Raw genomic sequence first — 57,671 nt, 5'->3', positions numbered from 1 at the left:
TTCGCTGCATCCGGCGTGACGGCGAGGTCGGGTGCGTGTTGAACAAGTCTTCCATTCCGGCTTGCCCGGCCGTGCGGTCCGCGTCACCCTGGATAGGTGTCCTACTACGTGTACATCCTCGCAAGCCGAACGCGGGGAACGCTCTATGTCGGCGTAACGAACGACATCTCCCGCCGGGTTCAGGAGCATCGGTCGGGGGACGCCGACGGTTTCACGAAACGGCATGGCGTGACCCGTCTCGTTTATTATGAAACCTACTCCTCGATCGCGGATGCGAAAGCGCGAGAAACGTCTCAAACGCTGGCGTCGCGCCTGGAAGGTCCGACTTATCGAAGCCGACAATTTCGATTGGCGCGATCTCTACGAAGATTTGAACCGTTGAAGGAGCCATGGTGTCAGATGGCGGCACTGCCCCGCCCTCCTTGCGTCACCCCGGACGGAGCGTAAGCGGAGATCCGGGGCCCAATCGCTTCCAGAGCGGATGCGGTCGGGCAATGCAGTCCGGTTTGCCGGCATTGGGGGCGGCCCTCACCGCCGAGGGTGCCAATGGACCCCGGATCTCCGGCTTCGCCTGCGTCCGGGGTGACGAAAGGAGTGTCGGAAGGGGCTGTGAGCGCAGCATCCGTCAGGGCTCCCCCTACTCGCTCACGATCCCTTCGCCGGCCGTTTCCAGGCGGAAGGCAGCGGCCATGAGCGCCCTGGTGTAGTCGGTTTTCGGTGCGTCGAAGATCTCCGCCGACGGGCCCGCTTCCACGATCTTGCCGGCCTTCATCACCGCCACCTCGTTGGCGAGCGCGCGCACCACCTTCAGGTCGTGCGAGATGAAGAGATAGGCGAGGTCGTGGCGCTTCTGCAGGTCGCGCAGGAGGTCGACCACCTGCGCCTGCACGCTCATGTCGAGCGCCGAGGTCGGCTCGTCCAGCATCACGAACTTCGGCTCCAGCACCATGGCGCGGGCAATCGAGATGCGCTGGCGCTGGCCGCCGGAGAATTCATGCGGGTAGCGGAAGCGCGTGGTGGCGTCGAGCCCCACTTCCTCGAGTGCTGCGGCGACCCGGGCGTCGCGCTCGTCGCGCGAGATCGACGGGAAATGCACCTCCAGCCCCTCGCCGACGATATCGGCCACCGACATGCGCGGGCTGAGCGAGCCGAAGGGGTCCTGAAACACCACCTGCATGTCGCGCCTGAGCGGACGCATGTCCTTCCATGACAGCGTGTCGATGTCGCGCGTGCCGAAGCGGATCTTGCCGGTGGAGGACATCATTCTGAGCAGCGCCAGCCCGAGCGTCGTCTTGCCGGAGCCGGATTCCCCGACGATGCCGAGCGTCTGCCCCTCGCGCACGGTGAGATCGATGCCGTCGACCGCCTTGATGTGATCGACGGTGCGCCGCAGAAGCCCCCGCTTCACCGGGAACCAGACCTTGATGTCCTTCGCCTCGACGACAATCGGCTTGTCCGTGTCGGTCTGCGGCGGCGTGCCCTTCGGCTCGGCCGCCAGAAGGTGTTTGGTATAAGGGTGTTCCGGCGCGTCGAAGATGCGTTTCACCGGCCCCTGCTCGACGATCTTGCCCTTGGTCATGACGCAGACCCGGTCGGCCATCTTGCGCACGATCCCCAGATCATGGGTGATGAACAGCATGCCCATGCCGGCCTCGCGCTGGATGTCCTTCAACAGCTTGAGGATCTGCGCCTGCACGGTGACGTCGAGCGCCGTTGTCGGCTCGTCCGCGATCAGGAGATCCGGCTCGTTGGCAAGCGCCATGGCGATCATCACGCGCTGGCGCTGGCCGCCGGAGAGCTGATGCGGATAGCTCATCAGCCGGGTTTCCGGGTCGCGGATGCCGACCTGGTCGAGCAGTTCCAGCACGCGGGCGCGCGCGGCCGTGTCGCCCATGCCGCGGTGGATCTTCAAGACCTCCGCGATCTGCTTTTCCACCGGATGCAGCGGATTGAGCGAGGTCATCGGCTCCTGGAAGATCATCGAGATCTCGTTGCCGCGCATGCGCCGCAGCGCCGCGTCGTCGGCGGTGAGCACCTCCTCGCCCTTGAAGCGGATCTCGCCGGAAGGATGCGAGGCGGCCGGATAGGGCAAGAGCTTCACCGCCGAAAGCGCCGAGACCGACTTGCCGGAGCCGGATTCGCCAACGAGTGCCACCGTCTCGCCCTTCGCGATGTCGAAGGAGATCCGGTCGACCGCCAGATTGGTGGCGCCGTTCTGGGTGAAGGCGACGGAGAGATCGCGCACGGAGAGAAGGGGAGCGTCGGTCATCTGAAGGGCCTCACGCGAAGCTCTTGCGCGGATCGAAGGCGTCGCGCACCGCTTCGCCGATGAAAATCAGGAGGCTCAGCATCAGCGAGATCACGATGAAGCCGGTAATGCCGAGCCAGGGCGCCTGGAGGTTGTTCTTGCCCTGCGCCAGAAGCTCGCCCAGCGAGGCGGAGCCCGGCGGCAGGCCGAAGCCGAGGAAGTCGAGCGCGGTCAGCGTGGTGATCGACCCGTTGAGGATGAAGGGCATGAAGGTCAGCGTCGCGACCATCGCGTTGGGCAGCAGGTGCCGCCACATGATCGTGCGATTGTCGACGCCCAGCGCCCGCGCCGCCGTCACATATTCGAAATTGCGCGCGCGCAGGAATTCCGCGCGCACCACGCCCACGAGCGCCACCCAGGAGAAGGCGAGCAGGATCGTGAACAATGTCCAGAAGCCGGGGATCAGCACCGAGGACACGATCAGGATGAGGTAGAGCGTGGGGATCGCCGTCCAGATCTCGATGAAGCGCTGGAAGAACAGGTCGATCCAGCCGCCGTAGTAGCCCTGCACCGCGCCGGCGGCGATGCCGATCGCCGAGGAGGCGAGCGTCAGCGCGAGGCCGAAGAGCACCGAGATGCGGAAGCCGTAGACAAGACGCGCCACCACGTCGCGGCCCTGGTCGTCGGTGCCGAGCCAGTTCCAGTTGCCCATCACGCAATTGGGATCCTCGGCCCCCAGCGGATAGCGCGCGCAGCGCTCCTCCTTCTCCAGCATCCACGACGGCGGCGCCGGGGCGGGCACGGGGATCTCGTTGTTGACGGTGCGATAGGAGTAGCGGATCGGCGGCCACAGCATCCAGCCGTTGGCGTTGATCTCCTCCTGGATGAAGGGATCGCGATAGTCGGTCACCGCCAGAAAGCCGCCGAATTTCTCCTCCGGATAGTCGACCAGGATCGGGGCCAGCACCTCGCCGTTGTAGACGACGACGATCGGCCGGTCGTTGACCAGCAGTTCGGCCACCAGCGACAGGCCGAAGAGCACCAGGAAGATCCACAGCGACCAGAATCCGCGCCGGTTCTTCTTGAAGTTGGACAGGCGACGGCGGTTGATCGGCGACAGCCAGCCGGTCGGGCGTCCGCCCGCCGCGGAGGCCCGCGCCGCGCCGTCCCCGCCGGCGGAGGTCAGCGACTGATCCATGGCCTCACACCTCCCGGCTTTCGAAATCGATGCGCGGATCGATCCAGGTGTAGGTCAGGTCGGAGATCAGGTTCACCAGAAGCCCCATCAGCGAGAAGATGAACAGCGTCGCGAAGACCACCGCGTAATCGCGGTTGATCACCGCCTCGAAGCCGAGCAGCCCGAGCCCGTCGAGCGAGAAGATCGTCTCGATCAGCAGCGAGCCGGCGAAAAACGACGAGATGAAGGCGCCCGGAAACCCGGCGATCACGATCAGCATGGCGTTGCGGAAGACATGGCCGTAGAGCACCTGGCGCTCGCTCAGACCCTTGGCGCGCGCGGTCTGGACGTATTGCTTGCGGATCTCGTCGAGAAAGGAATTCTTGGTCAGAAGCGTCACGGTGGCGAAGGCCGACAGCACCATGGCGGTGAGCGGCAGCACGAGATGCCAGAAATAGTCGACGATGCGCATCGGCCAGGAGAGTTCGTCCCAGTTTTCCGAGGTCAGGCCGCGCAAGGGGAACCAGTCGAGGAAGGACCCGCCGGCGAAGAGCACGATCAGAAGCACGGCGAAGAGAAAGCCCGGGATCGCATACCCCACGACGATGACGGCGGAGGTCCACACGTCGAAGCGGGTGCCGTCCTGCACCGCCTTGCGGATGCCGAGCGGGATCGAGATCGTGTAGGAAATCAGCGTCATCCACAGCCCGAGCGAGATCGAGACCGGCATTTTCTCGAGGATCAGGTCGAGCACGGCGATATCGCGGAAGTAGCTCTCGCCGAAGTCGAACCGGGCGTAGTCCCACAGCATGGTGACGAAGCGCTCGAGCGGCGGCTTGTCGAAGCCGAATTGTTCTTCCAGCTCGCGGATGAACTCCGGATCGAGACCCTGCGCGCCGCGATACCTGGAGGTCGCGGCATCGCCGCCGCCGCCTTCCGTGCCGCTGCCGGCGAAGTCGCTGCCGCCGCCGGAAATGCGGGCGGTGGCCGACACGTCGGTGCCCTGCAACTGGGCGATCACGCGCTCCACCGGTCCGCCCGGCGCGAACTGGATGATGGCGAAATTGATCGCCATGATGCCGATGAGCGTCGGCACGATCAGCAGGAGCCGCCGCAGGATATAGGCGCCCATCGTTTCGCTCGTCCTCGTCTTCGGTGTCAGACTTGTCTCAGTGTCGGACCTGTCTCGGTGTCGGACCTGTCGCGGACCCGTTCCAGGTCCGTCTCGGGTTTGAAGCTCGGGTTCCGGCTCCCCGGTTCACGGTCGCGCCTAGCGGATCGGGACCGGCGGGATGCCCTTTGCGCCTGTGCGCCCGCATCTCTCGCCTCGACGCGATTCGCCCATGATGCCGACGTGCGGCCGGCTATTCAACGTCGATGCGCTCCGCCTTGTCCGCATCGAACCACCAGTGGATTTCCGGGCGAAAATCATAAGGTGGCGGCTCGGGCGGGCGGCCGAAGATGTCCCACATGGCGACGGTGTGCGAGGGCTTGTTCCAGTGCGGCACCCAGTAGTGCCCGACCCGCAGCACCCTGTCGAGCGCGCGGGCCGCCACCGTCATCTCCGCGCGCGTCGACGCGGTGAGTGCGGCATCGATCAGCGCGTCCACGACCGGCGAGCGGATCCCGGCAAGATTGTTGCTGCCCGGCATCTCCGCCGCCGCCGAGCCCCAGAGCTGGCGGATTTCCTCCCCGAGCGTCGCCGACAGGGGAAAACGGCGGGCGGCCGCGTCGAAGTCGAACGTGTTCATCCGCGCCTGAAACTGCGCCGGATCGACGACGCGGAACCGGCAGGTGATGCCGAGTCGCCCGAGGTTCTTGGCATAGGGCAGCGCAACGCGCTCGAAGGTCTGCGAGTTGGAAATGATCTCGAACTCGAAGGGCGCGCCGTCGGGGGTGAGCAGCGTCGTGCCGTCGCGCCGGCAGCCGGCCGCCGACAGCAGCCGGTCGGCCTCGCGCAGCATGCTGCGGTCGAACCCGCTTCCATCGGACACGGGCGCCAGGACCGCCGGGCCGAAGGCTTCCGGCGGCAGCCGGTCGCGCCAGGGCTCCAGCAGCGCCAGTTCCTCCGGCGACGGCGGCCCTTCCGCGAACATCGGCGAGTTCTGGAAGAACGACTGGGTGCGCCGGTAGGCGCCGAAGAAGAGCGACTTGTTGGTCCACTCGAAATCGAAGGCATAGCCCAGCGCCTGACGCACCCGGGGGTCGGCGAACTTCTCCCGCCGCGTGTTGAGAAACCAGCCCTGACCGCCCGAGGGACGCCCGTCCGGGATCACCTCGCGGATGACGCGTCCGTCTTCCACGGCCGGGAAATTGTACTCCGTCGCCCAGGTCTTTGCCGTGAATTCCTCGCGATAGGTCGTCGCCCCCTTGGTGAAGGCCTGAAAGTCCGCCGTGCGGTCGCGGTAGAACTCGATCCGGAGCCGGTCGAAATTGAACTGCCCGCGCACCGCCGGCAGGTCCTTCGCCCACCAGGTTTCGACCCGCTGATACTCGATATATCGGCCGACCTCATGCGCGCCCACCCGATACGGGCCCGACGAAAGCGGCGCGGTGAGCGTCGTCTGCTCGAAATCGTAGCGCGTGTAATAGGCCGCCGACAGGATCGGCAGGCTCGTCACGAACAATGGCACCTTGCGGGACTGGCGGCCGGTGAAACGCACCGCGACGCGCTGCGGCGACAGGACCTCGGCACCCGAAACCTCCGCCATCGCCTGGCGGATGGCGGGATGCCCCTTCTCCTTCAGCGTCATGAGCGAAAAGGCGACGTCCTCGGCCGTCAGCGGCGTATCGTCGTGAAAGCGCGCCTCGGGGCGCAGGTTGAAGACGTAGGTGTTGCCGTCCTCCGACACCTCCACGCTTTCCGCCACCAGACCGTAGACCGCGTCCGGCTCGTCGAGGGCGCGCACCATCAGCGTGTCGAAACACATCTCCATGCGCGGCGGCGCATCGCCCTTGAGAATGAAGGTGTTGAAGCTGTTGAAGGTCTGCGGGTTCTGATTGTAGGCCCAGGACGGCGCGGTGAAGACCATGCGCCCGCCCTTGGGCGCCGCCGGATCGACATAGTCGAAGGCCGAAAAGTCCGGCGGATACTTCAGTTCGCCGAAGACCGACAGACCGTGGCGCGCCGATGCGCCCCGCGCCGCGCCGCCGGACCAGGGCAGGCCGAGCGCGGCGAGCGCGCCCGTCGCGCCCAGCAGGAAGGTGCGCCGGGTCGCCGACGTCCCCCCTCCATGCGGACCATGCGGACCATATGCGTCTCTGGCGCCGCTCATCCCTGGTCTCCGGCCATCGCCGCCTTGTCCGCGTCCCACCACCAGATGGTCGGGAAGCCGTAGGTATAGGGGGGGATGTTGTCGGGATGCCCGAAGCGGTTCCAGCGCGCCGTGCGGTGCACGTCGATGTACCACTGCGGCACGACGAACTGATGCGCCATCAGCACCCGGTCGAGCGCCCTTGTCGCGGCCACCAGGGTCTCGCGGTCATCGGCGAAGATCACCTTCTCGATCAGCGCATCGACGCCCGGGTCCTTGATGCCGGAGTAATTGCCCGACTGCGGCCGGTCGGCCGCCTCGCTGCCCCAGTAGTCGCGCTGCTCGTTGCCCGGCGACAGCGACTGGGCCCAGCCGAGCGTGGTTACGTCGAAATCGCGCTCGCGAATGCGGTTGATGTATTGCGGCGTGTCGACGACGCGCAGGCTCATCTTGATGCCGATGCGCTCCAGATTGCGCGCATAGGGAAGCACGTAGCGCTCGGAATTGGGGTCGTTGTCGACGAATTCGATCTCCAGCGGCTCGCCGGTCTCGACATTGACCATCTGACGCCCGCGCAGCTCGTAGCCCGCCTCCTTGAGCAGCGCGACCGCCTTGCGCATGTTCTCGCGCAGCTTCGCCGGATCGCCGTTGACCGGGTTTTCGTAAGGGGTCGTGAAGACCCGTTCCGGCACGAGATCGCGCACGCTTTCCAGGATTTCCAGTTCCTCGCCCTCGGGCAGGCCGGAGGACGCCAGATAGGTGCCGGAGAAATAGGAATAGGTGCGCTTGTACTGATCGAAGAAGATCGTCTTGTTGGCCGTCTCGAAGTCGAACACCAGGTTCATCGCCCGGCGCACCCGCACATCGTCGAAGGGCGCGCGGCGCAGGTTGAGGACAAAGGCCTGCATCACCCCGCGTGCCTTGTCGGGGAAGGTCTCGAGCACCACGCGCCCCTGCTCGACGGCCGGAAAGTCGTAGCCCGTCGCCCAGTTCTTGGCGCTGTTTTCCGCGCGGAAGTCGAACTGGTCGGCCTTGAAGGCCTGCAGCAGCACGGTCTGGTCGCGGAAGATGTCGTAGCGGATCTCGTCGAAATTGTTGGTCCCGATCCGCACCGGGTGGTCGGCGGCCCAATAGTCCTCGACGCGGGTATAGCGGACATAGCGCCCCGCCTCGATCGCCTCCAGCCGATAGGGCCCCGACCCGAGCGGCAGTTCCAGCGTGCCGCTGGAGATGTCGCGCGGGTTGCCGTCGGCGTCCGTCCCTTCCCACCAGTGCTTCGGCAGGATGATCATCTGCCCGACGATCTTCGGCAGTTCGCGATTGCCGGCGCCGTCGAAGGTAAAGCGTACCGTGCGCTCGCCGACGGCCTCCGCCTTTTCCACGTGGCGATAGTAGAAGGCGCGGCTCGGATTGAGCTCGGTCAGCTTCCCGAAAGACCAGATCACGTCCTCGACCGTGATCGGTTCGCCGTCATGCCAGCGCGCCTTCGGGTTCAGCCGGTATTCGACCCAGGAGTAATCGGCCGGATAGCGAAAGGCCTCGGCGATCAGGCCGTATTCGGCGTTGATGTCGATTTCGTCGAAGGCCGGCGCCAGCAGGGTGTCGTACATCAGGCCGAGGCCGGGCGCCGGATTGCCCTTGGTCAGGATCGGGTTGAGCGTGTCGAATCCGGTCGAATCGGCGAGACGGACCGTCCCGCCCTTGGGCGCCTCGGGGTTGACGTAGTCGAAATGCGGGAAGTCCGGCGGATACTTCGGCTCGCCGCTCAGGGCGGCCGCATGGCGCCAGGCGGGCACCTCGGAGGCCGCGCCAACGGCCGCGAAAGGCAGGGCGAGGGCGACGACGGCAAGAGCGGCAAGGGCCGCCCTGCGCCAGGCGGGAACGGGCGAACGGAAGATCGTCATGGCACGGGACTTCGTCATGGCGGGGCGCACGCGTCCTTCTCGCTGACGGACCGCCCGCACAAGCCGGCGGTCCTGGGCACACTGACGGACCGCCCGCACAAGCCGGCGGTCCTGGGCACACTGACGGACCGCCCGCACAAACCGGCGGTCCTGGGCACACTGACGGACCGCCCGCACCGGCCGGCGATCCTGGGCACCCTTGGCACAGTGGCGGACGGCCCGTATCGGCCGGCGGTCCCTGGCCAGGGTCTGATGCCCTATAATAGGAGGTCAAGGCCCGTCCCGACAGGCGCGGCGCGTAAAATGACGAAACTTTAATCGCAAATGGAGCAAACCGGCGCCTCAGGCGGCGCGATCCTTCTCGCGATACATGCGCTGATCGGCCAGCGCGAGAATATCCGAAATCGACGTTGCGTCATCGGGATAGGTCGCCCAACCGACGCTGACACGCAGCACGATGGTGTGTTCGTCGATCCGCAGCGGCTCGTCGACGATGCCGCGCAGCCGCTCGGCAAGCCCCGCCGTGGCGGGGTGATTGATCAGCCCCGGCACAACGACGACGAATTCGTCGCCGCCGATCCGGGCGATGGTGTCGGACTCCCGGGTCTCGGCGCGCAGGCGCTCCCCGATCTCGCGCAGAACCCGATCGCCCACCGCGTGGCCGAAGGTGTCGTTGATCGGCTTGAACCTGTTGACGTCGATGAAAAAGACCTGAAAGCCGATGCCGGTGCGCTCGCTCAGCGACGCCAGTTGCTCCATGCGGTCGATCAGGAGCCGCCGGTTGGGAAGCCCCGTAAGATCGTCATGAAGGGCGAGCGCGCGGGCCCTCTGCTGGGTGCGCACCACGAAGCCGGAGAGCGCCGCCATCACCAGCGTCAGCGCGAGACCGAAGACGACCGCGACGCTTCCTTCCTGCGACATGCGCACCCAGCCGCGCACCGGGCGGCTGGCCAGCTGCCAGCTCCCCGTCGGCAGGGTCACGGGGAGGGTCACCGCATCGCTGTCGAACAGCGCCGGATCGCCGAAGATCATCTCCCCCTCGGCTCCGAGCCCGTCCTTGCCGCGAATGGCGTAGGCATAGCCCCCGGCCTCGGTCATGATGCCGGCCTGCGCGAACAGCGCATCGGTGTCGACCACGATGGCGGCCAGGCCCCAGTAGGCGCGCCCGTCCCGCGCGTCGAGTTCCTGGCTCGGCACAAGGATGGGAGAGCGCGCGATCAGCCCGTGCCCGCCCTGCACCAGGTCGACCGGCCCGGCGACGATGGTCCGCCGCTCCCGCATCACGCGTTCGACCGCCGGCCATTGCGCCGCGTTCTCGCGATAGTCGAGGCCGAGCGCCTTCTCGTTCCCCGTCTGGGGATAGATGAAACGCACCACATTGTCCGGCGCCAGCGCGATCACCTTGATGTTGGGATCGACGGCGGCGATCTCGGCGGCGAACTGCGCGAACTGCCGCTGGTTCAGGTCCATGTTGATGGCGGTGAAACTGACGAGGCCCTGCGCGATGTAGATCGTGGCGTTGATTTCGCCCTCGATCCGGGCCCGGAGCTGCGACAGGCGGTCGAGCGCGTTGTTCTTCTGATACTCGCGCGCGGTGTCGTTCAGAATGCCGGCGACATAGGCGGTCAGCGCCAGTCCAAGGGCCAGCACGCCGGCGACCACCGCAAGGATGACCCATCGCGCCCCAACGGTCCGGAGCTGCGTGGCGATATCCGATTGCGATGCCGTCTTGGGCAACGCCTCATCCTCCTCATCGGACTCACGTCCCTTGCCGGTCCCGCGCGTCGTGTTCCCGGGGTGCGGTGCTCCCCCCGCCGGTATTCCACGCGCCAGTTTTCCACGCGCCGGTATTTCATGCGCCAGTGTACCCGGGCGCATCGAGCCGGCGAGGCCCGACGCGGCGCGCACCCGAGGCCGATCCCGTTGCAAAGCCGACGGCATGGCGCGGAAAGCGAAACATCGGGCGGCCGGCACCGGGAGCGGTGCGTCCACACTTGCCGGCGCTTCCGACAACACAGTCATCGTCTAGAATGATTTATTCTACGTATACGACCGGGAATCAACTGGCCCTCGGCAAAACATCTAGGCCCCGCGAAGCGAGAAGCGGAAGAGTTTCCCGCCCCGGGCCTTGCCGCACGACCCGGCACAATCTTAAGTTTACTCATCACAACCGGACGAGGCACGCCACCCACCGAGAGGGAAGCGCCGCCATTGCACCTCTGCGGAATGACCGCACCAACTGCGCTCTGGCCGAACGCAAGAAGGCCGGGCGAACCCGGCCTTCCAGTCTCATCCTGCGTTTCCCACGGCCTCCCGGCGGCAAGGGCCGGGGTCGCCCGACCGGGTCACTCCGCCGCGGCGGGCTCCGGCAGCGGACGCGGATCTTCCGACAGCGAGCGCAGATAGGCGATCATGTTGGCGCGGTCTTCCGGCTTGCGCAGACCGCGGTAGCTCATCGAGGTGCCGTCGATGTAATCCGCCGGGCCGGCCAGGAAGTTGTCGAGCCCCTCGTAGGTCCACTCGCCCTTGTCCTCGCCGTAGGCGGTCATGGCGCCGGAGTAGCGGAAGCCGTCGACGCCGCCCGGCGTGCGCCCGACCACATCCCACAGCACCGGGCCGACCTTGTTCGGGCCGCCCTGCTCGAAGGCATGACAGGCGGCGCAGGCCCGCACCAGCTTCTCGCCGTCCGCCGCCGACGCGCTCGCCAGCCGCACGGCGATCGGCTCGACCTGCGGCTCCTCGGCCGCCTCCTCGGTCGCCCCGCCCTCGGCGTCGGCCACGACGATCTCGTATCCGGGTTTCTCCGGCGTCTGCGGAGCGAAAACGATATCGGAAAGGACACCGAGACCCATCGTCAGCAAAAGGACGGACAGGACGGCGCCGGCAATCATGTTTAGCTTTGCAGAATTCATTCCCGCTCGCTCCAACTCCATCGGTCGTGGCTGGCGCGCGTCTGACGGCCCCCCGCAACGCGTCGCGTGGTGAAAAAGTCGCCGGAAACTACAAAGTTTTTGACGCTCGTGTCCATAGGTTTAAAAGGGCTTTTCATGAGACATATGGACCCTTCGTTTTTCCTGCCCGCCGAAGACCGGCCGCAGGCCGGGAGCCGGCTTGCATGACACGCGCCCTCGTCGTCATTCCCGCGCGCATGGCCGCCACCCGCCTGCCCGACAAGCCGCTCGCCGACATTCACGGCCGGCCGATGATCGTGCATGTGCTGGACCAGGCGCGCGCCGCCGACATCGGCCCGGTCCTGGTCGCCTGCGACGACGCGCGGATCAAGGCCGCGGTCGAGGCGGCCGGCGGCGAGGCCGTCCTCACCCCGCCGGAGCTTGCCAGCGGCTCCGACCGGGTGCACGCCGCCGCGACCGCCTTCGACGCGGACGGGCGCTTTGATGTGGTCCTCAACCTCCAGGGCGACGTGCCGCTGATCGAACCGGAGGCCCTGCGCGCGGCCTTCGCGCCGCTTGCCGATCCGGCCGTCGACATCGGCACGATCGCGACGGAAATCCGCGACCCGGCGTTGCGCTCCGACCACGGCGCGGTGAAGGCGGTGGGCACGCAGGTCGGCGAAGACCGGCTGCGCGCGCTCTATTTCACCCGCGCCACCGCCCCGCACGGACCGGGTCCGCTTTATCAGCACATCGGGATCTACGCCTATCGCCGGGCGGCGCTGGCGCGTTTCGTTTCGCTGCCGCCCTCGCCACTGGAGCTGCGCGAGAAGCTGGAGCAGTTGCGCGCGCTCGAAGCGGGCATGCGCATCGACGTCTCGCTGGTCGACAGCACCCCGATGGACGTCAACACGCCCGCCGACCTCGCCGCCGTGCGCGCGGTGCTCGCCGCCCGCCACCCAACCTCTTGCTGAGCGCGATGCAGCCCATGACCACCAACAAGAAAATCGTCTTCCAGGGCGAATACGGTGCGAACTCGCACACCGCCTGCCGCAACGTCTATCCCGACTACGAGGCGGTGCCCTGCGCCACCTTCGAGGACTGCTTCACGGCCCTTGAAAGCGGCGAGGCGGATTTCGGCATGATCCCGGTCGAAAACTCCGTCGCCGGACGGGTCGCCGACATCCACAACCTGCTGCCGCAATCCTCGCTGCAGATCATCGGCGAATATTTCCTGCCGATCCGCTTCCAGCTGATGGGCCTGCCCGGCGCGCGGCTCGAGGATCTGAAGAGCGTGCAGAGCCACGTCATGGGGCTCGGCCAGTGCCGCAAGATCATCCGCGAGCTCGGCCTCAAGCCGGTCATCGGCGCGGACACGGCCGGCTCCGCGCGCCAGATCGCGGAACGCGGAGACCCCACGGCGGCCGCGCTCGCCCCCGAACTCGCGGCGGAGGCCTATGGGCTCGACATCCTGCGCCGCGACGTGGAGGACGAGGCGCATAACACCACGCGCTTTCTCATCCTGTCGCGCGAAGCCTTGCGCGCGGCGAACAACGGCCCCGGCGTCATCACCACCTTCGTGTTCCGGGTGCGCAACGTGCCGGCAGCCCTGTACAAGGCGCTCGGCGGCTTCGCCACCAACGGCGTCAACATGACCAAGCTGGAATCCTATCAGCTCGAGGGACAGTTCTTCGCCTCGATGTTCTATGCCGACGTCGAGGGGCACCCGGACGAGCGCAGCGTGTCGCTGGCGCTGGAGGAGCTGAAGTTCTTCTCCGCCGAATTCAAGCTTCTGGGTGTTTACCGCGCGGACCCGTTCCGCCAGAAGATCAGCGAACCGGAAGCCAACCGCGCCCTGCGGCCGACGCCGGGTATCTGAGACACAACCGAGGATACGATCACGACATGACCTTGCCCCGCTTCGACGCCCTGTGCATCGGCAACGCCATCTGCGACGTCTTCGCGCATGTGGAAGAGGATTTCCTGGTCGCGGAGAACCTGATCAAGGGCTCGATGCGGCTGATCGACACCGAGGAGGCGGTCCGCCTGTACGCAAAGATGGGGCAGACCACCCGGATCTCCGGCGGCAGCGCCGGCAACACGGCCGCCGGCATCGCCCAGCTCGGCGGCGCGAGCGCCTATTTCGGCAAGATCGCGGAAGACGAACTCGGCACCGCCTATCGCCACGACATGACCGGAACCGGTGTCGCCTTCGACACGCCGGCGCTGACCGACGGCCCGCCCACGGCGCGCTCGATGATCCTCATCACGCCGGACGGCGAGCGCACGATGAACACCTATCTCGGCGCCTGTGTCGAACTGTCGCCGGACGACATCGACGCCGACCAGGTCGCCGCCTCCGCCATCACCTACATGGAAGGCTACCTCTGGGACCCGCCCGGCGCGAAGGAAGCCTTCCTCAAGGCCGCCGAGATCGCGCATGCGCACAAGCGCAAGGTGAGCCTGACGCTGTCCGACAGCTTCTGCGTCGACCGCTACCGCTCCGAGTTCCTGGGCATGATGCGCGACGGCACCATCGACGTGCTCTTCGCCAACGAACATGAACTCAAGGCGCTCTACGAGACGGCGGATCTCGACACCGCCATCGACAGCGTGCGCAAGGACTGCGCGCTCACCGCGCTGACCATGGGCGAGAACGGCGCGATGGCCATCGGCCGGGAAAACACCGTGCATGTGGCGGCGGAAAAGGTCGAGGATGTCGTCGATCTCACCGGCGCGGGCGACCTGTTCGCCGCCGGCTTCCTGCTCGGCCTGTCGCGCGACTACGACCACGCCATGTCGGCGGAACTGGGGTGCCTGTGCGCGGCCGAGGTGATCCGCCACGTCGGCGCGCGCCCCGAACGCTCGCTGCGGCAGGTGGCCGAACAGCAGGGCTTCGCGCTCTGACACGACCGGTTCCGGTGCGCGGGGCCGTTTTCTGGGGCCGGCGCCTTTACCACGGCGTGTCTGCCGGGGCTTTTCAAGAAAACGGGCGCGCTCCATTCCGGATCGCGCCCGTCTTTGTATCCGCGCCGCCGCGGTCCCGGCGCGGCGGAAAGCGCCGTCAGTCGGCCAGGTCCTGCACGGAGGCGACCTTGCCCTCGTCCGTCAGCCGGTAGACGAGCGGCGCGCCGGTCGCCAGCTCGCGCTTGAGGATCTCGTCCGGGCTCAGCCCCTCGAGTTCCATCACCAGCGCGCGCAGCGAGTTGCCATGGGCGGCGACGATCACCCGCTTGCCCGCGAGCACCTGCGGCAGGATCTCGCGGCGGTAGTAGGGCAGCACGCGCTCGGCCGTCATCTTCAGGCTTTCCCCGCCCGGCGGCGGCACGTCGAAGGAGCGGCGCCAGACATGGACCTGCTCCTCGCCGAACTTCTCGCGCGCCTCGTCCTTGTTCATGCCGGTGAGATCGCCGTAGTCGCGCTCGTTCAGCGCCTGGTCACGGATCGTCTCCAGACCCGTCTGGCCCAGCTCCTCCAGGATGAGCGACAGCGTGCGCTGCGCCCGCGACAGCTCGGAGGTGAAGGCGAGATCGAAATCGAGCTTCAGGTCCTTCAGCTTCCGCCCGGCGCCCCGGGCCTCGTCGACCCCCTTCTCCGTCAGGTCCGGATCCTTCCAGCCGGTGAAGAGGTTCTTCAGGTTCCAGTCGCTTTGCCCGTGACGGACGAGCACGAGAAGATGTTCCATGTCGACGTTACTCCGAGGGGATGACAGGCGGCGCGTCAGTCGGCGAGACCGAGGACGTCCGCCATCGAATAGAGGCCCGGCTTCCTGTCGCGGGCCCAGAGCGCGGCCTTGACGGCGCCGCGCGCGAAAATGCTGCGATCCTGCGCGTGGTGCGACAGTGTCAGCGTTTCCAGCGGCCCCGCCAGGATCACGCTGTGATCGCCGATCACCGAGCCGCCGCGCAGGGTGGCGAAGCCGATGTCGCCGCGCTCGCGCGCCCCCGTGATGCCGTCGCGCACGCGCACGCTGTGCCCGGCCAGATCGATGCCGCGTCCCGCCGCCGCCGCGTCGCCGAGCAGCAGCGCCGTACCGGACGGCGCATCGACCTTGTGGCGGTGGTGCATCTCCAGCACCTCGATGTCGAAATCCTCGTCGAGCGCGGCCGCCGCCCGGCGCACCAGCGCGGCCAGAAGATTGACGCCGAGGCTCATGTTGCCGGACTTGACGAGACGGGCATGGCGCGCCGCCGGACGGATCGCCTCGACGTCCTCCTCCGTCATGCCGGTGGTGCCGATCACATGAACGCAGCGGGCCTGGGCGGCAAGCTCCGCGAAGCCCCGGGTCGCGGACGGGGCCGTGAAGTCGAGCACGCCGTCGGCGGCGGCGAAAACCGGCAGGGGATCGTCGGTCACGGGAATGTCGAGCGGCGGGATCCCCGCCACGACGCCGGCGTCGGCACCGATCGCCTCGGCGCCGGCGCGCTCGACGGCGCCGCACAGTTCCACTCCGTCCATCTCGGTGACCGCCCGGATCAGGGCCCCGCCCATCCGTCCGGCCGCCCCCACCACAGCAAGACGCATCGTCATATCGCTCGTCCCCGGCTTGATCGTGCCCGCGGTATATCAGGTTCGCGCCGGCACGCAACGCCGGCGCCGCCCCGCGTCATCCCCGCCACGCCCGGCGACGGCAAGAGCTCCTCGCGGAAGACGCAACCCAGGCGAGAAATACAGTCAGTAGAAACATATAGCCGAGCTTTACGACTTGAATTTGCATGCGCGGTGTTTCATCGTTCCCACAATGCGAGTCAATCGCGAGTTACGATGTGTTAACAAAATATCGTAGTAAACACTGTGCGATCATCTTTACCGTGTTGCTCTTCTTCGTCCACGCGGGCGCGGCACGGGCGGACTCGATTTCGCTTTCCGACTACTGGACCCTACGTAATTTTATCGAGCAACACCCCGCGCAAGCCGGCCTGACGCATTCGTTTTCGGAGCGGGTCGTCGGAACGCCCGCGCCGGTGAACGTGGATCTCGACCGGCCGGCGCGCATCGCCGTCGTCTATCCCGGCATCCAGGCCTCGGATTACTGGCGGCGCAGCGTCAGCTCCCTCGAAGCCCGGTTGACGGCGCTTGGCGTCCCCCATGTCATCGACACGCATTTCACGCGACCCGGCAGCGAAGTCCGCCGTCAGGCGGTGCTGATCAACGACGCGTTGCGGCAGGATCCCGACTATCTGATCTTCACGCTGGACGCCTTCCGTCACCGGGTGATCATCGAGCGCCTGATCGCCCGCGGCCGGCCGAAGGTGATCCTGCAGAACGTCACCACGCCGCTGCGCGCCTGGCGCCAGTCGCAACCCTTCCTCTATGTCGGCTTCGACCATGCCGAGGGCACGCGCCTGCTGATCGACCACATCCTGTCCGGCGAGGACGCGCCGAAGAAGATCGCCATCCTCTACGGGCCGAGGGGCTACGTCAGCAGCGCAAGGGGCGACACCTTCCGCTCTGCGGCGCTCTCGCGCGCCAAGACCGAGATCGTCGCCTCCTACTATGTCGGCTTCGACCGCGAGAACGCGCGCGAGGCGACCGAATCGTTGCTGCGTCGCCACCCCGAGGTCGATTTCATCTATGCCTGTGCAACCGACATCGCGCTCGGCGCGGTCGATGCCCTGCGCGAACTCGACAGGACCCGCGACGTGCGCCTCAACGGCTGGGGCGGCGGAATCGCCGAACTCGACCTTGTCGCGACGGGCGCGCTCGAGGCGACCGTGATGCGCATGAACGACGACAACGGCGTTGCCATGGCCGAAGCGATCGCGCTCGATCTCGCCGGTCGCGGCGACGAGGTGCCGCAGGTCTACTCCGGGGACTTCGCCCTGGTCACACCGGATCTTGCGCCCGAGCAACTGGCCGCGCTCAAGCGCCGCGCCTTCCGGTACTCGCAATGACGGTGAAGCGCGCCCGAAAGGAAGTGAGCTTCAACCGGTTCGTGCTGGGCCTGTTCGCCATTGCCCTGCTGACGACCTCGGCGGCCCTGTTCACGATCAGCTTCGTCGGCTCGCTGTCGATTGCCGATCGCGAATTGCAGCGCTTCGCGGCCAAGGAACAGACGCTCGTCCGCCTCGTCGTCGACCAGTATCTGAGCCGGCTCGACACCTACATGCGCGGCTTGGCCGAAAACCGGGCGCTGCGTCGCGCGCTGTGGTCCGGCAACCGGACGTCGGTCGCGCGGCAGATCGACGAGGCCATCAACCACCCGCTGGGCGCGCGGCTGGAACTCCTGATGATCGACCGGCCGGGCGAGCCGGGCTGGGTCGACCGCAGTTTCTCCGTCTACGATACCGCGCGGGTCCTGCCATCAGACGTCCGCACCCGCATGACAAACGGGGTGTGGCGCTTCTTCCAGCACATGAGCGACACGGGGCCGGTGGTGATCGCCGCCCAGGCGCTACCCATCGTGGACGATCTCGACGGCCGCGTGCTCGGCTATCTCATCGGCGGCTTCGTGCTCAATGACGCGATTTCGCTGATGGGCGAGCTGTCCTCCGCCGTGGACACCGACGACGCGCTCCTGGTGCACGACGACGTCCCGATCGCGAGTCTCGGCCCGCTGCGCGAGCGCCCCGACCTCGGGGAGATTCTCGACCGGCTGGCGCAAGACCGGCACGAGCTTGTCGACGAACGGCTTTTCATCCGCAGCGATCTGATCGACAGCCTCGCGGGCGGACGCACCTATGTGGTGACCGGCCGTCCCGGCGAAACCATCGAGAACATTCGTGCGACCTATCGGGACCTCTTCGCACCGTTCCTGCTTTACGTCGTCGCCGCCTCGCTGGTCGCCGCCTATGTGCTGCACCGCTTCACAAGCCCGGCGCTGGAGCGCCTCGTCGGCTATGCCAAGAAGGTCGGCCGCGAGGCCTCGGAGATCACCTACCTTCCCGGAAACGTCAAGGAGTTCAACAAGGTCGGGTTCGCGCTGCAGGACGCTTTCGAGGACCTGCGGGAGACGGACGCACAGTTCCGCTCGCTGATCGAGGGGTCGCTGCACGGCGTCGGCATCCACAAGGATGGCAAGCTCCTCTATGTCAACGCGGCCCTCCTGGAAATTCTCGGCTACGCGCCGGAGGACCGGGACACGCTCATCTCGGCCAGCATCCTCGACCTCTTCCGACAGGACGAATGGGAGCGCATGACCGCCTATTACGAAGCGCGGCGGTCGGGCTCTTCCGCGCCGCAGGTCTATGAGGCGCGCGGCGTGCGCAAGGACGGCAACAGCCTGTGGCTGGAACTGCACGTTCGCCAGATCCGCTGGAACGGCCAGGAGGCCTTCTACATGACCGCGGCCGATATCTCCGAACGCAAGCGTCAGGAAGAGCTCATCGTCCGGCAGGCGAATTTCGACGCCCTCACGGGACTTGCGAACCGCAACCTGTTCCGCGACCGCCTGGTGCAGTCGATCGCCCATGCACAGGGCAGCGGCAGCCTCGTCGCGCTCCTGTTCCTAGATCTCGACCGCTTCAAGACGGTCAACGACAGCCTCGGTCACAAGAGCGGCGACGAACTGATCCAGGCGACCGCCGAGCGCATCGCCTCGGTGCTGGATGACGGCGACACGGTCGGCCGCCTCGGCGGCGACGAATTCGCCATCATCGTGAACGGCGCGCGCAACATCTGGGAGGTCGAGCTGCAGGCGTCCCGCATCCTGCAGATCATCGCACAGCCCGTCGTCGTCGGCGGCGGTCTGGAGATCTTCACGACCGCCAGCATCGGCATCACCGTGTGCCCAAGCGACGGCGACGACGACGAAATCCTGCTCCGTCAGGCCGATACGGCGATGTATCATGCCAAGGCCGAAGGCGGGAACAAGCTGCGCTTCTTCTCGCGGCAGATGAACGAGGCCGTGGCCCGGGCGCTGGAGATCGAGAGCGCCCTGCGACGGACGCTGGAGATGGGCGGCCTCACGCTGCACTATCAGCCCGTGGTCGACGTCACCCGGCGCACGGTGGTCGGCTGCGAGGCGCTGGTGCGGTGGGATCATCCCGAAACCGGCCGCTATTCGCCGGCCGAGTTCATCCCGATTGCCGAGGACACCGGCCTGATCGTGCCGCTCGGTCTGTGGGTTCTGGAGGAAGCCTGCCGCTTCTTCACCTCCTGCCGCGACGCCGGGCTGGACCTTCCGATGATCAGCGTGAACGTTTCGCCGCGCCAGTGCCGCGCGCCCCAGTTCGTCGAGCAGGTGCGCCACACGCTGGCGCGCACCGGCATGCCCGCCGACTGCCTGCATCTGGAGATCACCGAAAGCGTGATGTTCGACGAGGGCGGCGCGGACCCCATCGATGCCCTGCACGCGGTGCGCGCGCTCGGCGTCCACCTGGCGCTGGACGATTTCGGGACCGGCTATTCCTCGCTCAGCAACCTCAAGCGCTTCCCCATCGACACGCTGAAGATCGACCGCAGCTTCGTGCAGGATCTGGAGACCGAACCGGACGACCGCGCGCTGGTCGAGGCGGTGACGGTCATGGCCGCCCGGCTCGGCATCCGGGTGATCGCCGAGGGCGCGGAGACCGAAGGGCAGTGCCGCCAGCTCGAATCGCTGGGCTGCACGCTGATCCAGGGCTATCACCTGGGCCGACCGATGCCGGAGAACGGGTTGCGCGACCTGCTGCGCCCGCTGTCGCGCGACGACGACCGGCGCCGCGCCAGCAGCGGCGCCCGCTGACGCGGCGCGCACTCCCGCCGCCAGCCGAATTCACGGACATGCGCCGGGCCCTTGCCTGCACGGGGGCCCCTGCCGGACAAAACCCTGAAACGAAACGGGCCGGATCCTTGCGGATCCGGCCCGTATCAGTGTCGCGGGTGCGCGGCGCCGCCGGGCGGCGCCTCACGCCGTTACGCGTTCTCGATTTCCTTGCCGGTGTCCTGATCGACGACCTTCATCGACAGGCGCACCTTGCCGCGCTCGTCGAAGCCCATCAGCTTGACCCACACCTTGTCGCCTTCCTTGACCACATCGGTGGTCTTGGCGACCTTCTGCGGGGCGAGCTGCGAGATGTGGACCAGACCGTCCTTGGCGCCGAAGAAGTTCACGAAGGCGCCGAAGTCCACGGTCTTCACCACGCGGCCCTCGTAGATCATGCCGACTTCCGGCTCGGCGGCGATGGAATTGATCCAGTTGATCGCCGCCTTGATCGCCTTGCCGTCGGCCGACGCGATCTTGACCGTGCCGTCGTCCTCGATGTTGACCTTGGCGCCGGTCTTCTCGACGATCTCGCGGATCACCTTGCCGCCGGAGCCGATCACTTCGCGGATCTTGTCCACCGGGATCTTCATGACCTCGATGCGCGGAGCGTGTTCGCCGAGCTCGGCCCGGGCTTCCGACAGGGCGTTGCCCATCTCGCCGAGGATATGAATGCGGCCGTCGCGCGCCTGATCGAGCGCGACCTGCATGATTTCCTCGGTGATGCCGGCGATCTTGATGTCCATCTGCAGCGAGGTGATGCCGTTGGTGGTGCCGGCCACCTTGAAGTCCATGTCGCCGAGATGGTCCTCGTCGCCGAGGATGTCGGACAGGACGGCGAACTTCTCACCTTCCTTGATCAGCCCCATGGCGATACCGGCGACCGGCGCCTTGAGCGGAACGCCGGCATCCATCAGCGCCAGCGAGGTGCCGCAGACGGTCGCCATCGACGAGGAGCCGTTGGACTCGGTGACTTCCGACACCACGCGCAGCGTGTAGGGGAACTCGTGATGCGGCGGCAGCAGCGGATGCACGGCGCGCCACGCAAGCTTGCCGTGGCCGATCTCGCGACGGCCGGGCGAGCCCATGCGGCCCGTCTCGCCGACCGAGTAGGGCGGGAAGTTGTAATGCAGCATGAAGGTGGCCTTGTAGGTCCCTTCCAGCGCATCCACGAACTGCTCGTCGTCGTTGGTGCCGAGCGTCGCGACGGCCAGCGCCTGGGTCTCGCCGCGGGTGAACAGCGCCGAGCCGTGGGCACGCGGCAGGATGCCGACCTCCGACACGATCGGACGCACGGTCTTGAGATCGCGACCGTCGATGCGCTCGCCCTTGTCGAGGATGGCGCCGCGCACGATGCCGGCCTCGGTCTTCTTGAACAGGTCGCCGATGACGACCTTGTCGATGCCCGCCTCGCCGGCCTCGGCCTCGAGCGTCTCCAGAACCTTGGCCTTGACCGCGTCGACGGCGGTCTTGCGGGCCGTCTTCTCGCTGATCGCGTAAGCCGCGGTCAGGTCGTCGGAGGCCAGCGCCTTGACGCGCTCGGCCAGAGCGCTGTGATCCGGAAGGTTCAGCTCGCGCGGCGGACGCGCGGCCGTCTCGGCCAGCTTGATGATCGCGTCGATCACCGGCTGGAAGCCGGCATGGCCGAACATCACCGCGCCCAGCATGATCTCTTCGCTGAGCTCGCTCGCCTCGGACTCCACCATCAGGACCGCATCGCCGGTGCCGGCGACGATCAGGTCGAGGGAGGATTCCGGCATGTCGTCGATGAACGGGTTGAGCACATACTCGCCGTTGATGTAGCCGACGCGCGCGCCGCCGATCGGGCCCATGAAGGGAATGCCCGAAATGGTCAGCGCCGCCGAGGCGGCGACCATCGCCAGAATGTCCGGCGCGTTCTCCATGTCATGCGACAGCACGGTGATGATCACCTGGGTGTCGCACTTGAAGCCGTCGACGAAGAGCGGACGGATCGGACGGTCGATGAGACGCGAGGTCAGCGTCTCGTGCTCCGAGGGACGCCCTTCGCGCTTGAAGAAGCCGCCGGGGATCTTGCCGGCCGCGAAGGCCTTTTCCTGGTAGTTCACGGTGAGCGGGAAGAAATCCTGGCCCGGCTTCGGCTCCTTGGCCGCCACGACGGTGGCCAGCACCTTGGTCTCGCCATAGGTCGCCAGCACGGCGCCGTCGGCCTGGCGGGCCACCTTGCCCGTTTCGAGGGTCAGCGGACGACCGCCCCACTCGACTTCCACGCGATGAATATCGAACATTGTCTATCCTACGTTTTCTTGTGCCCGCGCACCGACCCGGCGGGGCGGCGCGCGGCGCGGGCCAACTTCTGGCGACGCAACGGGCATCGGGCCCCTCGCGTCACCCTAGGGACGCGCCACGGGCAAGACAGCGGGAGATTCGAGACCGGTCCAGGCGGCTCGGCCGCCGCGCAAATCCTTCGATCTCAAATCCCCTGCTATCCTGCCCCATGACCGTCACACCTCATGCCCCTGGCAAAAACGCGGCGCCCTTTCGGACACCGCGCCTTAACCGTGGGTCTTAGCGGCGCAGACCCAGACGCTTGATCAGGTCCCGGTAGCGGGCCTCGTCGGTGCGCTTCAGGTAGTCCAGCAGCGACCGGCGCTGGCTGACCATCTTCAGCAGACCGCGGCGGGAGTGGTTGTCCTTGCCGTGGCTCTTGAAGTGTTCGGTCAGATTGGTGATTCGCTCGGTGAGGATGGCGACCTGCACGTCGGCAGAGCCGGTATCCCCGTCCTTGGCACCATATTCCTTGATCAGTTCCGCCTTGCGTTCCGCGGTGATCGACATCGGTCAGATCCTTTCGAAATCGGCCGCGCCGGTGGGCGCGGCAAGATTGAAGACGCGCCGGGGCAACAGTTCCCCGCGTTCGATCTCGCCGATCGCCACCAACTCACCGAGAGAGGACACCGAAACGAGACCGCTGAACGCAGGGGCATCGCGCCCGCGCAACAAAACGCCCTGCCCCTTGCGGAGACGGGCGGCATCTTGCCTGGAAACGGCCAGCGCCGGGATGTCGTCCAGCGCGGTCGCCACAGGCAGGATCAGGGATGCGTGGGCCTCCGAGAGGCCTCCGCCGGGCGCACATTGCCCCAAGTCTTCCACCGTTGCCAGCGGAATCATGTCTTCCTCGTCGAACGGGCCGACGACCAGACGCCGCAGCTCCGTGACGTGGCCGCGCGTCGACAGGCGACGCGCGATGTCGCGCGACAGGGCGCGCACATAGGTGCCCTTGCCGCATTCCGCCTCGAAGACCGCGTGATCGGCGTCCGGGCAGTCGACCAGATCGAGCCGATGGACATCGATCTCGCGCGGCTGAAGCTCGACGGTCTCGCCGGCGCGGGCCAGATCGTAGGCGCGCTCGCCGTCGACCTTGATCGCGGAATAGGCCGGCGGAACCTGCAGGATCGTGCCCGTGAACTCCGGCAGCACGGCCCGGATCTCCTCGGGCGAAGGCCGCGTGTCGCTGGTCGCGACCGCCGCGCCTTCCGTGTCGTCGGTCTCCGTCTCGATGCCCCAGCGCACGGCGAAGCGATAGACCTTGCGCCCGTCCATGACGAAGGACACGGTCTTGGTCGCCTCGCCCAGGGCGATGGGCAGGCAGCCCGACGCCAGCGGGTCGAGCGTGCCGGCATGGCCGACCTTCTGCGGATGCAGGATCTTCTTCAGCCGCGTCAACGCGTCGTTGGAGGTCAGGCCGACGGGCTTGTCGAGCACCAGCCAGCCGTCGATCGCGTTGCGGTTCGTCTTCTTGCGCCGTGCCATCGTGTCTTATCGGTTGTCGTCGGGCGTGTCGTCGTCGGATGCGTCGTCACCGGGCGCCACGTCGCGGCGCACTTCGGGGCGCTCGAGCAGCGAGGTGATCCGGTCGTCGTCGTCGAACCTCGTGTCGAGCACGAACCGAAGATCGGGGAGGAACTTCATGGTCATGCGCCGGGCCAGCTCGCGGCGAATGACGCGGGCGCTGCGGTTGAGGCCGGTGACCACGGCGTCGGCGTTGCGCCCGCCGAGCGGCATCACCAGGCAGGTCGCGAGTTTCAGATCCGGCGTCATGCGCACTTCCGGAACGGACACGATGGCGCCGTCGAGCGCCGGGTCCGAAAGGGTGCCGCGCGACAGGATCTCCGACACTTCCTTGCGCACGACCTCGCCGACCCGCAACTGGCGTTGCGAGGGCATGCCGGCCGGCGTCCTGCTAGACTGACTCATGATGCGATCCAAGATTTTTCGGGCGCCAGAATGTTCGGGCTCAAGCTTGCTCGGGCGCGGTTCCGGCGGACGGGCCGGGACATGCCGACCGGCCGCCGAACGGCAGGCGCCGGCGAAACGGTCCGCCGGCGCGACACCCAGTCGGCAACGGGCTTACAGCGTCCGCGCCACCTCTTCCACCCGGTAGCACTCGATGACGTCGCCCGGGCGCATGTCCTGATAGTTCTCGAAGTTCATGCCGCATTCCTGACCCGACTGAACTTCCTTCACCTCGTCCTTGAAGCGCTTCAGCGTACCGAGCTTGCCCTCGTGGATCACGACGTCGTCGCGGATCAGGCGCACTTCCGCGCCGCGTTCCACGGTGCCCTCGGTCACGCGGCAACCGGCCACCTTGCCGACCTTGGTGATGTTGAAGATCTCGAGGATCTCCGCATTGCCAAGGAAGGTCTCGCGGCGTTCCGGCGACAGCAGACCCGACATGGCCGCCTTCACGTCATCCACCAGGTCGTAGATGATGTTGTAGTAGCGGATCTCGATGCCTTCGCGCTCGGCCGCCTCGCGCGCCTGCTTGTTGGCACGCACGTTGAAGCCGATGATCGGAGCGCCGGACGCCGCCGCCAGGGTGACGTCGCTCTCGGTGATACCGCCAACGCCGGCATGCAGGATGCGCGCCTTGACCTCGTCGGTGCCGAGCTTGTCCAGCGCGCCGCCGATCGCCTCGACCGAGCCCTGCACGTCGCCCTTGATGACCAGCGGGAACTCCTGGTGCCCGGTCTCCTGGAGACGGTTCATCATCTGCTCGAGCGAGCCGCGCGCGCCGGTCTGGACCACGGAGGCCTTCTCGCGCTTCTGGCGCTGACGGTACTCCACGATCTCGCGGGCGCGGGCCTCGTTCTCGACCACGGCCACCATGTCGCCGGCCTCCGGCGTGCCCTGGAAGCCGAGCACCTCGACCGGCTTGGACGGATCGGCGTCCTTCACCTGCTGGCCGTTCTCGTCGAGCATGGCGCGCACGCGGCCCCACTCGGCGCCGGCCACCAGAATGTCGCCGACGTTGAGCGTGCCCTTCTGGACCAGGACGGTCGCGACGGGGCCGCGGCCCTTGTCGAGCTTCGCCTCGATGACGATGCCTTCCGCCGTGCGGTCCGGATTGGCCTTGAGTTCGAGAACCTCGGCCTGCAGCAGGATCATCTCCAGCAGCTTGTCGAGGTTGGTGCCCTTGAGCGCGGACACCTCGACCTCGATGACGTCGCCGCCCATGGATTCGACCACGATCTCGTCCTGCAGCAGTTCCGTGCGCACGCGCGTCGGATCGGCCGCCGGCTTGTCGATCTTGTTGATCGCCACGATGATCGGCACGTCGGCCGCCTTGGCGTGGGCGATCGCCTCCTTCGTCTGCGGCATGACGCCGTCGTCGGCGGCCACCACCAGAATGACGATATCCGTCGCCTTGGCGCCACGGGCCCGCATCTGGGTAAAGGCGGCGTGGCCCGGCGTGTCGATGAAGGTGATCTTGTTGCCGTCCTTCTCGACCTGATAGGCGCCGATGTGCTGGGTGATGCCGCCGGCCTCGCCGGCCACCACCTTGGTGTTGCGCAGCGCGTCGAGCAGCGACGTCTTGCCGTGGTCGACGTGACCCATGATGGTGACGACGGGCGCGCGGGGCTTCAGGGTGTCGGCCGGATCCTCGGTCGAGAACAGACCTTCCTCGACATCGGCCTCCGACACGCGCTTGACCGTATGGCCCATCTCCTCGGCGATCAGCTCCGCCGTGTCGGCGTCGATCACGTCGTTGATCTTGAGCATCTGGCCCTGCTTCATCAGCAGCTTGATGACGTCGACGGCCCGCTCCGCCATGCGGTTGGCGAGATCCTGGATGGTGATCGCCTCGGGCAGCACGACCTCGCGCGAGATCTTCTCGCGCACGACCTGCTGGCCGGCGCGCTTTTCCTTCTCGCGGCGGCGGCGCAGCGAGGCGAGCGAACGGCTGCGACCCTCGTCGTCGCCCGTCGCGGCGGCGATCGTCAGCTTGGAACGGCGACGGTCGTCGCCACCACGGCTCGGCGTGCGCGTCGGCGCGGGCTTGGCCCGCTTCACCGGCTTGACGGTCTTGTTGCGGCCGTCGGCATCGCCCGCGGCGGCCGGCTTGCGCGCCTCGGCATCGCCCGCAGGGGCGGCCCTGGCGGCCGGCGCGACCGTCTCGGGGGCGGCTTCGGGCTCGGGCTGGGGTTCCGGCGCGGCGGCGGCGGCCTCGGCGGCCTCCTTCGCGCGGCGGGCTTCCTCTTCCGCCTCGCGCTTGGCGCGCTCGGCTTCCTCGACCTTGCGTCGGGCTTCCTCTTCGGCGCGGCGGCGCTCTTCCTCGACGCGGCGCTTCTGCTCCTCGACCTCGCGCTGCTGCGCTTCGCGCAGCGCGGCCTGACGGGCCGCGGCCTCGTCATCGGTCAGGGTGCGCAGGATGTTGCCGCCACGCTGGCGCTGCCCGGACGGCGCGTTCCGGCGCTGAGCGGCGCTGTCGGGCTTCGGCGCGACGCGCTGGGATTCCGGCTGGCGCTCGGTCTGCGACGGACGCGGGGCCGGCTTGACCGGCGCCTCGGCTTCCGCCTCCGGCTTGCCTTCCTGGCCCGGAACGACCACACGGCGCTTCTTCTTCTCGACCACGACGGCCTTGGTGCGGCCATGGGAGAAGCTCTGACGCACGGTCCCCTGCTCCACGCCGGAGCGCTTCAGGCCCAGGGTCTTTCGTTCAACGCTGATTGTCTTGTCGCCCGGATTTTTCGTTTCGCTCATATCGCCTTCAGTCCTGGATCACCGCATTGCCGACACCGCCACTCGACGTTTCCTCGAAACCCGCCCGGTAGCGCGCGAGATCATCGATCCGATCCAGCGCATTCCGGGCCGCCCCGCCTGCAAGCAGTGCAGCATGTATCACATTTGACCGACCCAATGCCAAATCCAATTGAGCCGACTCGAAGGCCCGGACGATCCGGCACCCGCCGTCATCGCCGAACCGCGCCCGCGCCAAGGCCGCGAGCTTGTTCGTTCCATCCTCGCCGCCGTCGCTGGCCTGGACCAGCGCAATGACGGAGCCGCCCTTGAGCGCCGCCTCGACCTTGGCGTAGCCCGCCACGATCTCGCCGGCCTTGCGCGCCAGCGACAGGGCGTTGAGCGCCGCGCGCGACAGGAGGTCGTCCACCTGCGCCGCCAGATCGCCGTCGACGCGCGCGGTCGCATCCTTCAGCCCGCGCGCGAAAACCCGTTTCTTCTGCGCCTCGGCGACCGCGGCCCGCGTGGCCGTCACCCAGACGCCGCGCCCCGGCAGTCGCCGCCTCAGGTCGGGCACGACGACCCCGTCGGGGCCCGCGACGAAACGGATCAGCTGAGAGACGGGACGCACCGAACGGGTCAACGCGCAGCACCGCTCCAGGGGTTCGTTCCGTCTTGGCACCGATGTTCCTTCGCTTAAGCCCCCGCGCGGTGGCGCGGTGGCGGCTCAAACCTCGTGGACGACGCCCGTCACGACAACGCCGCGCGGATTGGCGTCGGCATCCTCGCCGCCCGCCTCCGCCGCGTCGTCCTCGACGGCCTCGTCCGCAGGCTGCAGATCGGCCTCGGTGATCCAGCCGGCCGCCAGACGCGCCGCCAGGATCATCTCCTCGGCTTCCGTGCGCGACACCTCGAAGGAGCTGAGCGCGCCCTCATGGCGCTTGACCTCGCCGTCGACCCGCTCGCTCCAGCCGACGAGATCGTCGGTGGCGCAGCCGGCCAGATCCTCGACGCTGAGAACCTCGTCCTTGCCGAGCGCGACCATCATCGCGGTGGTGATGCCCGGGATATCGCGCAGGGCGTCGGCAACGCCGAGGGCCCGGCGCTCCTCGTCAAGCTGCGCCTCGACCTCTTCCAGGTACTCGCGAGCGCGCGCCTGAACCTCGTCCGCAGTCTCCTCGTCGAAGCCTTCGACCGAGGCGACCTCGTCGCGTTCGACATACGCCACTTCTTCCACCGACGCAAATCCTTCCGAGGCGAGCAACTGGCCGACGACCTCGTCCACGTTGAGCGCATCCATGAAGAGCTGCGTGCGATCCGCGAATTCCTTCTGGCGGCGCTCCGACTCGTCGTGCTCCGTCATGATGTCGATGGCCCAGCCGGTGAGCTGCGAGGCGAGCCGCACGTTCTGACCGCGCCGACCGATGGCCAGCGACAGCTGCTCGTCGGGTACCACGACCTCGATGCGCTCCGCGTCCTCGTCGAGAACCACCTTGCTGACCTCGGCCGGCTGCAGCGCGTTGACGATGAAGGTCGCCGCGTCCGGGTTCCACGGAATGATGTCGATCTTCTCGCCCTGCAGCTCGCCGACGACGGCCTGGACGCGGCTGCCGCGCATGCCGACGCAGGCGCCGACCGGATCGATGGAGGAATCCTTGGAGATCACGGCGATCTTGGCGCGCGAGCCGGGATCGCGGGCGACCGCCTTGATCTCGATGACACCGTCGTAGATCTCCGGCACCTCCTGGGCGAAGAGCTTCGCCATGAACTGCGGATGGGTGCGCGACAGGAACACCTGCGGCCCGCGCTGCTCGCGGCGCACGTCATAGATATAGGCGCGAATGCGGTCGCCGTTGCGGAACATCTCGCGCGGGATCAGCTCGTCGCGGCGCACGATGGCCTCGCCGCGCCCCAGGTCGACGATCACATTGCCGTATTCGACCCGCTTGACCACGCCATTGACGATCTCGCCGATGCGATCCTTGAACTCGTCGTACTGCTGGTCGCGCTCCGCCTCGCGCACCTTCTGCACGATCACCTGCTTGGCCGACTGGGCGGCGATGCGGCCGAAGTCGAGCGGCGGCAGCGGTTCGGCGATGAAGTCGCCGAGCTGCGCGGCCGGATTGCGGCGCAGCGCCTCGTCGAGGGGGATCTCCGTGGAGGGGTTCTCCACCGCGTCAACCACGAGAAGCAGACGCTGCAACTTGATGTCGCCGGTGCGACCGTTGATCTCGGCGCGCACTTCCGTCTCGGACCCGTAGCGCGAGCGCGCCGCCTTCTGGATCGCGTCCTCCATCGCCGCGATCACGATGCCGCGGTCAATCGACTTCTCGCGCGCGACCGCATCCGCGATCTGCAGCAACTCCAGCCGGTTCGCACTGATTGCCATCTCGATCCACTCCTCTGGCGCCGCCCGTCGCGGCCCTGTCTCGCAGTCTTGTCTTGCAGTCTTGTCTTGCTCGCAGCCCGACCCTGCGGTTCCGTCTTGCAGTGTCGCCCGGCGGCAGCGCCGCCGGATGCGGTCAATGCATGTCCGTGTCCGGCCCGCCCGGAGCCCCGCCCGCCGCGGCCTTGCGCCGCGCCGCCTTCTCGGCCTTGAGCGCCGCCTCGATCAGCGTGTCGGTCAGGATCAGCCGCGCCTCGGCCATGCTGGCGAACGGCAGGCGGATATCCGGCACACCGTCGTCGGGCAGATCCTCCAGGCGCAGCACCAGATCCGCGTCCTCCACGCCCATGATCACGCCGCGGAACCGCTTGCGCCCGTCGCGCGGCTCCGCCAGCTCCAGCTTGACCAGATGTCCGGTCCAGCGCTGAAAATCCTGGGGACGCACCAGCGGCCGATCGATGCCCGGCGAGGAGATCTCGAGATTGTACTCGCGATCGATCGGATCCTCGACATCGAGGATCGGCGTGATCGCCCGGCTGACCGTCTCGCAGTCGTCGACCGTCATGGTGCCGTCGGGCCGCTCCGCCATGATCTGCAGCGTCAGACCATTCTGCCCCGACATCTTGACGCGCACCAGGCGAAAGCCGAGGTCCTCGACCGTCGGCTCGATCAGCGCGGCGATGCGCGCGTCCAGCCCGCTCTCGCGGACGATGCGCCTCGTCAGATCCTGCAAGCCCGCTTCACCTCTCGTCTTCGCCGGCCGCGTCCGGGCCGGCCAACGGCGCGTCCGCAGCCAATGGCCCGAAACAACGACGGCCCCAAAACAAAAAGAGCGGGTCCCGGCCGGGGCCCACTCTCATACTGCTCAGCCGAGCCGTTCGAGAATTTGGACGTCTTATACAGCGCGCCGGCCGCGCAGCGCAAGTCAATTCGCATCCGCCGTCGCGTCCCCATCCGCCTAGCTGCGCTGGAACTCGAGATAGCAGCCGATACGCCCCTCGCGCAGCGCCTTGCGCTCATACCGCGTGCCGGACCAGGGCTGCCAGGGTCGGCGCCAGTCGTCGGCCGTGCGCGCCGTCCACTCGAAGGCGGGATGGTCGCGCAGATGCGCAAGCGTCCACTCCACATAGCTCTCGATGTCGCTGGCGAAGCGTAGGACCCCGCCCGGCTTGAGAACCCGTGCGTAGCGGTCGAGATTGACCGGATTGATGAAGCGCCGCTTCCAGTGCCGGCGCTTCGGCCAGGGGTCGGGGTAGAGCTGATAGAGGCCGTCGAGCGTGCCGTCCGGCAGCCAGTCGAGGATCTTGATGGCATCGTCGCCGTAGAGACGCACGTTGCCGAGATCCTCCTCATCGACCGCGGCGACCGCCTTGGCCAGACCGTTGATGAAGGGCTCGACGCCGATGAAACCGACGTCGGAGAGCCGACGCGCCTCATGCAGCAGATGCTCGCCGCCGCCGAAGCCGACCTCCATCCACACCGTCTCGACCGGCGCGGCGAACAGGGCGCGCAGGTCGCGGGGCGGGGGCGTGGCGAGATCGGGCTGCAGACGCGCAAGCGCCGGTTCGAAGATATCCCGGCGCCCCTTGCGCAACGGCTTGCCGACGCGGCGGCCGAAAAACGCACCCTTGGTGTGATCGGTCATGTCTCGGGTCTGTCGTCTTGAACGCAAGCGCGCCGCGACGGCAGGTCGCGGCGCGCGCACGTCTTCGCGAAAAAGGATCAGCCGACGGCGTCGCGCAGCGCGTGAACCAGGTCGATCTTCTCCCAGGAGAACCCGCCGTCGTCCTCCGGCTCGCGGCCGAAGTGACCGTAGGCGGCGGTGCGCGCGTAGATCGGCTTGTTGAGCTGCAGATGCTCGCGGATGCCGCGCGGCGTCAGCGGCATCACCTCGCGCAGCGCGCGCTCAAGCTTCTCCTCCGCGACCTTGCCGGTGCCATAGAGGTCGACATAGACCGACAGCGGCTCGGACACGCCGATGGCGTAGGACAGCTGGATCGAGCAGCGATCGGCGAGATTGGCCGCCACCACGTTCTTGGCCAGATAGCGCGCGGCATAGGCGGCCGAGCGGTCGACCTTGGTCGGATCCTTGCCGGAGAAGGCGCCGCCGCCATGCGGGGCCGCGCCACCGTAAGTGTCGACGATGATCTTGCGGCCCGTGAGGCCGCAGTCGCCGTCCGGACCGCCGATCACGAAGGCACCGGTCGGATTGACGTGCCAGACGGTCTCGTCGTTCACCCAGCCGCCGGGCAGGGCCGTGCGGATGTAGGGCTCCACGATGGAGCGGATGTCGGCCGAGGTGAGCTTTTCATCCAGATGCTGGGTCGACAGCACGATGGAGGTCACGCCGACCGGCAGGCCGTTCTCGTAGCGGATCGTCACCTGGCTCTTGGCGTCGGGGCCGAGCATCGGCTCCTTGCCGCTCTTGCGCGCTTCCGCCAGGAGCCGCAGGATCTTGTGCGAATAGAAGATCGGCGCCGGCATCAGCTCCGGCGTCTCGCGGCAGGCATAGCCGAACATGATGCCCTGGTCGCCGGCCCCCTCGTCCTTGTTGTCGGCCGCATCGACACCCTGCGCGATATGCGCCGACTGGGCGTGCAGGTGTACGTCGATATCGCACGTCTCCCAGTGGAAGCCGTCCTGCTCATAGCCGATGTCCTTGATCGCCATGCGGGCAAGGTGGCCGATATACTCGTTGGTCAGGGTTGCCGGACCGCGCGTTTCACCGGCGATCACCACGCGGTTGGTGGTGGCCAGCGTTTCGCAGGCGACCCGGGCTTCCGGCATCTCGGTGAGGAATGCGTCGACGACCGTATCGGAAATGCGGTCGCAGACCTTGTCGGGATGTCCTTCCGAGACGGACTCGGAAGTGAAGAGATAATCTTGACGCGCCACGTTGAACGTCCTTCTGGGAAGAGTAGACAGAAAACGGCGGCGGGGAACCCCGCCGCCGCGATAGACACATGCCAGTGGACGTCAGTGCTCGTCAAGCGGAGTCGGCGCGCATCGGCGCCGCCGGCTCAGGCTTCGTCGCCCGCCAGCGCCCGCACCAGATCGACGACACGACGGCGGACCTTGGCATCCTCGATGCGCACGAAAGCCTTGTTGAGAGACAGACCTTCCGACGACGACAGGAAGTCGACGACATAGGAGGCCGGCTTGGCTTCGCCGAAACCGTTCGCCTCTTCCGGCGTGCCGGGCGCATCCTCGAAGAAGAACGCAACCGGAACCTTCAGGATCGTGGCGATATGCTGAAGGCGGCTCGCGCCGATGCGGTTGGTGCCCTTCTCATATTTCTGAATCTGCTGAAACGTGATGCCGAGGCTCTCGCCAAGTTTTTCCTGGCTCATGCCGAGCATCATCCGGCGAAGCCGCACGCGGCTGCCAACATGCACGTCGATGGGATTCGGTGCTTTTTTGCTGCTCATTCTTGTCTTCTTTCTATTTCTTCGGCTGCTGTGACCAAGTTTGTTTATATTTCGGGATTGATCGTGCAACGCCAACGCCATGAAATTCAATCACTTCAACCTTTCACGACGTGAAGTTGTCACGGCTCCCGATTTATTGCGCTACAACCCGACGAGCCATCTCGACGAGACCGGTTGTTATGATGCCGCGCCGGTGGCGTCGACGTCAATCTCTACGCGCATTCCCCAGATACCCCAAAACCGCAAGCACGCCAAGAATACCGAAGTAGAATAGCGCCGGGGCGAGAGACCCGAATCGCGCATAAGCTGTGGGGGCGATGGCGGCCGGCAGAGGCGCGTCGATCACGCCTTTCTCCCAAAGCGCGAGACGGGCGAGAACGCGACCGTAGGGATCGACCACGGCGGAAATGCCGGTGTTGGCCGCCCGCACCAGCGGCAGTCCCTGCTCCACCGCCCGCAGGCGGGCTTGCGCGAAATGCTGGTAGGGGCCCGGCGTGTCGCCGAACCAGGCGTCGTTGGTCACATTGAGCAGCCAGCCGGGACGCGGGTCGCGCGTCGTCGCGGCTTGCGGGAAGATCGCCTCGTAGCAGATCAGCGGCAGAAAGCTCGGGCCGGCGGGCGGGGAGAGCGTCCGGTGGCGGAAGCCGGCCTCGAAGACGCCGGGCAGGGCGACGAGCTTGGTCAGGCCGATCCGCTCCAGCACGGAGGCGAAGGGCAGGAACTCGCCGAAGGGCACGAGGCGCACCTTGTCGTAGGCATCGCGCACCGCGCCGTCGCCGTCGATCACGAAGACGCTGTTGTAGAAGGTGCGCTCCTGCGTGTCGGCGCTGGCGCGCACCGCACCGGTGACCAGGGCATCGCGCGGTCCGAGCAGGGCGGCGATGGCGGCAAGCGCGTCCGGCGCCTCGGTCAGCAGGAAGGGCACGGCCGACTCCGGCCAGATCACGAGCCGCGCGGGCCCGTCGGCCCCGGCCGTGGAGCCGCGCAGGGGCGAGGCCGCGACGCCCTCCGCCTCACCGCCGGCGTCCACCGGGACCGCACCGGCCGCGCTCATCTCCAGATAGGTGGCGAAGACGGAGGCGCGGTTTTCCGGCCGCCACTTGTCTTCCTGCGCGATCGAGGGCTGGACGATGCGCAAGGCCACCGGCTGGGGCGGCGGCGACACGGCGAGCGCCAGCCGCAGCGCGCCGCCGGCCGCGGCAACCGCAAGCAGGGCCAGGCCGGCGACGGCCATGCGCCGACCGCCGCGCGTTGCGTCGGCGAGGCCGGCGAGCGCGGTGAAGCCCAGCGTCACGATCAGGCCGAGACCGTAGAGCCCGACAAGCGCCGCCGGCTGCATCAGCGCCGGCACGCCGGCGACCGCATGCGCGAAGGTGTTCCAGGGAAAGCCGGTCAGCACCACGCCGCGCAGCCAGTCGGCGCCGGCGAGCGCCACCGCCAGCAGGCCGAGCCGCACCCAGTCGTTGCGCCACAGCAACGCGGCCAGCCCGACGCCCAGCGCGGTGAACAGCGCAAGTCCCGCCGGAAGCAGCAGGACGGCGAAGGGCATCATCCAGGCGAAAAGATCCGCCTCCACCAGAAAGGCACGGCCGATCCACCACAGGCCGGCGAGATGATAGGCGAAGCCGAACCAGAAGCCGATCGCGAGACCCGGTCGCAGGCGGGCGCGCGGCCGAGCGCTATCGGGCACCGCCCCGTCGAGCATCCACACCAGCGCGGGCAAGGTCAGCGCGAGGACGGGAAAGGCGCCGACGGGCGGCAACGCCAGCGCGCTCAGCGCACCGCTGGCGGCCGCGAGGCCCCACAGGCGCCATCCATGGGCAAGAAGAAAGATCTGTGCGATCCGCTGCACCGCGCGTCATCCCCGTTCGCCGTCTTCGCCGTCGCGCGTCGCCCCGACCGGCCCGCACGCCGATGCAAGCCCTGCGCGAATCGCCTGACGCTGCCCGACGATCCGTGCAAGCCCGCGAACGGTCAAGCCCCGGCCGTCGGACGGTTGCGCGCAGGGAGAAATGTGGCCCGGGCCGTTGCGTCAGCCCGTCGCATCGGGGCGCCGCAGACGGCGGCGGGCATCGGCGAGGCGCGGATCGGAACGCTTGCGGCGGATGCGCAGACGACGGATGCGGCGCGGATCGGCGTCCAGCACCTCGAACTCGAAGCCCGGAAGATCCCGCGCCGTGATCAGCTCGCCGCGCACGGGCACGCGTCCGACCAGCGAGAAGACGAGACCGCCGAGCGTGTCGACCTCCTCGCCCAGGTCGCCGAGCTCGAAATCGGTCCCCAGCGCCTCCTCGACCTCTTCCACCGGCACACGCGGATCGGCGACCCAGACGCCGTCGGCGACCCGCTCGAGCATCGCCGCCTCGTCCTCGTCGTGCTCGTCCTCGATGTCGCCGACGACGGTTTCCACCACGTCCTCCAGCGACACCAGACCGTCCGTCCCGCCGTATTCGTCGATCACCAGCGCCATCTGGACGCGGTCCGCCTGCATCTTGGCCATCAGGTCGGTCGCCGGCATGGAGGGCGGCACGAACAGGACGGAGCGGATCAGGTCGGTTTCGCTCAGCGGCAGCGTGAGGTCGACACAGGACAGGTCCAGCGTCGCGATCCGGTTGCTGCCGTTGCCATTGCCGTTACCGTTACCGCTTCCATGACCGTTGCCGTGACCGCCATTGCCGCTGCGCTCCTGCGGCGCGGCAGATGCGTCCGGCGCGGTCGCGTCGGCATCCGTGCCGCCGGCCGTGTCCTCGGCCGGCCGGGCTTCCGCCGCCCGGGCGGAGAAATAGGCCATCAGATCCTTGATGTGCACCATGCCGCGCGGGTCGTCGAGACCGTCGTGATAGACCGGCATGCGCGAATGACCGGACTCCTGAAACACCTCCATGAGCCGGCCGAGCGGCACCGTGTCCTCAACCGCGTCGATGTCGGCGCGCGGCACCATCACGTCCTCGACGCGCACCTCGCGCAGACGCAGGATGTTGGACAGGAGCACCCGCTCCTCGGGGGTGAAACTGGCGCTGGCGTCCGCCTCGCGGGCCAGCTCGTCCTGCAGGTTCTGCCGCAGCGACGACGTGCCGGGCTTGCGGATCTCCGTCAGGCGACGCAGGGTTTCGGCGCCCCACGACAGGAAGGAGCGCCGTTGCTCGCCGGCCGCCTCGTCCTGCGAGGGCTGGTCCGGCTTGGAAGGAGCGGCGGCGCCATCGCGCACCGCCGGGGTCTGGGGACTTCGGGCCTCTGCGTCGTTCATCGTCTGTCCGCGTCCGGAGGTCCGGACGCCTCGTTCTCCATATCGGGGGCGCCCTGTTTGCGGGCCGCCCCATCGGCGGGCGCGTCCCTCGCGGGACGTCGGGTCAAAAGACGCGCCCCTTTCGGGACGCGGGGTCAGCGGGGGCCGTCGGTGGACGCCGCCAACGGATCGACATACGGGTCGGCGATCCCCAGGCGGGCCAGGATGCGCCGTTCCAGCGCCTCCATGTCCTCGGCTTCGTCGTCTATCTGGTGATCGTACCCGAAAAGGTGAAGGAATCCGTGCACCACAAGATGCGTCAGGTGGTCGAAAAAGCAAATTCCCATGGCGTCGGCCTCGCGCGCGACCGTCTCGCGGGCCAGCACGAGATCGCCGAGCAGCGGGCCGTAGGGCGGCTCGTCCTCGTCGCCGCCGGGAAAGGACAGGACGTTCGTCGGCGTGTCCTTGCCGCGCCAGTCGCGATTGAGCTCGCGCACCCGCGCGTCGTCGGCAAGCACCACGGACAGTTCCGAGCCCGCCACGAGCTCCGGTTCGGCGACGGCGCAGGCCGTTTCCACGGCGCGGGCGATAAGGGCGGCGAGGTCTGCCTCCTCGCCCCATCCCCCGGCCTCGACGGCGAGGTCGATCTCCGGCATCGGCTGACGGCTCACCGCTCCGCCCCTTGCGCCCGGCGCGTGCCGCGCGGCGGGACCGGGGCCGCATCCGGCTGCGCGGCGGCCTCCCGGCCGGCCTCGTCGTAGGCGCGCACGATGCGCGCGACCAGCTCATGGCGCACGACATCGACGTCGGTGAAATTCACCCGCGCCACGCCCTCCACATCGGTGAGCAGGCCCAGCGCCTCGCGCAGGCCAGAGGTCTGGCCCGGCGGCAGGTCGACCTGGCTCGGATCGCCGGTGACGATCATGCGCGAGTTCTCGCCGAGCCGCGTGAGAAACATCTTCATCTGCATCGAGGTCGTGTTCTGCGCCTCGTCCAGAATGACGATGGCGTTCGACAGCGTGCGCCCGCGCATGAAGGCGAGCGGCGCCACCTCGATCATGCCGGACTGCAGGCCGCGCTCGACCTTTTCCGGCGGCATCATCTCATAGAGCCCGTCGTAGAGCGGGCGCAGATAGGGATCGACCTTCTCCTTCATGTCGCCGGGCAGGAAGCCGAGGCGCTCGCCCGCCTCGACCGCCGGGCGCGACAGGATCAGCCGGGCGACGTCGCCGCGCTCGAGCAGCGCGGCCGCATAGGCGACCGCGAGGAAGGTCTTGCCGGTGCCCGCCGGTCCAACGCCGAAAATGAGGTCGGCGCGATCCATCGCGCGGATATAGGCATCCTGCGCGGGCGTGCGGGCCAGCACGGTCTTGCGCCGCGTGGCGATCTGGGCGAAGGCCAGATGCGAACGCGGCTCGATGGTCGGCAGGTCGAGCTGCGCCTCTTCGGCCGCCGCCATGCGCAGCGCGCCGTCGACGTCGCCGGGATGCACCTCGTGGCCCTGCTGGAGACGGGCGTACAGCGCCTCCAGCGCCTTGCGCGCCTGCTCGCAGGCGCCGTGGCGCCCCTTGATGATCACCTGATTGCCGCGCGCCACCGCATCGACGCCGAGCCGCTGCTCGATCAGCGCGAGGTTTTGGTCGAACTGGCCGAACAGGTCGCCGACGAGCCGGTTGTCGTCGAACGCCAGAACGACGTGGGTCATGTCGGAGGCGGGAACCGCGGCGCGATGACCGCTCCGAGCGGATGTCCGGTTGTCACCGGTCAAACGGATACTCCTGGCATTGTCTCTCCTGCCCCCGCGCGGGGGTCTGCCTCGAGTCCGATCATGCGACCTCGGTATCCTGCCCTGTCACGGCGCGTGCGAACAGGGAATTCGTGCCGGTGCCCGTGATTTCCACCGTCACGATCTCGCCGATGCGCGTTTGCGGAAGGTCGAGCTGCACCGGCTGCAACCAGGGGGAGCGTCCCGCGACCTGACCGGGCTCGCGCCCCGGTTTTTCCAGCAGAACCTCGCAGGTGGTGCCGACCAGGCTTTCGTTGAAGGCGCGCTGCTGGCGCGTGATGAGCGCCTGCAATTCGGCAAGCCGGGTGCTCATCGCCTCATCCGGGACCTGATCCGGCAGCCCCGCCCCCGGCGTGCCCGGACGCGGGCTGTACTTGAAGGAAAACGCCGAGGCGTAGCCGACGCGTTCCACCAGATCCATCGTGTCGCGAAAGTCGGCGTCGGTCTCGCCGGGAAAACCGACGATGAAATCGCCCGACAGCGCCAGATCGGGGCGGGCTTCCCGAATCCGGTCGATCAGACGGAAATAGTCGTCGCGCGTGTGGCGGCGGTTCATCGCCTTGAGGATCCGGTCGGAGCCCGACTGCACCGGAAGATGCAGATAGGGCATGACCTGCGGCAGATCGCGATGGGCGGCGATCAGGCCGTCGTCCATGTCGCGCGGATGGCTGGTGGTGTAGCGCAGCCGGTCGAGGCCGGGGATCTCGGCCAGCCGGTACAGCAACTCCCCGAGCCCCCAGGCGCGGCCCGAGGCATCCGCGCCGTGCCAGGCGTTGACGTTCTGCCCGAGCAGAGTCACCTCGCGCACGCCGCGCGCGGCCAGCCGCTCCGCCTCCGCGACGATCTGGTCGACCGGGCGGGAGACTTCCGCGCCGCGCGTATAGGGCACGACGCAGAAGGTGCAGAACTTGTCGCAGCCTTCCTGCACCGTCAGGAAGGCGGAGACGGTGCGCTTGGCCGCCTGCACCGGCGAGGGCGCGGCGAGATGCGAGAACTTTTCCTCGATCTCGAATTCCGTCTCGACCACGCTTTCGCCGGCGGCGGCGCGGCGCACCAGATCCGGCAGGCGGTGATAGGTCTGCGGCCCGAACACCAGATCGACGACCGGCGCGCGCCGGGCGATCTCCTCGCCCTCCGCCTGCGCCACGCAGCCGGCCACGCCGATCATCGTGTCGCGGCCATGGGCGGCCCGCTCCTGCTTGAGCTTCCGCAAGCGTCCCAGCTCCGAATAGACCTTCTCCGCCGCCTTCTCCCGGATATGGCAGGTGTTGAGGAGGATCAGATCCGCGTCCTCGAGCGTGTCGGTCGCGCGATAGCCTTCGGGCACGAGCGCGTCGGTCATGCGCTCGCTGTCGTAGACGTTCATCTGGCAGCCGTAGGTCTTGACGAAGACCCGGCGGTCCGGCGTCGCGCCGGACGCCTCCGGCGTCTTGACGGCGGTGGGCTCGGCGGCGGGGGAACTGTCGTCGCGCATGCTGTCTCCGGTCCGGCTCGGAGGCCGTGACTGTGTGTTCGTGGTGGTCCGTTCGGGTCCGATCGCGGCGCTTTGCGCAAGACGCGCCAGTCCCCGCGGCGGCACGCCTTGGGACCGCACCTTGCAAGAAAGGCCTGCTTTACCCGTTTTCGCGCGGCTTGAGAATAGCCGGTCCCGCACCGTCAGGCGATTCGCGACCCGAATGCACGCCCTCGTGTCCGCCCGCGCTTCCGGCCTCGTCCGGCGCCTCCAGCCGTCCCGCGAGGGCCCGCGCGGCCATGTCGCGCACCGCCGTCTCCAGCCGTCGGGTCAGCGTCTTGCGATCCTCGCCGGGGCGCACCCGCACCGGCTCGCCCCAGATCACGGTGACATCGACCGCACCCTGGCGCACGACATTCATGAAATGCGGCACCATCTCCATGTCGCCGTACCAGGCGACATGCGGGCGGAACTGCCGGCCCATCGGCAGGCCGTGCAGGCCCGTGTAGGCGAGCGCCAGCGGCTGGATGCAGACCTCTTCGCCGTCGCCGGCGACCGCATGGCGGGCCGCGCCGATCAGCGCGGAGCGGAAGGGCAGCACCTCGTTGCCGCTGTTGGACGTACCCTCGGCGAAGAGCACCATGGCATCGCCCGAGGCGAGCCGCGTGCCCAGTTCGGCGGCCGTCTTGCCGGTCGCGCTGCGCCGCTGGCGATCGACGAAAACCGAGCGCTGCAGCTTGGCGAAGAGACCGAAGACCGGCCAGGAGGCCACCTCCGACTTGGCCACGAAACTGAGCGGCATCCGGCTGCCGAGCACCGTGATGTCGAGCCAGGACACGTGATTGGCCGCGATCAGCAGCGGGCGCTCGCGCGCCGGGCGCCCGACCTCGCGCACGCGGATGCCGACGAGACCACAGGCGATCCGGTGCCAGACGACGGGCAAATGCCGTTTGACCCCGCCCGGCGCGCGCATCGCCAGCCACTGGACCGGGATCATCGGCAGGGTGACGAGGGTCAGCGCGCCAAGCACCAGGGCGGCCCGCACGCGGGGCATCTCACTCCTCCGTCCCGTCGGGATCCAGCGGCACGGCGTAGAGCTCCAGCCGGTGATCGACCAGACGATAGCCGAGACGCGCGGCGATGGCTTCCTGCAGGTGCTCGATCTCCTCGTTGCGGAACTCGATCACGCGCCCGCTCTTCAGGTCGATCAGATGGTCGTGGTGTTCGTCCGGGACGGTTTCGTAGCGCGCGCGGCCGTCGCGAAAGTCGTGGCGCTCGATGATGCCGGCGTCCTCGAACAGCTTGACCGTGCGATAGACGGTGGAGATCGAGATCCGCGGATCTTCCGCCACCGCCCGGCGGTAGAGCTCTTCCACGTCCGGATGATCGGTGGCGCCCTCGATGACCCGCGCGATCACGCGCCGCTGGTCGGTCATGCGCATGCCCTTGGCGACGCATTGCGCTTCCAGAGACTGCGAATTCGCGGCGTCGGTCATCGCGCCTGCCCTTTCCCGAACATCCCGTTCCCGCGCGTTTCGTTCCGGCGTATCCGGTCACGGCGCTCCCGGTTCCGGCCCGCCGCTCATCCGCCGCCCGATTACGCCAGATCGATGCGCATGACAAGCGCACCGCCGTCGCCGGCGCTGTCGCGATAATAGCCGCGCCGCGTCCCCACGGTCTTGAAGCCGAGACGGCGATAGAGCGCGACGGCCGGCGCATTGGCGGCATCCACCTCGAGGAACAGCGCCGCCACGCGCTCCGCGTAAAGCCGGCTCATCACCGCGCGCATCAGCCGCGCGCCGAGCCCGCGCGCCCGGTGTGCCGGATCGACGGCGATGGTCAGGATTTCCGCCTCGTCGGCGGCCACGCGGGCAATGACGAAGCCGAGCGGGGCGCGCGTCCCCAGGGCGTTGGCGCGGCGCACCTGAAGCACGATCACCCCGCGCTGGTTGGCGAGCGACAGCAGCTCGTCGGCGCTCCAGCCGACCGCGAAGGCCCGGTCGTGCAGATCCGCGAGCGCGGGGATGTCCTCGGCCACCGCCTCCTCGACCACCGGCGGCGCGCCCCAGAACCACCAGAGCGTCATGCAAGCAGCCTCTCGTCGCGCTTGGCGGGCGCGGCGTCCGGCGGACGCAGATAAAGCGGCTCGGGACGCGCCTCGCCGGGAACGGCGGTCGCGCCCAACCGCGCCACGGCGGCGATATCCGGCCAGCCGGCCTCATGCAAAACGCGGAAGTCGTCACGCGTTCCGGCGGCGAGGATCTTCGCCGCGCCGCTGCCGGCCAACGCCGCGCCCTCGGGCAGGGCGGCGTGAAGATCGCCCGCGAGCGCCACGCGCGGCGCCTCCAGCGCACGGCCGTCCGCCGCGAACCCCTGCACGTAGACATCCGCGCCCTTGGCGGCGATCGCCGCCCAGACGGGCACCGCTGCCCCCGCGCCGGGCCGATCCGCGCGCGCCTGTTCGGCCAGGGCCGCCAGCGTCGACACGCCGACCGCCGGCACGCGGACCACCAGCGCGATGCCGCGCGCGGCCGCCAGACCGACGCGCAGACCGGTGAAACTGCCCGGCCCGGTCGTCACGGCGATGCGTTCAAGGTCGGAAAAGGCGAGGCTCGCCTCGGCCGTGACCTCGCCGATCATGCCCATGAGGCGCTCGGCATGGCCGCGCTTGAGCACGTCGCTGGCGCTGACGAGACGCGCGGTTTCCCCTTCACCGTCGAGAACGGCAACGGAACAGGCGTCGAGCGCGGTATCGATGGCAAGAAGGCGCATGGAAGGAGTAAACCGGGCCCGATCCGATCCGTCGACCCGACCATTTGCTAACTGGCCGTCTCCGGCCGATGGCTGACCGGCCTCCCCGGCCGGCGCTTGCCGCGCGCGCCCGTGGAGACCAAGACGGGAGCCGCGGGCGACCCCATAAACAACGGCCCGGCCCGAGATCGGCCGGGCCGCGCGCAGATGTGTCGGCCAGGCGCGCTTACATCGCGCGCACTTCCTCCACTTCCGGCACGAAATGGCGCAGAAGGTTCTGGATGCCGTGTTTGAGCGTCGCGGTGGAGGACGGACAGCCGGAGCAGGCCCCGCGCATCGACAGATACACCACGCCGTCGCGGAAACCGCGGAAGGTGATGTCGCCGCCGTCCTGGGCCACCGCCGGGCGGACGCGCGTGTCGATCAGTTCCTTGATGGTGTCGACCGTCGCCGCGTCGCCATCCTCGAAAAACTCCTCGTCGGCCTCGGCCGTCATCTCGGACTTCATGACCGGCGCGCCGGACATGAAATGCTCCATGATGGCGCCGAGCACCGCCGGCTTGATGTGCTGCCAGTCGGCATCGCCCTTGGTCACGGAGATGAAGTCATGGCCGAAGAAGATGCCTTCGATCCCCTCGACCTCGAACAGCTTCTCCGCCAGCGGCGACGCGGCGGCGTCCTCCGCCTTGCGGAAATCCATCGTCCCCTCGGGCAGAACGATCCGCCCGGGCAGGAACTTCAAGGTGGCCGGATTCGGCGTGGCCTCGGTCTGAATGAACATGGTCGCTCTTTCCCTTGTCGTGCCTTTTCGTGCCCTTGTCGTCCGACCGCGCTTTCAGCGGACGGCGGTGCACGGTCGCGCACGTGTCTCATGTGGTCCGCACGGTGCCTGTGGTCCCCACCCGCCCGGCCGTCCAAGCCGGACGCGGCTGTCGACCCCGCAAGCGCCGGATCCGTGTCGGGGGCACCGGCCGCAAGGGCTTCATACGCCCTCGGATCGATGCCCGGTTGTCCCCAAGTATATAGGTGCGATCCCGTAAGCGCCAGATTGGAATCGTTCCAGAGTGCATTTCCCGCCGGCTTTTTTTTCCGGCGATCGCGCGCCCTGCACCCGCTTTTACGCTAGCCGTGCGGCCGGCGGATCGCTGCCCGCGCTCAGGCGAGCGCGGCGATCGAATCGTCGTCGAGGCTGGCAGGCACGATGGTGACGGGGATGGGAAAGCTCGCCGCCCCCTTGCCGGCGATCGCCGAGACGAGCGGCCCCGGACCTTCCGACCCGGTCCCGGCGGCGAGCACGAGAATGGCGATGTCGGCGTCCTCGTCGATCAACGCGAGGATCTCGTCGGAGCGATTGCCCTCGCGCACCACGCATTCCGGTTCGGTGCGCGCGACGGAGCGGACCCGGTCGGCGGCGCGCGCCAGGCAGCTTTCGGCTTCCTCGCGAGCCTCGGCGCGCATGATGTTCTCCACGCCGAGCCAGTGCTGGAAGTCGCCCGGCGCGATCACATAGAGCAGGATCACGACCCCGCCCGTGCGCGCCGCGCGCTTGGCCGCGTAGACGATGGCCCGATCGCATTCCGCCGTCTCGTCCACGACGACCAGGAACTTGCGCCGATGCCCTTCTTCGAAACTCTTGCGTATGGCTACCATGCGCGCATGCTGCCACCGCCTCGCGCGCCCGGCAAGCGACATGCTGCCACGCCCAAGGCCTTATTTGGGGTTGCGCAAGGCTTCGAATCACGCGCCAAGCGCGACACACCGCCACCCGACGCCCGGATCGCCCCTGCCGGATCGGGCATCGCAAGACCGGGCGTCTCGAGGCCGGGTGTCGCGAGATCGGGTGTCGCGAGACCGGGCGGAACGGACGCGCGAATCACGGGGCGCGTCTCACGGGCGACGCCTCACAGGATGAAGCGCGACAGGTCGATGTTCTTGGCCAGTTCGCCGATGTTCTCGCGCACGTAATCGGCGTCGATCACGACGCGCTTTTCGCCCATGTCGGGCGCGGCGAAGGACACCTCGTCGAGCACGCGTTCCATCACCGTCTGCAGGCGCCTTGCGCCGATGTTCTCGATGGTCGCGTTCAGGTCCACCGCGATCTGGGCGATCTCGTCGATGGCCGCGTCGGTGAACTCCAGCTCGATCTCCTCCGTGCCCAGAAGCGCGGTGTACTGGCGCATCAGGCTCGCTTCCGTGTCGGTGAGGATGGCGCGGAAATCGTCCTTGGTGAGCGCCTTGAGCTCGACGCGGATCGGCAACCGGCCCTGGAGCTCCGGCAGGAGATCGGACGGTTTGGCCACGTGAAAGGCGCCGGAGGCGATGAACAGGATGTGGTCGGTCTTCACCGGCCCGTGCTTGGTGGACACCACCGTGCCCTCGATCAGCGGCAGCAGATCGCGCTGCACGCCCTCGCGCGACACGTCGCCGCCGCTGCGCTCGGCGCGGGCGCAGATCTTGTCGACCTCGTCAAGGAAGACGATGCCGGCGTTTTCCACCAGATCGATGGCCTCGTCCACGATGCGGTCCTCGTCCAGCAGTGTGTCGGCCTCCTGCTCCAGCAGGATGTCGTAGCTTTCGCGCACGGTGACCCGGCGGGTCCTGGTCGCTCCGCCGAAGGCCTTGCCGAGCATGTCGGAGAGGTTCATCACCCCAACGCTGCCGCCGGGCATGCCCGGCATGTCGAAGCTCGGCATCTGCGGCTGGGCGCGCACCTCGATCTCGATTTCCTTGTCGTCGAGATCGCCGTCGCGCAGCTTCTTGCGGAAGCTGTCGCGGGTCGACGGACTGGCGTTCTTGCCGACCAGCGCATCGAGCACGCGGTCCTCGGACTGCAGATGCGCCTTGGCCTCGACCGACTTGCGCTTGGCCGCGCGCACCAGCGCGATGCCCGATTCCACCAGATCGCGCACGATCTGCTCCACGTCGCGCCCGACATAGCCGACCTCGGTGAACTTGGTCGCCTCGACCTTGACGAAGGGCGCATTGGCGAGTTTCGCCAGCCGGCGCGAGATCTCCGTCTTGCCGACGCCGGTCGGGCCGATCATCAGGATGTTCTTGGGCATCACCTCCTCGCGCAGGCCCTCCTCGAGCTGCTGCCGGCGCCAGCGGTTGCGCAGCGCGATGGCCACCGCGCGCTTGGCGTCCTTCTGGCCGATGATGTGGCGGTCGAGTTCGGAAACGATCTCGCGGGGAGAGAGGGTGGACATGGCAAAACCCTTGTTTGCGGCTTGCGGAACGTCAGTCGAAGGCGGGCACGAAGGGCGCGAGCGCGCCGCCGGCGAAGGGCCGGCCGACGAGACGCCGCACCCGGCGCCAGCCGGACCCGAGCAGGAGAACGAAGGCGCCGAGGATCAGAAGCGTGACGGCGAGCGCGGTCTCGCCGGACAGGTTGGCCTGGGCAACCAGATTGCCGACCGCGATCCCGAAGGTCCCGAGCCCCGACACGAGGAGCGCACGGCGGTCGACCAGCACCGCGACCAGCGACAGCCCGACGAACAGCGCGATGACCACGAGCGCATCGCCCGTAGCGAGCTCGTCGAGCCCCGAGACCGTCAGCGCCAGCACCGAGTGCACAATCAGCGGCGCGGCCAGCAGATGCAGCCAGAAGCCCTTGTCGCTCGCCACCGTCTCGCGTGCGGGATCGCGCGCGTCATAGCGCATGGCGGCGGCGAAGGCGGCCAGTCCGGCGGCGAGCGTGAACCAGGGCAGATGCCGGTCGAGCAGGCCCGGCACGGCGACTTCCACCAGCAGCGCGGCGAGAAACACCAGCGTCGCGGCCACCACCGCGATGCCCACCGGCACCCGGAAGCGCCAGTAGTGCAGCGCGCCGCCGGCGATGCCGACGAAGGTCACCGGAATGATGAGCCCCGGCGGCGGAGCGGTCTGCGTAAACAGATCCCCGAGCGTCTCGTCGCCCGAGACCAGCGCGAGGCAGGCAAACAGGAAGGTCGGCGCAAAGGCCACCGTCAACACGAAGGAGGGCAGGGCCAGCCGCAACCGCTTCGCGAAATACTCCGACAGCCCCCAGATCGCGAGGGCAAGAGTTGCGGCGGTGAGCGCCGTCGAGCCCATTTGACCGACGGCGAAGCCGAGGCCGAACAGAAACAGCACCAGGCCGATCACCACGAAGACATCGTGAAAGCCGCGGGCGAAGCGCACCTCTTCCGCGTCCGGCCGCGACATCGCGTCCGCCGCGGTCTCGGACGGCAGGCCGCCGGGGGTGTCGGGCGCGCTCCAGAAGGCCGTCAGCCGGTGCGCCTGCGCGTCGCTGAGGATGCCGGCGTCCACGGCCGCCTTCAGCCGCGCCGTGTCGAGCGGCGTAGCATCGCCGCCATGGCCATCGCGCTCAGTCCGCATCGAGGCTCTCGATGGTCAGGCGGTCGTTGGTGTAGACGCAGATCTCGCCGGCGATCGCCATCGCCTTGCGCGCGATCGCCTCGGCTTCCATGTCAGTGTCCATCAGGGCGCGCGCGGCGGCCAGCGCATAATTGCCGCCCGAGCCGATGCCCATCACGCCGCCTTCCGGCTCCAGCACATCGCCGGTGCCGGTGAGCACGAGCGAGACCGAGCGGTCGGCCACCAGCATCATCGCCTCCAGCCGGCGCAGGTAGCGGTCCGTGCGCCAGTCCTTGGCAAGCTCCACGCAGGAGCGCATCAACTGTCCTGGATACTGCTCCAGCTTGGCCTCCAGCCGCTCGAACAGGGTGAAGGCATCCGCCGTCGCGCCCGCGAAGCCGCCGATCACGTCGCCCTTGGCGAGCGGACGGACCTTGCGGGCGGAACTCTTGATGACGGTCTGGCCGAGCGACACCTGGCCGTCGCCGGCGATCACCACGCGTCCGCCCTTGCGCACGCTCAGGATCGTCGTTCCATGCCAGCCGGTGGGATCATCCGCAACGCGCATCCTGCACTCTTTCCTGTCCGCCTCGGTGAAAATCCGGCGCCGCGCGGGACCGGCCCGCGCCGCGTCTCGCCCCTCGCGCGGGCCGCGCCCTGCCCCGCGCGGGCCGCGCCCTGCCTATGTAAGCCGCATGGAAGGGTTTGCAAACCGGGAGCGTCGCCTCTCGGGGAGGTGCCGCTTCGCCGCGCGGGTCGCGATGAGGATCTCCACGATCGCGAAGAGACCGCAGGTCAGGCCGCGACGATGAAGCCCCTGCGCAGCAGGTTGGCGGCCAGTCCGATTCGCGACCGCCGCGGATAGAACGGTCTCGCGCAGACGATCAGGAGGACGACGGCGGGTACCGGCAGCGAGGCCCCGCCACAAGGGCCGGTTCCGGGGCCGGACGTGTCGCGACGGACATCGGCCCTTTTCTGATGCAACGTCACGCCGCCTCGACAGTGGGGTCGGGCGTAAAACCTCAACCCTTGCGCGAGAATTTGCGCCTCCGCGAGAGGTCGCGATCCGTCAGGACGCCTGTGCCGGCGATGCCATCGAGGGCGTGATCGGCGGGCCGATGGGCGGCACCGCCGCCGGTCCGGCGCGCACGCACTGCGCATAGGCCGCGCGCAACCGCCGCGTGACCGGGCCGACGGAAAGCTGCGTGCCGTCGACGGCGGTCACGGGCAGGATCTCCACCGCCGTGCCGGCCAGGAAGATCTCGTCGGCGCTCGCCAGAGCCTCGACGCCGAGGCGGCGTTCGTAAAGCTCCACGCCCAGATCGGCGGCCAGATGCAGCACGGTCTGGCGGGTCAGTCCGTTGAGGAAACGATCCGCGATCGGCGTCAGCAGCACGCCGTCGCGCACGAGAAACAGGTTGGCGCTGGAGGATTCGGCCAAGAGCCCCTCCTGGTCCAGCAGGATGGCATCGTCGCAGCCGTGCCGTTTCGCGGCATGATAGGCCATGGTGCCGATGAGGTACCCGCCCGCGGCCTTGGCCTGCGGCGGAAGCGTGTGCGCATCCGGACGGCGCGCCTGCGACAGATGCAGGCGAATGCCGGCATCCTCGCCGTCGAGCGCGTGCACCTGCGGCCACTCCCACATGGCGATCGCCACATGCACGGTGAGATCGCCCGCCATCAGCCCGAGACTGTCGCTCCCGAGCCAGCAAATCGCCCGCACATAGCCTTCGCGAATGCCGTTGGCGGCGATCAGCTCGTCCGTCGCGGCGACGAGCGTGTCGACATCGGCCGGCACCACATAGCCGAGCGCGCGGGCGGAGGCCTGCAGCCGCTCGTAGTGCGGCCGGCTCGCGAAGCACGTTCCCTCATAGACGCGCAAGCCTTCGAAGACCGCCGTGCCGTAGTGGAGACTATGGGTGAGGATGCTGGTCGCAGCCTCCGATCCGGACCGGAACATGCCGTCCATCCACACGGTCCCGACCCGCTCGGGCAGGCCGGCGGAGGACGGGGCCGGGCGGGCCTGAGCGGACAAGATCGCGTCCGGGCGCGCGTGGGTCTCCGGGTGCGCCTGTGTCGGGGATGCCGGGCGTTCGGCGGTGGTCATCTGCGTCTCCCGCGCCTCGACCGGGCCCGGTCGGGGGGCCATCCGCCCCGCCGGCCCGATCCGTTCGCGCGACACGCTAGCCGGACCCGACGCCCCCGTTCCAAGTCGATTTTCCACCTTGTGCGGCGGAGACGCCAACCCGGCCGGGGACGGGTCACGCGGGCACCGGGGCGTCACCCGCGCAGGCGCGCCTCGGCAATAAGCCGGCTCACCATCGCCTGCAGGAAGGTCGCCGTGCGCTCGTCGGTGAGTTCGCCGCGCGCATCGAAGGCCTTGGAGGCATTGGGGACCGTCGCCATTTCCGGAATGACGAGGGCGCCGAGCCCGATCTCCAGGATCGTGCGCAGGCCCATCAGCCCGCGAATGCCGCCGAGCGTGCCCGGCGTCGCCGCGCCCAGCGCGAAGACCCTGTCCTTGAACGCGGCGGCCGGCGGCTCGCCGGCGTCCGACAGGCGCGACAGCCAGTCGAGCGTGTTCTTCAGGAGCGGGGACACGGCGGTGTTATACTCCGGGCTGGCGATGAAGACGCCGTGATGGCGCTGAAACACCGCCTTGAGCTTGCGGGCGGCCTCGGGCACGCCGTCGGCCTTTTCCAGATCGCCGTCGTAAATCGGCATCGGATAATCGGCGAGCGAGACCTGCGTCACCTGCGCATCGGCGAGCGCGGCGTATTTGGCGACCAGACCGGCAAGCTGCGTGTTGAACGAGCCGGAGCGGATCGAACCGGACAGAACCAGAATGCGAACGTCTTTCATGAAATCCTCGTGGTTGATCGCAACGCGAAACGGGGCCGGAGATCGAACCCGGCCCCGTGGCTGTCGTTCTGGCATATAACAACGGAAAGACACGTGACCAGCCTGCGGCGGTCCCGACATCCCGCCCGGCAACACACGAGGCCCGCATGACCCGAGACGAGTTCGACCGCTTCTGCGGCGCGTTGCCCGCCACCACCCATGTCGTCCAGTGGGGCGGCGCGTCCGTCTGGAAGGTCGGCGGCAAGATCTTCGCGCTGTGCTCGGACTGGGGACCGGAGGCGCGCGACGCCATCGCCTTCAAGACCTCCGACCTGAGCTATGAAATCCTCACCGAGTTGCCCGGCATCGTGCCCGCGCCCTATCTCGCCCGCGCCAAATGGGTGCAGGTGCGCGGAGGCGACGCGCTCGACGACGACGGCCTGCGCGCCCACATCGAAACCGCCCATGGGCTTGTCGCCGCCAGGCTGACGAAACGCCAGCGCGCCGACCTCGGCCTCGCCTGAGACGCGCTCCTTAGCCGGGCAGCACCTGCGACCGCTTCACCGTGCCGAAGGCGAAGCTCGAATCGAGCGAGGCGATCCCCGGGATCTTGTGAATGCGCCGACGAATGAAGTCCTCATAGTCGGCGAGCGAGGCCACGACCACCCGCAGCAGATAGTCGCGGTTTCCCGCCATCAGATAGCACTCCATGATCTCGTCGATGCGTTGCACCGCCGCCTCGAAGGCATCAACGTTTTCCTGCGAATGCACCTCAAGGCGGACCTGCAGGAACACCGTAACGGGCAGGCCGTAGGCCTCCTGATCGACAATGGCCGCATAGCCGCGAATCACGCCCGACCTCTCCAGATTGCGCACCCGGCGCAGGCAGGGCGAGGGCGACAGGTTCACCGCCTCGGACAGATGCTGGTTGCTGAGCCGTCCGTTTTCCTGAAGCGCCCGCACGATGCGGCGATCGGTTTCATCCATTTTCACGCCTCCAATTGGCAGAACTTGCCAATATGAAGTCATGTATCGGCAGAGATAGCCAGATCCGCGCGGTTCGAAACGACTAACGTTTCGCTCTGTCAACGGGCGGCACGACGCGCCCCCACCGATCTTCCTTCCGCGACCCGGGATCTCGACCATGCACACCAAGACCATGCACACCAGGACCTCGCTCGGCTTTGCCACCCGCGCCATTCATTCCGGCTACGACCCGCTGGACGAGGGCGGCGCGCTCACCCCGCCGGTTCATCTCACCTCGACCTTCGCCTTCGACACGGCGGAGACGGGCGGCGAGATCTTCGCCGGGGACCGCGCCGGCCACGTCTATTCGCGCATTTCCAATCCCACGCTCGACCTGCTCGAACGGCGCATCGCGGATCTGGAGGGCGGGGCGGCGGCCGTCGCCTTCGCCTCCGGCATGGGCGCGATCACCGGCGTGATGTGGAGCCTGGTGGCGCCCGGCGACGAGATCATCGTCGACAAGACGCTCTACGGCTGCACCTTCGCCTTCTTCCGGCACGGGCTGGCGAAATTCGGCGTCACCGTCACCCATGTCGACCTGCGCGATGCCGCGAACCTCGAGGCCGCGATCTCGCCGAAAACCCGCCTCGTCTATTTCGAGACGCCAGCCAATCCGAACATGCGCCTCGTCGACATCGCCGCGGTCTCCGAAATCGCCCGCGCTCACGGGGCGAAGGTCATCGTCGACAACACCTACGCCACGCCCGTGCTGACGCGTCCGCTGGAGCTCGGCGCCGACATCGTCGTGCATTCGGCCACCAAATATCTCGGCGGACACGGCGATCTCGTCGCGGGCCTTGCGGTCGGATCGGTCGACGACATGGAAACGGTGCGCCTCGTCGGGCTCAAGGACATGACCGGCGCGGTTATGGCGCCGCTCACCGCCCATCTGGTGCTGCGCGGGCTGAAGACGCTGGAACTGCGGATGGCGCGCCATTGTGCGAACGCCGAAGCCATCGCGGTCCGCCTCGCCGCGCATCCCCTGGTCGAAAGCGTTGCCTATCCGGGCCTTGCGGCATTTCCCCAGCACGATCTGGCCGCCCGCCAGATGCCGGGCTTCGGCGGCATGGTCGCCTTCGAACTCGCCGGCGGGATGGACGCCGGCATCCGCTTCCTCAACGCATTGCGTCTGGCGCGCCGGGCGGTCAGCCTGGGGGACGCGGAAACCCTCGTGCAGCATCCCGCCAGCATGACCCATTCGACCTACACGGCGGAGGAACGCGCGGCGCATGACATCTCCGACGGGCTGATCCGCCTGTCGGCCGGGCTGGAGACGACCGAGGATCTGCTCGTCGATATCGACGTCGCGCTGGAGGCAAGCGGGCGGCGCGCCGCCTGACGCGTCGACCTCGCTCCGCGCGCGAAAAAATCCTACAAATCGCGGCGCAAGCGGATCAAAATCGCGGCGACCGCCCTATACCCTGAGGGAGATCGACCGGATATCTCCCCGCTCTGCCGCTACGCTGCCCTGACCTTCCGTTCCGGCGCAGGCCTCACCAGGCGGGCCGGAGCCGGCAGGCCCCGACGTCGAAGAGGATTTCCATGCACACGACGCCCGATACCGCCGCCGGGACAGAGTCCCACACCGCGTCCGCGCTGAAGGCCATCGAGCAGAAGCTGCTGTGGCTGTCCTGCTGGACGATCCACAACGCCAATCATGTCCGCGCCAAGGCCGACGGGCTGAAGGTGGGCGGCCATCAGGCCTCCTGCGCCTCGATGGTGTCGATCATGACGGCGCTCTATTTCGCGCACCTGCGGCCGCAGGACCGGGTGGCGGTGAAGCCGCATGCCTCGCCGGTGTTCCACGCCATGCAGTATCTCGCCGGGCTTCAGACGCGCGAGAAGCTCGAGGCGTTTCGCGGATACGGCGGCGCGCAGTCCTACCCGAGCCGGACCAAGGACATCGACGACGTCGATTTCTCCACCGGCTCGGTCGGTCTCGGCGTGGCGATCACCGCCTTCGCCTCCATGGTGCAGGATTATCTGGCCGCCAAGTCCTGGGCCGATCCGGGGCCGGAAGGGCGCATGATCGCGCTCGTCGGCGATGCCGAACTTGACGAGGGCAACGTCTACGAGGCGCTGCAGGAAGGCTGGAAACAGGGCCTTCGCAACACCTGGTGGATCATCGACTACAACCGTCAGAGCCTCGACGGGGTGGTGCGCGAGGGGCTGGCGGAGCGCATCGAGGCGATCTTCGGCGCCTTCGGCTGGGACGTCGTCACCCTCAAATACGGCGCATTGCAGCGCGCGGCCTTCGACGAGCCGGGCGGAGCGGCATTGCGGCGTTGGATCGACACCTGTCCGAACGCGCTCTACTCGGCGCTGACCTTCCAGGGCGGCGCGGCCTGGCGCAAGCGGCTTCTCGACGACATCGGCGACCAGGGGGAGGTCTCCGCGCTGATCGAGCGCCGGACCGACGCCGAACTCCAGGAGCTGATGACCAACCTCGGCGGCCATTGCCTGGAAACCCTGTCGGCCAGCTTCGCCGAACAGGCCCGCCACGACCGACCGGTCGCCTTCGTCGCCTATACGATCAAGGGCTGGAACACGCCACTCGCCGGCCACAAGGACAACCACGGCGGCCTGATGACGGCGGCGCAGATGGAGAGCTTCCGCGAGCAGATGGGCGTGCGGCCGGGCCACGAATGGGAGCCGGCGGAAGGGATCGACCTGAGCGCGGCGGAGCTCAAGCGCGTCGTCGCGGCCACGCCCTTCTTCGCCGCCGGCGCGCGGCGCAGGACGGCGGCGCATGTCGCGCCCCCCGGCCACATCTTTCTCGACGACAGGGTGCTTTCCACCCAGGCCGGCTTCGGCAAGATCCTCGACCAGCTGGCGCGCTCCGACCACCCGCTCGCCGACCGGATCGTGACCACCTCGCCGGATGTCACCGTTTCCACCAATCTCGGCCCCTTCGTGAACCGGCGCGGACTGTTCGCGCGCGACGCGGTGGCCGATACCTTCCGCGACCAGCGGATTCCGTCGGCGCAGAAGTGGGCCTTCTCGCCAGACGGCCAGCACATCGAGCTCGGCATCGCGGAGATGAACCTGTTCCTGCTGCTGGGCGCCGCCGGCCTGTCCCATTCACTGTTCGGCGAACGCCTGCTGCCGGTCGGCACGCTTTACGATCCCTTCATCGCGCGCGGGCTGGATGCCCTCAACTACGCCTGCTACCAGGACGCCCGCTTCATGGTGGTGGCAACACCTTCCGGCGTCACCCTGGCGCCCGAGGGCGGCGCGCATCAGTCGCTCGGCACGCCGCTGATCGGCATGAGCCAGGACGGGCTCGCCGCCTTCGAACCGGCATGGCTCGACGAATTGTCGATCCTGATGGACTGGAGTTTCGACTACATGCAGCGCGACGGGGAGGGCGACCCGGACGAGCGCACCTGGCTGCGCGACGAGACCGGTGGCTCGGTCTATCTGCGCCTGTCGACCCAGGCGCTGGAACAGCCCGCGCGGCGCGACGACGCGGCCTTCCGGCAGGGCGTCATCGACGGCGCCTACTGGCTGCGCGAGCCGGGGCCGAATTGCGAGGTTGTGATCGCCTATCAGGGCGTGGTCGCGCCCCATGCCATCGAGGCGGCGGGACGCATCGGCACGGACCGGCGCGACATCGGTGTTCTCGCGGTCACCTCCGCCGACCGGCTGAACGCCGGCTGGCACGCGGCCATGCGCATGCGCAAGCGGGGCCATCGCGGCGCCATGAGCCACATCGAGCGCCTGCTCTCCCCCCTTCCCCGCCATTGCACGATGATCACGGTGATGGACGGCCATCCGGCGACGCTCGCCTGGCTCGGCTCGGTGTGCGGCCACCGCACGGCGGCGCTCGGCGTGGAGCATTTCGGCCAGACCGGCACCATCGCCGACCTGCATCACCACTACGGCATCGACGCGGACGCCATCGTCGCCGCCGCCTCGGAACTGGCGCCGGGACGCCCCGTGCGGCTGGTCAATCCGATCTGAGGGGCAAGGGCTGGCGGCGGATCACACCGCCTTGCGGTAGACCCAGACGCGCGCGGGCGGGAGATTCCTGAGGATCCAGCCCGTGCGCTCGACCGAAAAAAACCCCGGTTCCGGCGCGATCGGCGGGACCAGGGCGTAGGAAAACTGGATGAAGGGGGCGCCGGGCGGCAAGAGCTCGAAGGCCTGCATCAGCAGCGACCGGCGCTGCGCCTTCGGGCGGGAGAAGAGCGGCATCGACGACACGATGCCGGCAAGCGCCCCGTCGGCCACATCGGCCAGCGTCTCGCGCAAGCGGTAGGCATCGCCCTGCACCACGTCCATGTCGGGATAGCGGCGGCGCAGCAGGCCGCAAAAGCTCTCGTTGTATTCCAGAGCGATCATGCGGGCGGGCAGAATGCCGCGCTCCAGGATCGCATGGGTGACGACCCCGGTGCCGGGCCCGATCTCGAGGATCTTCCCCGGCCGGTCGATTTCCAGAAAGGACGCCATGCGGCGGGTGAGGTCGGGGCCGGACGGGCTCACCGCGCCGGTGGTCAACGGGTTTTCGGCCCAGCTGCGAATGAAGCGGACCTCGTCGGCGATCTTCGCCGAGACCCCTTTGACCTTGCGCGCGGAAACGTCCAGCATCTTGAAATCCCACCTGAAAAGCTTTTTGCAATCTGGGGCTGAGGCGTGGCGAATTCAAGGCAGCCCGCCGCCCGTTTCGCGCGCCGACGATCGCCGGCGCACGGGCGCTTCGGTCAACTGCCCAGATTGTCCAGAAAATCCTTCACCTTGGCGAAAAAACCGTGAGACTCCGGATGGGTCGCCCCGGAGGATTCCTCCTCGAACTCGGCGAGCAGCTCGCGCTGGCGCTTGGTCAGATTGGTCGGCGTCTCGACCGTGACCTGGATGTAGGTGTCGCCATGGGCCTGCGAGCGCATCACCGGCATGCCCTTGCCGCGCAGGCGGAACTGCTTCCCGGTCTGGGTGCCCTCGGGCACCTTCACGCGGGTCATCTCGCCGCCCAGTGTCGGCACCTCGAACTGGCCGCCGAGCGCCGCGGTGGTCATCGAGACGGGCACGCGACAGTAGAGATCCGCGCCGTCACGTTGGAAGAAGGCATGCGGGCGGATCGACAGGAAGATGTAGAGATCGCCGGACGGGCCGCCGCGCAGGCCGGCCTCGCCCTCGCCGCCGAGGCGAATGCGGGTGCCGTCCTCGATGCCGGCGGGAATGTTGACCGACAGGGTACGGCTCACCGTCTTGCGCCCGGCGCCGCCGCAATCGGTGCAGGGATCGGAGATCACCTGGCCGCGCCCCTGACAGGCCGCGCAGGTGCGCTCCAGCGTGAAGAAGCCCTGCGAGGCGCGCACGCGGCCCGCGCCGCCGCAGGTGCGGCAGGTGGTCGGCGCGCTGCCCGGCTTGGCACCGGAGCCGGAACAGGTGTCGCAGGCGACCGAGGTCGGCACCTCGATCTCCACCGACTTGCCGGTATAGGCCTCTTCCAGCGAGATCTCGAGATTGTAGCGCAGATCCGCCCCGCGATCGCGCCCGGCGCCGCGCCGGCCGCCGCCGCCCATGCCGAAGAACTCGTCGAAAATGTCGGACATGGCCGAGGCGAAGTCGCCCGGATGACCGCCGCCGCCACCGCCGAAGCCGCCGTTTTCGAAGGCCGCATGGCCGAAGCGGTCGTAGGCCGCGCGCTTCTGGCTGTCCTTCAGCGTGTCATAGGCCTCGCTGACCTCCTTGAAGCGGCTTTCCGCCTCCGCATCGCCGGGATTGCGGTCGGGATGGTATTTCATCGCGAGCTTGCGGTAGGCGCTCTTCAGCGCCTTTTCATCGGCGTCGCGTGACACCCCGAGGACTTCGTAATAGTCGCGCTTATCCATTCAGACGGTCCATCAGCTTGCGCGGGATGCGCGCGTGAGCAGCGCGTTCAACCGCGTCCGGCGATCCAGTTGGTATCCGTTGTCGAGGCAAAGACGGACGACGGACGGCGTCTCGGCGCCCTTGCCGGCCTCGACGATGATCAGTTCCGGCCACAGACTTGTCGGCGCGGCGGCGAAGAGCCCGGCCAGCGCCGCCTCGTCATGGCCTTCCAGGTCCACCTTCATGGCGTCGATCCGCGTGATCGCGAAGCGCGCGCACACCGCATCGACGGGGAGGATCTCCACCGTCTCCGCGTCGCCGTCCCGCGCGCTACGCACCCGGTGCTCGCCGCGATTGTGCGCGTGACCGACGATGGCCCCGCGCCCGGCCCGCGCGCCGATGGCGACGCCGGCGACATGCACCGTGTCCGGCGCCTGCGAGGCCGCGAGATTGGTCTCCAGCCGGGCCCGCGTCTCGGAATCGGGCTCCACGGCGAGGATGGTCACGTCCCGCCCGACCGCGCGCGCGGCCGCCAGAACCCACAGGCTGTAGAGGCCGACATTGGCGCCGAGATCGATAAAGACAAAGGGCCCGTCGCCGCGCCGCGCAAGCGCGGCGCGCAGGGCTTCGCGCTCGCCGAGATCGAAGAACTGCGGTCCGGCAAGGGCCCGCTTCTCGCAGCGGTTGGAGGCGGGATGCAGCCGCGCCCGCACGCCGGGAAAGACCTCGACGTCGAACGGCCCCGGCCGGCCGCCGGTGCACACCCGCCGCAACAGCGAGACGGCCATGCGCCCGAGCCGGTTCCTCGGCATATGGGCCGCGACCCGGCGCAGGCGCTCGCGCGCGCCCGTCAGGGCAAAGGCGCCAAATGGCGGATCGAGCGATCGCGGCGTCATGCCCCCGGCCCCGTCCCGTGTCGTTGGTGTCCTGGAAAGGCAAGCGGCGCGGCCTTCCAGGGGGAAGACCGCGCCGGCATGTCGTGGCGGATCAGGCCGACTTCTTGTCGTCCTCGTCGCGGACTTCCTCGAAGTCCGCGTCGACGACATCGTCGTCCTTCTTCGGCTCCTCGCCGGCCCCGCCCTCGGCGCCGGCCGCCTCCTCGGCCTGGGCCGACTGATACATGGCCTCGCCGAGCTTCATCGAGACTTCCGCGAGCGCCTGGGTCTTGGCCTTGATGCCCTCAAGGTCGTCGCCCTCGAGCGCGGACTTGAGATCGGCGACAGCCGCCTCGATGGCGCCCTTGTCCTCGGCCGAGACCTTGTCGCCGTAGTCCTTCAGCGACTTCTCGGTCGAATGGACGAGCGCCTCGCCCTGGTTGCGGGCCTCGACCAGCTCCTTGCGCTTCTTGTCCTCGTCGGCATGCGCCTCCGCGTCCTTGACCATCTTCTCGATGTCTTCGTCGCTGAGGCCGCCCGAGGCCTGGATGCGGATCTGCTGCTCCTTGCCCGTGCCCTTGTCCTTGGCCGAGA

49 protein-coding genes and 1 pseudogene (1 of these 50 running past the window's edge) are annotated in these 57,671 nt (G+C 68.1%); 9 read left to right on the top strand and 41 right to left on the bottom strand.

Features of this window, described 5'->3' with window-relative positions; genetic code table 11:
- The first annotated feature begins 96 nt into the window (after window positions 1–96).
- Window positions 97–382, top strand: a pseudogene (locus ABL312_RS19200) (GIY-YIG nuclease family protein).
- Between the two features lie 255 nt (window positions 383–637).
- Here ABL312_RS19200 and ABL312_RS19195 read toward each other — a convergent pair.
- The 7 genes from ABL312_RS19195 to ABL312_RS19165 form a co-directional block, all read right to left on the bottom strand.
- Window positions 638–2,269 carry an ABC transporter ATP-binding protein gene (locus tag ABL312_RS19195; RefSeq protein WP_349359003.1) on the bottom strand — a complete coding sequence of 544 codons (1,632 nt, stop codon included), beginning with the start codon at window positions 2,267–2,269 and terminating at the stop codon, window positions 638–640.
- 10 nt (window positions 2,270–2,279) lie between these two features.
- Complete coding sequence (locus ABL312_RS19190; protein ID WP_349359002.1) at window positions 2,280–3,446, bottom strand: ABC transporter permease; 1,167 nt, start codon at window positions 3,444–3,446, stop codon at window positions 2,280–2,282.
- A gap of 4 nt (window positions 3,447–3,450) precedes the next feature.
- Window positions 3,451–4,557, bottom strand: a complete 1,107-nt coding sequence (locus tag ABL312_RS19185) for a microcin C ABC transporter permease YejB (RefSeq protein WP_349359001.1) — start codon at window positions 4,555–4,557, stop codon at window positions 3,451–3,453.
- A 232-nt stretch (window positions 4,558–4,789) separates the two neighbouring features.
- Entirely contained in the window at window positions 4,790–6,700 is a 1,911-nt protein-coding gene (locus tag ABL312_RS19180; RefSeq protein WP_349359000.1) for an extracellular solute-binding protein, read from the bottom strand.
- Window positions 6,697–8,601 carry an extracellular solute-binding protein gene (locus ABL312_RS19175; protein WP_349358999.1) on the bottom strand — a complete coding sequence of 635 codons (1,905 nt, stop codon included), beginning with the start codon at window positions 8,599–8,601 and terminating at the stop codon, window positions 6,697–6,699. Before ABL312_RS19175 ends, ABL312_RS19180 begins: the two co-directional genes overlap by 4 nt.
- A gap of 324 nt (window positions 8,602–8,925) precedes the next feature.
- Entirely contained in the window at window positions 8,926–10,320 is a 1,395-nt protein-coding gene (locus ABL312_RS19170; protein ID WP_349358998.1) for a diguanylate cyclase, read from the bottom strand.
- Window positions 10,321–10,928: 608 nt separating this feature from the next.
- Window positions 10,929–11,495 carry a cytochrome c family protein gene (locus tag ABL312_RS19165; RefSeq protein ID WP_349358997.1) on the bottom strand — a complete coding sequence of 189 codons (567 nt, stop codon included), beginning with the start codon at window positions 11,493–11,495 and terminating at the stop codon, window positions 10,929–10,931.
- Between the two features lie 203 nt (window positions 11,496–11,698).
- Here ABL312_RS19165 and ABL312_RS19160 point away from each other — a divergent pair, with 203 nt between their 5' ends.
- Genes ABL312_RS19160 through ABL312_RS19150 form a run of 3 tightly spaced genes read left to right on the top strand, consistent with a single transcriptional unit; the run spans window position 11,699 to window position 14,381 of the window.
- On the top strand, window positions 11,699–12,448 hold the full coding sequence (locus ABL312_RS19160; protein ID WP_349358996.1) for a 3-deoxy-manno-octulosonate cytidylyltransferase: 750 nt from the start codon (window positions 11,699–11,701) through the stop codon (window positions 12,446–12,448).
- A 14-nt stretch (window positions 12,449–12,462) separates the two neighbouring features.
- Entirely contained in the window at window positions 12,463–13,353 is an 891-nt protein-coding gene (locus ABL312_RS19155) for a prephenate dehydratase (RefSeq protein ID WP_349358995.1), read from the top strand.
- 26 nt (window positions 13,354–13,379) lie between these two features.
- Window positions 13,380–14,381, top strand: coding sequence for an adenosine kinase (locus tag ABL312_RS19150; protein ID WP_349358994.1), 1,002 nt, complete (start codon window positions 13,380–13,382; stop codon window positions 14,379–14,381).
- Window positions 14,382–14,538: 157 nt separating this feature from the next.
- Here ABL312_RS19150 and ABL312_RS19145 read toward each other — a convergent pair whose 3' ends face one another.
- Window positions 14,539–15,159 carry a 2,3-bisphosphoglycerate-dependent phosphoglycerate mutase gene (locus tag ABL312_RS19145; protein WP_349358993.1) on the bottom strand — a complete coding sequence of 207 codons (621 nt, stop codon included), beginning with the start codon at window positions 15,157–15,159 and terminating at the stop codon, window positions 14,539–14,541.
- A 35-nt stretch (window positions 15,160–15,194) separates the two neighbouring features.
- Window positions 15,195–15,998, bottom strand: a complete 804-nt coding sequence (gene dapB, locus ABL312_RS19140; protein WP_349361465.1) for a 4-hydroxy-tetrahydrodipicolinate reductase — start codon at window positions 15,996–15,998, stop codon at window positions 15,195–15,197.
- A 242-nt stretch (window positions 15,999–16,240) separates the two neighbouring features.
- Between dapB and ABL312_RS19135 the strand changes: the two genes are divergently transcribed.
- Together ABL312_RS19135 and ABL312_RS19130 are read left to right on the top strand one after the other, a co-directional pair.
- Window positions 16,241–17,368, top strand: coding sequence for a substrate-binding domain-containing protein (locus tag ABL312_RS19135; RefSeq protein ID WP_349358992.1), 1,128 nt, complete (start codon window positions 16,241–16,243; stop codon window positions 17,366–17,368).
- Window positions 17,365–20,139, top strand: coding sequence for an EAL domain-containing protein (locus tag ABL312_RS19130; protein ID WP_349358991.1), 2,775 nt, complete (start codon window positions 17,365–17,367; stop codon window positions 20,137–20,139). Before ABL312_RS19135 ends, ABL312_RS19130 begins: the two co-directional genes overlap by 4 nt.
- Before the next feature lie 170 nt (window positions 20,140–20,309).
- Here ABL312_RS19130 and pnp read toward each other — a convergent pair whose 3' ends face one another.
- The 27 genes from pnp to ABL312_RS18995 form a co-directional block, all read right to left on the bottom strand.
- Window positions 20,310–22,424, bottom strand: a complete 2,115-nt coding sequence (gene pnp, locus ABL312_RS19125) for a polyribonucleotide nucleotidyltransferase (protein WP_349358990.1) — start codon at window positions 22,422–22,424, stop codon at window positions 20,310–20,312.
- A gap of 280 nt (window positions 22,425–22,704) precedes the next feature.
- Window positions 22,705–22,974 carry a 30S ribosomal protein S15 gene (rpsO, locus tag ABL312_RS19120; protein WP_349358989.1) on the bottom strand — a complete coding sequence of 90 codons (270 nt, stop codon included), beginning with the start codon at window positions 22,972–22,974 and terminating at the stop codon, window positions 22,705–22,707.
- A gap of 3 nt (window positions 22,975–22,977) precedes the next feature.
- Window positions 22,978–23,949 carry a tRNA pseudouridine(55) synthase TruB gene (gene truB / locus ABL312_RS19115; RefSeq protein WP_349358988.1) on the bottom strand — a complete coding sequence of 324 codons (972 nt, stop codon included), beginning with the start codon at window positions 23,947–23,949 and terminating at the stop codon, window positions 22,978–22,980.
- 6 nt (window positions 23,950–23,955) lie between these two features.
- Window positions 23,956–24,393, bottom strand: coding sequence for a 30S ribosome-binding factor RbfA (rbfA, locus tag ABL312_RS19110; protein ID WP_349358987.1), 438 nt, complete (start codon window positions 24,391–24,393; stop codon window positions 23,956–23,958).
- A 153-nt stretch (window positions 24,394–24,546) separates the two neighbouring features.
- Window positions 24,547–27,180 (bottom strand): translation initiation factor IF-2, encoded by a 2,634-nt coding sequence (gene infB / locus ABL312_RS19105; protein WP_349358986.1) that lies wholly within the window; start codon window positions 27,178–27,180, stop codon window positions 24,547–24,549.
- A 7-nt stretch (window positions 27,181–27,187) separates the two neighbouring features.
- On the bottom strand, window positions 27,188–27,799 hold the full coding sequence (locus tag ABL312_RS19100) for an RNA-binding protein (protein ID WP_349358985.1): 612 nt from the start codon (window positions 27,797–27,799) through the stop codon (window positions 27,188–27,190).
- An 84-nt stretch (window positions 27,800–27,883) separates the two neighbouring features.
- A complete protein-coding gene (nusA, locus tag ABL312_RS19095; protein WP_349358984.1) occupies window positions 27,884–29,545 on the bottom strand; it encodes a transcription termination factor NusA in 1,662 nt (553 codons plus the stop codon).
- A gap of 133 nt (window positions 29,546–29,678) precedes the next feature.
- Entirely contained in the window at window positions 29,679–30,275 is a 597-nt protein-coding gene (gene rimP / locus ABL312_RS19090; protein ID WP_349358983.1) for a ribosome maturation factor RimP, read from the bottom strand.
- A 225-nt stretch (window positions 30,276–30,500) separates the two neighbouring features.
- Window positions 30,501–31,187 (bottom strand): tRNA (guanosine(46)-N7)-methyltransferase TrmB, encoded by a 687-nt coding sequence (trmB, locus tag ABL312_RS19085; protein WP_349358982.1) that lies wholly within the window; start codon window positions 31,185–31,187, stop codon window positions 30,501–30,503.
- A 77-nt stretch (window positions 31,188–31,264) separates the two neighbouring features.
- The gene (metK, locus tag ABL312_RS19080) at window positions 31,265–32,437 is read right to left on the bottom strand and encodes a methionine adenosyltransferase (RefSeq protein ID WP_349358981.1); all 1,173 of its coding nucleotides are present in this window, start codon (window positions 32,435–32,437) and stop codon (window positions 31,265–31,267) included.
- 125 nt (window positions 32,438–32,562) lie between these two features.
- Window positions 32,563–32,970 carry a helix-turn-helix transcriptional regulator gene (locus ABL312_RS19075; protein WP_349361464.1) on the bottom strand — a complete coding sequence of 136 codons (408 nt, stop codon included), beginning with the start codon at window positions 32,968–32,970 and terminating at the stop codon, window positions 32,563–32,565.
- Between the two features lie 205 nt (window positions 32,971–33,175).
- A complete protein-coding gene (gene lnt, locus ABL312_RS19070; protein WP_349358980.1) occupies window positions 33,176–34,822 on the bottom strand; it encodes an apolipoprotein N-acyltransferase in 1,647 nt (548 codons plus the stop codon).
- 180 nt (window positions 34,823–35,002) lie between these two features.
- Window positions 35,003–36,217 carry a hemolysin family protein gene (locus tag ABL312_RS19065; protein ID WP_349358979.1) on the bottom strand — a complete coding sequence of 405 codons (1,215 nt, stop codon included), beginning with the start codon at window positions 36,215–36,217 and terminating at the stop codon, window positions 35,003–35,005.
- 134 nt (window positions 36,218–36,351) lie between these two features.
- Window positions 36,352–36,852, bottom strand: a complete 501-nt coding sequence (ybeY, locus tag ABL312_RS19060; RefSeq protein WP_349361463.1) for an rRNA maturation RNase YbeY — start codon at window positions 36,850–36,852, stop codon at window positions 36,352–36,354.
- Between the two features lie 11 nt (window positions 36,853–36,863).
- Window positions 36,864–37,901 (bottom strand): PhoH family protein, encoded by a 1,038-nt coding sequence (locus ABL312_RS19055; protein ID WP_349358978.1) that lies wholly within the window; start codon window positions 37,899–37,901, stop codon window positions 36,864–36,866.
- Between the two features lie 121 nt (window positions 37,902–38,022).
- Window positions 38,023–39,456 carry a tRNA (N6-isopentenyl adenosine(37)-C2)-methylthiotransferase MiaB gene (gene miaB, locus ABL312_RS19050; protein ID WP_374730153.1) on the bottom strand — a complete coding sequence of 478 codons (1,434 nt, stop codon included), beginning with the start codon at window positions 39,454–39,456 and terminating at the stop codon, window positions 38,023–38,025.
- 139 nt (window positions 39,457–39,595) lie between these two features.
- A complete protein-coding gene (locus tag ABL312_RS19045; RefSeq protein ID WP_349358977.1) occupies window positions 39,596–40,489 on the bottom strand; it encodes a lysophospholipid acyltransferase family protein in 894 nt (297 codons plus the stop codon).
- Window position 40,490: 1 nt separating this feature from the next.
- Window positions 40,491–40,931 (bottom strand): Fur family transcriptional regulator, encoded by a 441-nt coding sequence (locus ABL312_RS19040; protein WP_349358976.1) that lies wholly within the window; start codon window positions 40,929–40,931, stop codon window positions 40,491–40,493.
- 101 nt (window positions 40,932–41,032) lie between these two features.
- Window positions 41,033–41,521: a GNAT family N-acetyltransferase gene (locus ABL312_RS19035; RefSeq protein WP_349358975.1), complete on the bottom strand. Its 489-nt coding sequence runs from the start codon at window positions 41,519–41,521 to the stop codon at window positions 41,033–41,035.
- Window positions 41,518–42,207 carry a tRNA (adenosine(37)-N6)-threonylcarbamoyltransferase complex dimerization subunit type 1 TsaB gene (tsaB, locus tag ABL312_RS19030; RefSeq protein WP_349358974.1) on the bottom strand — a complete coding sequence of 230 codons (690 nt, stop codon included), beginning with the start codon at window positions 42,205–42,207 and terminating at the stop codon, window positions 41,518–41,520. The genes ABL312_RS19035 and tsaB overlap by 4 nt, the downstream gene beginning before the upstream one ends.
- 205 nt (window positions 42,208–42,412) lie before the next feature.
- Entirely contained in the window at window positions 42,413–42,967 is a 555-nt protein-coding gene (locus ABL312_RS19025; RefSeq protein WP_349358973.1) for a NifU family protein, read from the bottom strand.
- Between the two features lie 374 nt (window positions 42,968–43,341).
- A complete protein-coding gene (locus ABL312_RS19020; RefSeq protein ID WP_349358972.1) occupies window positions 43,342–43,836 on the bottom strand; it encodes a universal stress protein in 495 nt (164 codons plus the stop codon).
- Between the two features lie 251 nt (window positions 43,837–44,087).
- On the bottom strand, window positions 44,088–45,392 hold the full coding sequence (gene hslU, locus ABL312_RS19015; RefSeq protein WP_349358971.1) for an ATP-dependent protease ATPase subunit HslU: 1,305 nt from the start codon (window positions 45,390–45,392) through the stop codon (window positions 44,088–44,090).
- A 31-nt stretch (window positions 45,393–45,423) separates the two neighbouring features.
- Window positions 45,424–46,542: a hypothetical protein gene (locus tag ABL312_RS19010; protein ID WP_349358970.1), complete on the bottom strand. Its 1,119-nt coding sequence runs from the start codon at window positions 46,540–46,542 to the stop codon at window positions 45,424–45,426.
- Window positions 46,532–47,089: an ATP-dependent protease subunit HslV gene (hslV, locus tag ABL312_RS19005; protein ID WP_349358968.1), complete on the bottom strand. Its 558-nt coding sequence runs from the start codon at window positions 47,087–47,089 to the stop codon at window positions 46,532–46,534. The genes ABL312_RS19010 and hslV overlap by 11 nt, the downstream gene beginning before the upstream one ends.
- Before the next feature lie 501 nt (window positions 47,090–47,590).
- On the bottom strand, window positions 47,591–48,628 hold the full coding sequence (ilvE, locus tag ABL312_RS19000; RefSeq protein WP_349358967.1) for a branched-chain-amino-acid transaminase: 1,038 nt from the start codon (window positions 48,626–48,628) through the stop codon (window positions 47,591–47,593).
- 173 nt (window positions 48,629–48,801) lie between these two features.
- On the bottom strand, window positions 48,802–49,383 hold the full coding sequence (locus ABL312_RS18995) for an NAD(P)H-dependent oxidoreductase (RefSeq protein WP_349358966.1): 582 nt from the start codon (window positions 49,381–49,383) through the stop codon (window positions 48,802–48,804).
- Window positions 49,384–49,529: 146 nt separating this feature from the next.
- Between ABL312_RS18995 and ABL312_RS18990 the strand changes: the two genes are divergently transcribed.
- Entirely contained in the window at window positions 49,530–49,886 is a 357-nt protein-coding gene (locus ABL312_RS18990; RefSeq protein WP_349358965.1) for an MmcQ/YjbR family DNA-binding protein, read from the top strand.
- Window positions 49,887–49,896: 10 nt separating this feature from the next.
- Here ABL312_RS18990 and ABL312_RS18985 read toward each other — a convergent pair whose 3' ends face one another.
- On the bottom strand, window positions 49,897–50,349 hold the full coding sequence (locus ABL312_RS18985; protein WP_349358964.1) for an Lrp/AsnC family transcriptional regulator: 453 nt from the start codon (window positions 50,347–50,349) through the stop codon (window positions 49,897–49,899).
- Window positions 50,350–50,506: 157 nt separating this feature from the next.
- Between ABL312_RS18985 and ABL312_RS18980 the strand changes: the two genes are divergently transcribed.
- Together ABL312_RS18980 and ABL312_RS18975 are read left to right on the top strand one after the other, a co-directional pair.
- Window positions 50,507–51,727, top strand: coding sequence for a methionine gamma-lyase (locus ABL312_RS18980; RefSeq protein WP_349358963.1), 1,221 nt, complete (start codon window positions 50,507–50,509; stop codon window positions 51,725–51,727).
- A gap of 203 nt (window positions 51,728–51,930) precedes the next feature.
- Window positions 51,931–54,351: a 1-deoxy-D-xylulose-5-phosphate synthase N-terminal domain-containing protein gene (locus ABL312_RS18975; protein ID WP_349358962.1), complete on the top strand. Its 2,421-nt coding sequence runs from the start codon at window positions 51,931–51,933 to the stop codon at window positions 54,349–54,351.
- A gap of 21 nt (window positions 54,352–54,372) precedes the next feature.
- Here the strand turns inward: ABL312_RS18975 and ABL312_RS18970 are convergent, their stop codons facing one another.
- The 4 genes from ABL312_RS18970 to dnaK form a co-directional block, all read right to left on the bottom strand.
- The gene (locus ABL312_RS18970; protein WP_349358960.1) at window positions 54,373–54,978 is read right to left on the bottom strand and encodes a methyltransferase domain-containing protein; all 606 of its coding nucleotides are present in this window, start codon (window positions 54,976–54,978) and stop codon (window positions 54,373–54,375) included.
- A 113-nt stretch (window positions 54,979–55,091) separates the two neighbouring features.
- Complete coding sequence (gene dnaJ / locus ABL312_RS18965; RefSeq protein ID WP_349358959.1) at window positions 55,092–56,222, bottom strand: molecular chaperone DnaJ; 1,131 nt, start codon at window positions 56,220–56,222, stop codon at window positions 55,092–55,094.
- Between the two features lie 12 nt (window positions 56,223–56,234).
- Window positions 56,235–57,098, bottom strand: a complete 864-nt coding sequence (locus ABL312_RS18960; RefSeq protein ID WP_349358958.1) for an FkbM family methyltransferase — start codon at window positions 57,096–57,098, stop codon at window positions 56,235–56,237.
- Window positions 57,099–57,189: 91 nt separating this feature from the next.
- On the bottom strand, window positions 57,190–57,671 hold the final stretch of the coding sequence (gene dnaK / locus ABL312_RS18955) for a molecular chaperone DnaK (protein ID WP_349358957.1). 1,441 nt of this gene lie beyond the right edge of the window; 482 of the gene's 1,923 nt are visible here — the last part of the coding sequence; its start codon lies beyond the right edge, outside the window; it ends in the stop codon at window positions 57,190–57,192.

It is taken from the genome of Stappia sp. (assembly GCF_040110915.1).
In the GTDB taxonomy this organism is placed as follows: Bacteria; Pseudomonadota; Alphaproteobacteria; order Rhizobiales; family Stappiaceae; genus Stappia.
The sequence above is the reverse complement of the archived record's forward strand: the minus strand, read 5'-3'. Positions and strand labels throughout refer to the sequence as shown.

Coding starts and splice junctions, on each gene's coding strand:
- ABL312_RS18995 (WP_349358966.1), bottom strand. CDS start 49,383: ATGAAAGACGTTCGCATTCTGGTTCTGTCCGGTTCGATCCGCTCCGGC.
- miaB (WP_374730153.1), bottom strand. CDS start 39,456: ATGCGCGACGACAGTTCCCCCGCCGCCGAGCCCACCGCCGTCAAGACG.
- rbfA (WP_349358987.1), bottom strand. CDS start 24,393: ATGAGTCAGTCTAGCAGGACGCCGGCCGGCATGCCCTCGCAACGCCAG.
- pnp (WP_349358990.1), bottom strand. CDS start 22,424: ATGTTCGATATTCATCGCGTGGAAGTCGAGTGGGGCGGTCGTCCGCTG.
- ABL312_RS18960 (WP_349358958.1), bottom strand. CDS start 57,098: ATGACGCCGCGATCGCTCGATCCGCCATTTGGCGCCTTTGCCCTGACG.
- ABL312_RS19190 (WP_349359002.1), bottom strand. CDS start 3,446: ATGGATCAGTCGCTGACCTCCGCCGGCGGGGACGGCGCGGCGCGGGCC.
- hslV (WP_349358968.1), bottom strand. CDS start 47,089: ATGCGCGTTGCGGATGATCCCACCGGCTGGCATGGAACGACGATCCTG.
- ABL312_RS18980 (WP_349358963.1), top strand. CDS start 50,507: ATGCACACCAAGACCATGCACACCAGGACCTCGCTCGGCTTTGCCACC.
- ABL312_RS19065 (WP_349358979.1), bottom strand. CDS start 36,217: ATGAACGACGCAGAGGCCCGAAGTCCCCAGACCCCGGCGGTGCGCGAT.
- ABL312_RS19160 (WP_349358996.1), top strand. CDS start 11,699: ATGACACGCGCCCTCGTCGTCATTCCCGCGCGCATGGCCGCCACCCGC.
- ABL312_RS18970 (WP_349358960.1), bottom strand. CDS start 54,978: ATGCTGGACGTTTCCGCGCGCAAGGTCAAAGGGGTCTCGGCGAAGATC.
- ABL312_RS19035 (WP_349358975.1), bottom strand. CDS start 41,521: ATGACGCTCTGGTGGTTCTGGGGCGCGCCGCCGGTGGTCGAGGAGGCG.
- rpsO (WP_349358989.1), bottom strand. CDS start 22,974: ATGTCGATCACCGCGGAACGCAAGGCGGAACTGATCAAGGAATATGGT.
- trmB (WP_349358982.1), bottom strand. CDS start 31,187: ATGACCGATCACACCAAGGGTGCGTTTTTCGGCCGCCGCGTCGGCAAG.
- ABL312_RS18985 (WP_349358964.1), bottom strand. CDS start 50,349: ATGGATGAAACCGATCGCCGCATCGTGCGGGCGCTTCAGGAAAACGGA.
- ABL312_RS19165 (WP_349358997.1), bottom strand. CDS start 11,495: ATGAATTCTGCAAAGCTAAACATGATTGCCGGCGCCGTCCTGTCCGTC.
- nusA (WP_349358984.1), bottom strand. CDS start 29,545: ATGGCAATCAGTGCGAACCGGCTGGAGTTGCTGCAGATCGCGGATGCG.
- infB (WP_349358986.1), bottom strand. CDS start 27,180: ATGAGCGAAACGAAAAATCCGGGCGACAAGACAATCAGCGTTGAACGA.
- ABL312_RS18975 (WP_349358962.1), top strand. CDS start 51,931: ATGCACACGACGCCCGATACCGCCGCCGGGACAGAGTCCCACACCGCG.
- ybeY (WP_349361463.1), bottom strand. CDS start 36,852: ATGCCGGAGATCGACCTCGCCGTCGAGGCCGGGGGATGGGGCGAGGAG.
- ABL312_RS19155 (WP_349358995.1), top strand. CDS start 12,463: ATGACCACCAACAAGAAAATCGTCTTCCAGGGCGAATACGGTGCGAAC.
- ABL312_RS19130 (WP_349358991.1), top strand. CDS start 17,365: ATGACGGTGAAGCGCGCCCGAAAGGAAGTGAGCTTCAACCGGTTCGTG.
- ilvE (WP_349358967.1), bottom strand. CDS start 48,628: ATGACCACCGCCGAACGCCCGGCATCCCCGACACAGGCGCACCCGGAG.
- ABL312_RS19185 (WP_349359001.1), bottom strand. CDS start 4,557: ATGGGCGCCTATATCCTGCGGCGGCTCCTGCTGATCGTGCCGACGCTC.
- ABL312_RS19020 (WP_349358972.1), bottom strand. CDS start 43,836: ATGGTAGCCATACGCAAGAGTTTCGAAGAAGGGCATCGGCGCAAGTTC.
- ABL312_RS19025 (WP_349358973.1), bottom strand. CDS start 42,967: ATGTTCATTCAGACCGAGGCCACGCCGAATCCGGCCACCTTGAAGTTC.
- ABL312_RS19045 (WP_349358977.1), bottom strand. CDS start 40,489: ATGCCCCGCGTGCGGGCCGCCCTGGTGCTTGGCGCGCTGACCCTCGTC.
- ABL312_RS19180 (WP_349359000.1), bottom strand. CDS start 6,700: ATGAGCGGCGCCAGAGACGCATATGGTCCGCATGGTCCGCATGGAGGG.
- ABL312_RS19150 (WP_349358994.1), top strand. CDS start 13,380: ATGACCTTGCCCCGCTTCGACGCCCTGTGCATCGGCAACGCCATCTGC.
- tsaB (WP_349358974.1), bottom strand. CDS start 42,207: ATGCGCCTTCTTGCCATCGATACCGCGCTCGACGCCTGTTCCGTTGCC.
- truB (WP_349358988.1), bottom strand. CDS start 23,949: ATGGCACGGCGCAAGAAGACGAACCGCAACGCGATCGACGGCTGGCTG.
- dnaJ (WP_349358959.1), bottom strand. CDS start 56,222: ATGGATAAGCGCGACTATTACGAAGTCCTCGGGGTGTCACGCGACGCC.
- ABL312_RS19055 (WP_349358978.1), bottom strand. CDS start 37,901: ATGACCCACGTCGTTCTGGCGTTCGACGACAACCGGCTCGTCGGCGAC.
- ABL312_RS19195 (WP_349359003.1), bottom strand. CDS start 2,269: ATGACCGACGCTCCCCTTCTCTCCGTGCGCGATCTCTCCGTCGCCTTC.
- hslU (WP_349358971.1), bottom strand. CDS start 45,392: ATGTCCACCCTCTCTCCCCGCGAGATCGTTTCCGAACTCGACCGCCAC.
- ABL312_RS19075 (WP_349361464.1), bottom strand. CDS start 32,970: ATGAGCAGCAAAAAAGCACCGAATCCCATCGACGTGCATGTTGGCAGC.
- dapB (WP_349361465.1), bottom strand. CDS start 15,998: ATGCGTCTTGCTGTGGTGGGGGCGGCCGGACGGATGGGCGGGGCCCTG.
- ABL312_RS19040 (WP_349358976.1), bottom strand. CDS start 40,931: ATGACCGACGCCGCGAATTCGCAGTCTCTGGAAGCGCAATGCGTCGCC.
- ABL312_RS18990 (WP_349358965.1), top strand. CDS start 49,530: ATGACCCGAGACGAGTTCGACCGCTTCTGCGGCGCGTTGCCCGCCACC.
- ABL312_RS19145 (WP_349358993.1), bottom strand. CDS start 15,159: ATGGAACATCTTCTCGTGCTCGTCCGTCACGGGCAAAGCGACTGGAAC.
- ABL312_RS19175 (WP_349358999.1), bottom strand. CDS start 8,601: ATGACGAAGTCCCGTGCCATGACGATCTTCCGTTCGCCCGTTCCCGCC.
- ABL312_RS19010 (WP_349358970.1), bottom strand. CDS start 46,542: ATGCGGACTGAGCGCGATGGCCATGGCGGCGATGCTACGCCGCTCGAC.